Raw genomic sequence first — 57,671 nt, forward strand, 5'->3', positions numbered from 1 at the left:
AATATTAAATGTACATAGGTACAGGGTTGCTTGTAAAGAGTTTGATTCTAATAAGAAGATACCAAAAGAGGATATTGATTTTTTACTTGAAGTTGGTAGACTTTCTCCTAGTTCTTTTGGATTTGAACCTTGGAAGTTTATTGTAATCCAAGATGATAAGTTAAAGGAAGACTTAATTTCTTTAACTTTAGATTGTGAAAAACAAATTTCAACATCAAGCCATTTGGTAATGATGCTTGCAAGAAAAGGTTCAGATATTATATATAGTTCTGACTATATAACTTATATAATGAAAGATGTAAAAAATATACCAGAAGATGAGATAAGTGAAAGACGTGAAGATTATAGAGTTTTTCAGAGGGAAAACTTTAAGCTTTTAAATGATAAAGAAGCTATGTTCCAATGGTCAATAAAACAGACTTACATTCCCTTAGGGAATATGATAACGGCTGCTGCAGAAATAGGTATAAGCTCTTGTCCTATAGAAAATTTTCACAGGGAGAAGTTAGAAAAATTATTAGAAGACAATGGAATATTAGATAGTTCAAAATTTGGAGTTTCTTGTCTAGTAACTTTTGGATACAAGAAAGATAAAGTCTATATAGAAAAAGCTAGAAGGCCAATTGGGGAAGTAGTAGAATGGATAAAGTAAATATTCTCTAATTTATATATAAAAAAGCTTAGAGCCATATATGGTTCTAAGCTTTTTCGTCTAATTTTACAAATTATTTTGTTCTTTAAACTTTTTTACTATTTTAACAATTTCTTTTTTATAATCATCTTCTCCAGGATATCCTTCTACTATATAGCCATGTTCTCTAACTTTTCCTAAAATCATTAAATTTCTATATAAATGATTATCTCCTGTTCCTTGCCATCTCATATCAGTTATTATTCCGATTATTAGCCTTGGTTTTTTAGTGACAATACTATATTCTTCTTCCATTTCCTTAATTAATCCAAAGCCCATTACTTCTCCAGCAACCCCATCGTCTATAGTAAGTCCATCTAAACAGGCAAATAATATATTGGCCTTTTTTAACTCAAGAGTATCAGCTTGAGCTATTTTTATATCAGTGATAATATTATCATTTTCTCTTTTATCATTGATTTCAGCATTTCTTTGTGGAACATACATAGCAATTCCCGTTTCATCTTCAATATAGCTAGCTACTTCTTCTGTCCATCTAAATACGGCATCATTAAAAAAATGTGAAGCAAAATATCCTTTCATTTTTAAACCTCCTAACTATTCTTACTTTAAATACCCTTATATATAATAATTAATCTTTACTATATTTGCAAAGCAATTAAAATTTGTTCTAATTGGGTATATAAATAAATAGATAAAATGGTAGGAGGGATAATATGAAAAATATAGATATAGAAAAAAGAAAAGAAGAGATATTGAATGCACATAAATTTAGATTTGCTTGTAAGGAATTTGATCCAGATAAGAAGATACCAGAAGATGATTTTAACTTTTTACTTGAAGTAGGAAGGTTATCTCCTAGTTCTTTTGGATTTGAGCCATGGAAGTTTGTTGTAGTTGAAAATGAAGAACTTAGAGAAAAATTATTGCCAGTAGTTTGGGGAGTTAAAAGACAGATGCCAACATTGAGTCATTTGGTAATAATATTGGCTAGAAAAAGCTCAGATGTTATATATAGCTCTGATTATATTACTCATATGATGAAAGATATACACAAAATGCCAGAAGATAAAGTAAAAGAAAGACGTGAAAAATATAGAAAATTTCAAAATGAAGATTTTAAAATCTTAAATAATGATAAGGATATGTTTGAATGGTCAGTGAGACAGACATATATTGCTCTTGGAAATATGCTAACTGCAGCAGCAGAAATAGGTGTAGATTCTTGCCCTATAGAAGGGTTTCATAAGGAAAAGCTAGAAAAGTTATTAGAAGATGAAGGAATATTGGATAGGGAAAAATTTGGGGTATCTACTTTAGTAGCATTTGGATATAGAAAAGAAGATCCTCATAGAGACAAAACCAGAAGAAAAATGGAAGAAGTAGTGGAATGGATTAAATAATTGGAGAATAAATTTAAATTTTTCTGTTGCATTACTATTTTTAATTTGTTATAATGTAAATACATTAGAATACGTTTGCACAATGAAGTGCAATAGACATGGCGACGACGCTTATAATGGAGTGGATATTCACTTCACTATAGGCGTTTTTTTGTAATTTTAAAAGAAAAGGATTTGATTATATGGCTGATGTGGAAAAACAAAGAGTTATACAAGAATATGTTCCAGGTAAACAAATTACATTAGCACATTTGATAGCTAACCCACAAAAAAGCATATATAGAAAACTTGGACTTGATGACGAAAAATATAATGCTATAGGTATATTGACTATCACTCCAAGTGAAGCTGCTATAATAGCTGCAGATGCAGCGACAAAAGTTGCAGATGTAGAAATAGGGTTTCTAGATAGATTTAGTGGTTCATTAGTTATAACAGGAGATGTATCCAGTGTTGAAACTGCACTGAAGGGAGTATTAAATCTTTTATCAGATGTTTTGGCATTTACATCTACTAATATAACTAAGTCCTAGGAGAGATTATTTATGAAAAAAATAATGTTAATTGGGGAAACTAGTAGTGGAAAGACTACGCTCACACAGGTGTTAAATGATAAAGAAATAGGATATAAAAAGACTCAAGCATTAGAGTATGCTAACAATATTTTAGATACACCTGGTGAATATATTGAAAATAGGAGGTATTATAATGCAATTATAATGTCTTCAGTAGATTATGATATCATAGGATTTGTACAAGATAGTACTAGCAATAATATTGTCTTTCCTCCAAATTTTGCATCTATGTTCAATAAGAAGGTTATAGGTATTATAACTAAAATAGATTGTTGTAATAGTGATGTAAAAAAAGCTAAAGAATATTTAGAAAGAGCAGGAGTAGGGAATATATTTTATATAGATTCTATAAGCAATAGGGGCATAGAAAATATTAGAAAACTATTACAATAGTTAAGGGAGGAAAAAACATGAGCAAAAAAATAGTAATAGCCGAAGATGAGCCTATTACTAGAATGGATATTGCAGAAATTTTGACAGAAGCAGGCTACGATGTTGTAGGGATGGCTTCTGATGGCTTTGATGCGGTAGAAATGTGTAAAAATCTTAAACCAGATTTAGTTCTTATGGATATAAAGATGCCATTACTTGATGGTTTAAAAGCTTCAAGGGTTTTACTAGAGGAAAAAATAGTTAGCTGTGTAGTTATTCTTACAGCTTACAGTACAAGGGAGTTTATAAATGAAGCTAAAAGTATAGGCATCATGGGGTATGTAGTAAAACCTGTAAATGAAAAAAATCTTTTACCAGCTATAGAGATTGCAATAGCTAAAGATGAAGAAATAAATTATATGAAAGAAAGTATAGAAAAAGCTAAGGAAGATTTAAAAGCTAGAAAGTTAATTGAGAAAGCCAAGGGTATACTAATGAAAAAAGGAAATATAACTGAAGAAGAAGCTTACAATATGATAAGGAAATTAAGTATGGATAAAAGAGCACCTATGAAGGATATTGCTAAAGCAATAATAATGAATAGATAAAAGGTGAGCAAAATGACTATTTCTGATATATGTAAAAAATACACAAATTTAACTTCCTCAGATATTAATGAGTTGATAAAAGTATCTGACATGCTTCCAACTATTTCAGAACTAGTAAGGGCAGATGTGTTTCTAGATTGCATCACAAAAGATACTACAAAAGCTATAGTAGTTGCTGAAGCAAAGCCTCTTTATGTAAAGTCTAGTTATATGTATTCTGTAGTAGGAAAAATAGCTCTACAAGAGAATGAACCTGCTGCACTAAGAACATTGAATACAGGAGTTTCTACTAGAGGGTTAAAAGCTATAACTCAAGAGAATAAAGTAGTAGTACAAAGTACAGTACCAGTTAAAAATAAACAAGATAAAGTAATTGCCGTTTTAATAATAGAGCAAGCTGTAGATGATGTATTTAAAGATGGAGAAACTGTGAAGGATTCTATTTTATCTAAATCTTTAGAGGTTTTTCCTGAGATGTTTAGATATCTTGGTCAAAATTTAAATTTAATAACTCAAAATATAGATGATAGTATAATCATTTTTGATAGATATGGAGTAGCAATATATGCTAATGCGTGTGCAAAAAGATTTTATAAAACTTTAGGCTATAGAGATGATATAGTAGGTATGAGTTTTAATAATTTAGTACTGGATGAAATAAGTTTTAAGGAAATTCTTATGGATAATCATTCTAGAACATCTGAAGCAAGGGCTGGAAATCTAGATTTAGAGATAAAATATAGTGTTATGAGACAGAAAGGTAAAGTAACCGGTGTTAATATGATAGTAAAAGATATTACAGAAGTTAAAGAAAAGGAAAAAGAACTTATTCTAAAATCAGTTGTTATAAAAGAAATACATCATAGGGTAAAGAACAATCTTCAAACGATAGTTAGTTTATTAAGACTACAATCTAGACGAGTAGATGATGAATATTTAAAAAAGGCTTTCAATGAGAGTATAAGTAGAATTCTTAGTATATCTGTAACTCATGAATTGCTAGCTCAAGAAGGTATAGATGAAGTTGATATAAAGCTAATATTAAAGATGATTTCGAAAAATACATTGAACTATATATCTACTTCAGAACAAAATATAGAAGTAAAAGTTTCAGGAGATAATTTTTTAGTAGATTCTGATAAAGCAACATCTATAGCCCTTGTGGTAAATGAACTAATTCAAAATTCTATTGAACATGGTTTTGAAAATAGAAAACAGGGGTATATAGAAATTATAATTAAAAAAGGTGAGATACATTCAACTATTTCCGTTAAAGATGACGGGAAGGGATTTAATGCTAAGGATATAAAACAGAATAGATTAGGTTTAAATATAGTAGAACAAATTGTAAAGGATAAGCTTGAAGGAGATTTTATTATAGAGAGTACAAAAGAAGGAACAAAAATAGTCTTCGATTTTAAAAATTAAATATTAAAACACAATGGAGTGTTTTTAGACGGCAAAGGAGCCAAAAAATATGGAAAAAATCCATATTTTTTGGCTCCTTTTTTGAATCTTAAAGGAGAGGATTATATGAAAGAAGATATTTTAAGTGTGGGAATAGATATAGGAACTTCTACTACTCAGTTGGTTTTTAGCAATATAACCATTGAAAATAGAGCTTCTATAGTTTCTGTCCCAATGATAAGTATAGTAGATAAAAAAGTTATATATAGAAGTGAAATATATTTTACTCCCTTGTTATCTGTTACAGAAATAGATGCTATAACTATAAGAAAAATAATAGAAAAGGAATATGAAAAGGCAGGTATAAAACCAGAGGATGTAGATACTGGAGCAGTTATTATAACTGGAGAAACTGCCAGAAAGAAAAATGCTAGTGAAGTATTGAAAAGTTTAAGTGGATTTGCAGGGGAATTTGTAGTAGCTACAGCTGGACCAGATTTGGAGGGAATCATTGCAGGCAAAGGAGCAGGAGTTAGTGAATTTTCCAAAGAAAAAGGAGTCATTGTAGCAAATTTAGATATAGGAGGTGGTACTACAAATATATCTGTATTTAAAAATGGAGATGTAATAGATACAGCCTGTCTTGATATAGGTGGAAGACTTATAAAAATCAACCAAAAAAGCAAGGAAATAACTTATATATCAGAAAAAATGGAAAGATTAGTAGAAAAATTAGGATTGAATATATCTATTGGTTCAAAAGTAGATAAAAATGAACTTAAAAAAATAACTAATATAATGGTAGATGTTCTTGAGGAAGTAGTTGGAATAAAAGAACCATCAGAAGAACTTGAGCTATTGATTACAAACCATGATCTGAGAAGGGATTATGAAATAGAATATATATCTTTTACCGGAGGAGTGGCAGATTGTATATCAAATCAACCTGAAAATTGGTTCCAATTTGAAGATATAGGATTTTTATTAGGAAAAGGTATAAGAGATTCTAAATTAACTGAGAAAAAAAGTATATTTAAGCCTGATGAAACTATAAGGGCTACTGTAGTAGGAGCAGGGTCTCATACCACAGATATAAGTGGAAGTACTATAGATGTAAGCCAAGATATTCTTCCTATGAAAAATGTACCAATATTGAAACTAACTGAAGAAGAAGAAAATATCAATTTTAATAAAATTGATAAAATAATTGCTAATAAATTAAAGTGGTTTAGGTTAGAAAATGATAAACAATTAGTTGCTTTAGCTATTAAAGGGTTGAGAAGTGGAAGTTTTAAATATATTCAAGATATTTCTAAGTTAATTATAAAAGGAATGGAAGAAATAATAAATTCTGATGATCCACTTATAGTTATTGTAGAAAATGATATGGCAAAAGTTCTTGGACAAACTTTAAAAACTCAACTTAACAATAATAAAGATATAGTTTGTATAGATTCTATAAAGGTATCAGATGGAGACTATATAGACATAGGAAAGCCTTTAGCTGAAGGTAAAGTAGTTCCAGTTATAATAAAAACTTTATTGTTTAATAACTAATTTGAAGAGGTGAAGATAATGAGACTAAAAACAAAGCTTTTTGGTACTGTTTATCAATTTAAAGATATTAAGGAAGTATTAGCAAAAGCAAATGAAGAAAAATCAGGAGATAGCCTAGCAGGTATAACGGCTGAGTCTCTTACAGAAAGGATTGCAGCAAAAGAAGTTTTAAGCAATTTATTATTAAGTGATTTAAGGAACAATCCAGTAGTCCCCTATGAAGAAGATGAAGTAACAAGGGTTATTCAAGATGCTGTAAATGAAAGAATATATAGTGAAATAAAAAACTGGACAGTTGCAGAGTTAAGAGAATGGCTATTGGACATTAAAACTACAGATAGAGATATTAAAAGAATAAGTAGAGGTTTAACAAGTGAAATGATAGCAGCAGTAGCTAAGTTGATGACTAATCTTGATCTTGTATATGTAGCTAAGAAGATTAAAGTTGTAGCCCATTGCAATACTACAATTGGTACACCAAATACATTAGCTATGAGACTTCAACCAAATCATCCTAGTGATAATGTAGATGGAGTTCTTATTTCTTTATATGAGGGTTTAAGCTATGGAATGGGAGATGCTGTTCTAGGCCTTAATCCAGTAATTGACAGTGTAGAAAGTGTTACAAATATATTGAATTTATTTGATGAAGTTAAGAGAAAATGGGAAATTCCCACACAGAATTGTGTTCTTGCCCATGTAACAACTCAAATGGAAGCTATAAGAAAAGGAGCCCCAAGTGATATGATATTCCAGAGTATAGCAGGGACTCAAAAGGGAAATGAAGCATTTGGAGTAACTACTGAATTATTAGATGAAGCTAAAGATCTTGTTCTTAAAGAAGGTACATCAATAGGACCAAATGTTATGTATTTTGAAACTGGACAAGGTTCAGAATTGTCATCAGATGCACACCATGGAGTGGATCAAGTAACCTTAGAGGCAAGATGTTATGGTCTTGCTAAAAGATATGAGCCATTCTTAGTTAATACTGTTGTAGGATTTATAGGTCCAGAATATTTGTATGATAGCAAACAAGTTATAAGGGCAGGTTTGGAAGATCATTTCATGGGAAAATTGACAGGAATATCTATGGGAGTAGATGCATGTTATACAAACCATATGAAAGCAGATCAGAATGACTTAGAAAATCTTGCTATGCTCCTTTCAACATCAGGATGTAATTATTTAATTGCAGTGCCACAAGGCGATGATGTAATGCTTAATTACCAAACATCAGGTTATCATGATGGAGCAGCATTAAGAGAATTATTAGGTTTAAGACCTATAAAGGAATTCGAAGAATGGCTAGAAAAAATGGGAATTTATGAAAATGGAAAGCTTACTGAAAGAGCTGGAGATGCCTCTATATTTATTAAATAGATAGTGAAAAAAGGAGGAAACAAATATGGTTACTGAACAAGAATTAAAGAGTTTAATAGAGCAGGTAATGAAAGATATGGGTGTTAATGAAAAAGATAATTTTAAAAAAGAACAAGTATTAGAGAAAGTTTTAAATAAAAATCAATACGATGATGAAAATATAGTAGATATAACAGCCATAGATTTAAAGAAACAATTATTAGTTGAAAAACCTGAGAACAAAGATGCTTATTTAAAGTTAAAAGAATCTACTCCAGCAAGAGTAGGGATATCAAGAGCAGGAGCTAGATATAAAACTGAAACATTATTAAGATTTAGAGCTGATCATGCAGTTGCTATGGATGCAGTATTCACATATGTTTCAGATGAATTCCTAAAAGAATGGGGTCTTTTATCAGTAAATACTAAATGTGAAGATAAAGATGAATATTTAACAAGGCCAGATTTAGGTAGAAAATTTGACCAAGAAACTATTGAGCTTTTAAAAGAAAAATGTGATATGAACTCTCAAGTTCAAATCTATATATCAGATGGACTTAGCTCCACTGCTATAGAAACTAATGCAAAGGATACCTATGATGCAATAGTTCAAGGATTAAATAACTATGGAATAAAAGTAGGGAAACCATTCTTTGTTAAACATGGCAGAGTACCTGCAATGGATGCTATTGGAGAAGCTTTAAACCCTGAAGTAGTAGTAGTTCTTATAGGAGAAAGACCAGGCCTTGCAACAGGGGAAAGCATGAGTTGTTATATGGCTTATAGGCCAACTGTAGGAATGCCAGAGTCTAATAGAACAGTAATATCAAATATTCATAAAGGTGGTACTCCTAGTGTAGAAGCTGGAGCTCACATAGCAGATGTAATAAAAGCTATACTTGAGCAAAAAGCTAGCGGTTTAAATTTAAAACTATAAAGTGGAGGTTTTAAACATGAAAAATGATAGATTACCTACAAAGGTTTTAAGTGTGAAACTTATTCCAAATGTAAATCCAGATATGGTGAAGGAACTTAATTTACCTTCAGATCATAGAAGCATAGGCATAATAACAACTGATTGTGATGATGTAGGTTATACTGCATTGGATGATGCTACAAAGAAAGCTGATGTAAGAGTAGCTTATGCAAAATCCTTCTATGCAGGAGCAGCAAATGCTAATACTAAATTGGCTGGTGAATTTATTGGAATTTTATCAGGGCCTAATCCTGCAGAAGTAAAAAGTGGTTTAAATGCAGCAATAGATTTTATAGAAAATGATGCCTTTTTCTACAGTGCAAATGATGATGACTCCATAGTATATTATGCTCATTGTATATCTAGAACAGGTTCTTATTTATCAGAAGGTGCAGGAATTAAAGAAGGAGAAGCAATAGCTTATTTAATTGCCCCCCCATTAGAGGCAATGTATGCCTTAGATACTGCTTTGAAAGCTGCAGATGTAAAGATGGTAGCTTTTTATGGTCCACCATCTGAAACTAATTTTGGTGGAGGGTTGTTGACAGGAAGTCAATCTGCATGTAAGGCAGCATGTGATGCATTTGCTGATGCAGTGAAATTTGTTGCTGACAATCCTACTAAATATTAGTGGTGATGATAATGTATAAAGAAGCTTTAGGATTAATTGAAACTTATGGATATGTGCCTGCTATTGAGGCGGCTGATGCAGCTTTAAAAGCAGCAAATGTAACTCTTAAAAAATGTGAGTTTGTAAAAGGGGGACTTGTAACAATATTGATAGTAGGAGATGTAAGTGCAGTAAAGGCGTCTGTTGATGCAGGAGAAGTAGCAGCAAATAGGATTGGAAAAGTAGTGTCCACAACTGTTATTGCTAGAACTGGAGAAGGGCTTGACAAGGTATTTTATAAAGACATAGAAAATGAAAAAGAAGATATAGTTAAAAAAGATTTAGAAAAGTCAAAGAAAGAATTAGATGAAAAATTAGAAACAGATGAAAATAAGATGTCTCAAAAAAGTAAAAAAAGAACTATGAGATTTGAAGATGAAACTATTAAATTAGACGATAAAGAACAATTAGAAACTATGAGAGTTGTAGACTTAAGAAAAATGGCAAGAATGATTGAAGGATTTAACATGGATAACAATCAAATCAAATTTGCAAAAAAGGATGAATTAATTGGAGCTATTGTAGAATATTCGATGAAAGAAGGTTAGGATACTATGCTTAGTGATAAAGATTTGATTTCTATTCAAGAGGTTAGAAATCTTGTAGGAAAAGCAAAAGAAGCTCAAAGAAAATTTAGTAGCTTCGATCAAGAAAAAATAGATGAAATAGTAAAAGCCGTTGCAAAGGCAGCTTCTAAAGAAGCAGAAAGTCTTGCTAAATTTGCAAAAAAGGAAACAGGATTTGGAAAATGGGAAGACAAGGTTGTAAAAAACAAACTTGCAAGTGATAAATTATATGAATATATAAAAGACATGAAAACTATTGGAGTATTAAATGAAGATAGTGAAAAAAAGATTGTAGAAATAGGGACACCAGTAGGTGTAATTGCAGGATTGATTCCATCAACTAACCCTACATCTACAACTATATATAAAGCACTTATTGCTCTTAAATCAGGGAATGCAATTGTATTTAGCCCTCATCCAAGTGCTGTAGGGTGTATATCAAAAACTGTTGAGATTTTAAATAGAGCAGCAATATCAAATGGAACACCGCATGGTCTAATATCATGTATGGAGCATCTAACTATAGAAGGAACAGATGAGTTAATGAAGCATGATGATGTATCCCTTATACTTGCTACAGGTGGTTCTGCAATGGTTAAAGCTGCATATAGTTCAGGGACACCGGCATTAGGTGTAGGGCCTGGGAATGTGCCAGCATATATTGAAAGAAGTGCAGATATTGGATTAGCTGTAAAGAGAATATTTGCAAGTAAAACTTTTGATAATGGAACTATATGTGCTTCAGAACAATCTATCGTTACAGAAAGAATTATCGAAGATAAGGTAAAAGAGGAAATTAAAAGGCAAGGTGGATATTTCCTAGAAGGAGAAAAACTAGCTAAAGTAGTCAAGGTAATGGAAAGACCAAATGGTGGAATGAGTCCTAAAATAGTTGGAAAATCAGCTGAAGAAATTGCAGACATGGTAGGTATAGAAATACCAAAGGGTACTAGAATACTACTTTGTGAAGAAAAGGGAGTTGGAAAAGAATATCCATTTTCAAAGGAAAAATTAACTGGATTATTAGGTTTTTATGTAGTTGAAGATTGGGAAAAAGCATGTGAATTATGCTTTAAATTATTAGAAAATGGAGGACTTGGTCATTCTCTTTCAATTCACTCTAATGATGAAAACATAATAAGAGAATTTGGTCTTAAAAAACCAGTATCCAGAATATTAGTAAATACGCCTTCATCTCAAGGTGCTGTAGGAATAACAACTAATCTAGCTCCTTCTTTAACATTAGGATGTGGAGCTATAGGAGGCAGTGCAAGTTCTGACAATATAACTCCTATGAACCTTATAAATATAAGAAGAATGGCATATGGAGTTGAGGATGTAGAAATGAAAGATTCTGAAGAATGCAATTCAAGAAATTTAGAAGATATAGATATAGATGTTATTACTAAACTTGTAATGGAACAAATCCAAAAAATTAATAAATAAAGGGAGGAATTCAAATGTCAAGTATGAATGCATTAGGAATGATAGAAACAAAAGGTCTTGTAGGTTCAATAGAGGCAGCAGATGCTATGGTTAAGGCAGCAAATGTTGTATTAGTAGGTAAAGAACATGTAGGTGGTGGATTGGTAACAGTTATGGTAAGAGGAGATGTAGGTGCAGTTAAAGCAGCTACAGATGCAGGAGCAGCAGCTGCAGAAAGAGTAGGAGAACTTGTATCAGTTCATGTAATACCAAGACCACATAATGAAGTTGAAGCTATACTTCCTAAGGTAGAATAACAATTAAATACCAGACCATATTTATGGTCTGGTATAAACCTTGGCTGTAAGAGGGAGTGAGTTAATGAAGGTTTTAACAGAAGAAACTCTTAGAAGACAATTTAAAAATAATGTATCAGGAAAATATGTAATAGATGAAAAGATGATTATTACACCAGCAGCTAGAGAGTATTTAAATGAGAAGAATGTAAAAATTATATTTAAAAAAGAAGATGAAATAGAAAAAGAAAATGCATATAAAGAAGATGAATTTGAATTTAAAAAAGCCAAAGAGTCAGAAAAAAAAATAACTCCTAAATATGTTTCTTATTACTCTGGAGGGGCTTTTGAGCAGAAGCCAGAGTATATGACACATATCTTTGGCAATAAACTTGTGTACAAGGATGATTTAAGAATAGTATTTAGAGGAAAATTAGATAGCTTTCAATCTCAAATATTAGAAATTCAACATTTAGCATATATAGAAAATATAGAAAGGCTATCCGTAGAACTCCAAGAAATACTAGATTATACTAGAAATATTTTAAGAGCTGAAGCATTAGAAGAAGAGTTTTGTATTGAAGAGTTATTTGGACTTAATGAAGTAGAACTAAGAGAGAGATCTCATTATCCCAAAAAATATTTTGGTGTAGGGCATATTTTACCCCATTATAAAATGGACGAGATAATGCTTAAACTCAATTCTTTAAGAAGTAGTTCTAGAGAAGTGGAGTTAGCAGCAGTTAAGGCTTTTAGAAGAGAAGATAAAGTTGAAAGAGTTGATATAATTAGGGCTTTAAATAGATTGAGTAGTGGAATATATATACTAATGTGCAAATACAAATCAGGAGAATATAAATAGAGGAGTGAGAAAATGGATGAAATATTAATTGAAGAAATCGTTAAAAGAGTTAAAGAAACATTAGCAAATTCCAAAGAAACTTCCAATATCATTCCTATAGAAGCATCAGGTAGGCATATTCATTTAAGTAAAGAAAATGTAGAAATACTTTTTGGCAAAGGATATAAATTGAAAGAGAAAAAAGAATTATCTCAACCAGGACAGTATCAATGTATGGAGAGAGCTACTCTAATAGGACCTAAAGGAGTAATAGAAAATGTAGCAATACTTGGACCAGAAAGAGGAAAAACTCAGGTGGAGGTATCTAAAACAGATGCTAGACAACTAGGTATCAATCCTCCTGTAAGAGATTCTGGAGATTTAAAAGGTAGTGAAACAGTGTATATAGCAACAGAAAAAGCTGTAGTTGAAGCTAGGGAATCTGTTATTGTGGCTAAAAGACATATTCATATGAACAATGAAGATGCTATTAGATTTAATGTTAAAGATAAAGATACTGTAAATGTTAGAGTTAAAAGCGATAGGCCAGTGGTTTTTGAAGATGTAGTTATAAGAGTTAGTGACAAGTACAAGCTTAGTATGCATATTGACTTTGATGAAGCTAATGCCTCAAGTTTTAAAAATGGAATGGTAGCAGAGATCATTTCATAAAAGGAGAGAAAACTATGGATTTTGATAGAGTAAATAAAATCATAAAGAAAACAGAAAATACTCTTAATGAGGCAGTAGACTTTTCCGAAAATGAAGAACTATTTGTAGGAGTTGATTTAGGAACAGCATATATAGTTTTAGTAGTAGTAAATGGAAAAAAAGAACCTATAGCTTGTGAAATGGAATTTGCTCAGGTTCTAAGAGATGGTCTTGTTGTAGATTATATAGGTGCACTGAATATAGTGAAAAAATTAAAAGAAAAACTTGAAAAAAGATTAGGTGTTGAACTTTATAAAGCAGCTATAGCAGTACCTCCAGGGACTTCAAAAGGAGATACAAAAACTCATAAATATGTAGTTGAAGGTGCAGGTATGGAGGTTGTAAAAATTTTAGATGAACCAACAGCTGCCAATGCAGTTCTTCAGATAAATGATGGAGTTATTGTGGATATAGGGGGAGGAACTACAGGAATATCTATACTAGAAAATGAAAAGGTAGTCCATACAGCAGATGAAGCTACAGGAGGAACCCATTTATCCCTTGTAATAGCAGGTAATTATAAAGTGAAGTTTGAAGAGGCTGAAAAGATTAAAATGAATAAGACAAGGCAAAGTGAGCTACTTCCTATTGTCAGACCTGTGATTCAAAAAGTATCTACAATAATTAAAAATAATATAAAAGATTATAATGTAGATCAAATATACCTAATAGGAGGTACTTGCTGCTTTGAAGGTATAGAAGAGATTGTTGAAAAGGAGACAGGAATAAAAACTAGAAAGCCTTCTAATCCTTTTTTAGTTACACCTCTTGGAATAGCAATGAATTGTTGTGTATAAGGAGGCTAACTTATGGAAATAGATGTTTTAGTTCAAAAAATAGTTAGTGAAGTATTAAAGAAAATAGAAGAAGAAAAAAATACTAGGAAAAGAAAAATATTATTTTTAGAACCAAAATCAGAAGATACTAAATTGAGATACAGTATGTTCATATCTGATTGGAAAGATATATACTTCATAGATGAACCAGTGGATAGCATATTAGATTATGATTTAATTATATGTCCTAAACTAGATATTAAAGATTTAGTTGATATATCTAACGGTAGACCCTATAGCAAAATTTCCTCAATTATAATAGATGCCATGCTCAATGGATTAAGAGTTGTATGTCTTGAAGAAGGTATATATTATAGAAAATTTAAAGAATCATCAAATGAAGAATTTTATATTATGTTGACAGAATATGAAAAGAAATTATTGAGTTTTGGAATAGAAATAATGAGAGGGAGTCAAATCAAGTATGAGTTAAATAATATTGATAATGGAAAGGACTCTTCGTTGAAACAAGAACATCATTTGGAGAAAAAAGTAATTACTCAAGCAGACATTAAAAGCCTTTATAACAATGAAGATAAAAATATAACTATAGAGAAGAATAGTTTAATTACTCCACTTGCAAAAGATTATATAGAAGAAAATAATTTGGAAATTAGAAAAGTTTAGCTATATGGGAAAGGGAGATATATATGATGATTGGAAAGGTAATAGGAAATGTATGGGCTACAAGAAAAGAAGAGTCTCTAAATGGTTTTAAGTTTCTTGTTGTAATGCCTGTTGATTATTCTAACTCTAGAAACGGAGGTACAATTGTTGCAGTGGATAGTGTAGGTGCTGGAGTAGGAGAAATGGTTCTAATAGTAAAGGGAAGCTCTGCTAGGAAAGCTATTGGCAATATAGAAGTGCCTGTAGATGCAGCAATCGTAGGGATAATCGATGAAGTAGAATTAGATTTAGAGGGTGATTAAATGAGTAAAGTATTGATAACTAAGAATAATTTAGATAGTTTTTTAGAAAAAGAAGATAAAAGTTTTTTAGTAGATAAAAATTTTATTCTAACCCCTGGAGCTATAGATATTTTAGATGAAAGAAATATCAAAATTATATATAAAAATGATATTGAAGAAAATATTGTTGAAAGAATAACTAGATTGTTAAGAGAAGATTTCAAAATAGAGGATTATGGAGAAATAGAGAAAATAACTAATTTGGTATTAGAAAAAATCAATAATTAAGGAGGAATAAAAAATGACAAGTATGAATAATGCATTAGGAATGATAGAAACAAAAGGTCTTGTAGGTTCAATAGAAGCAGCAGATGCTATGGTTAAGGCAGCAAATGTTGAGTTATTAGGTAAAGAGCATGTAGGTGGTGGATTGGTAACAGTTATGGTAAGAGGAGATGTAGGTGCAGTTAAAGCAGCTACAGATGCAGGAGCAGCAGCTGCAGAAAGAGTAGGAGAACTTGTATCAGTTCATGTAATACCAAGACCACATAATGAAGTTGAAGCTATATTGCCTAAGAAGTAAAAAATGCTTATAAGGTAGGTGTGGATAGGATGGGAATCAACGATATTATTGTATATATAATGACTATATTCTTAGTCATTGGGGCTATAGATAGAATTTTTGGAAACAAATTTGGTTATGGTGAGCAATTTGAAGAAGGTATTTTGGCAATGGGCTCTTTAGCTCTAGCTATGGTAGGTATAGTTTCATTGGCTCCTGTATTGGCTAATATTTTAAAACCAGTGATTGTACCTATATATAAGGCTCTTGGTGCTGATCCTTCTATGTTTGCAACTACATTACTTGCACTTGATATGGGAGGATATCCATTGGCACTTGAGCTTGCTCAAAGTCAACAAGCAGGTCTTTTTTCAGGCATTATACTAGGTTCTATGATGGGACCAACAATAGTATTTACAATTCCAGTAGCTCTTGGAATTATTAAAAAAGAAGACCATAAATTTTTAGCTACAGGAATATTAGCAGGTATAATTACAGTACCTATAGGTTGTCTTATAGGTGGTTTAGTAGCAGGGTTTGAACTATCTATGATATTAAAAAATTTAGTTCCAATAGTTATAGTAGCATTATTATTAGCATTAGGTCTATGGAGAAAGCCAGAAGGTATGATAAAAGGATTTATTAGATTTGGTAAGGGAGTTGTTGTGATAATAACTATAGGACTTGCTGCAATTGCAATAGAAACTCTTACAGGAATAGTAGTGATTCCAGGAATGGCACCTGTTTCAGAAGGAATAAAAATAGTAGGGGATATAGCAATAATGCTTGCAGGAGCATTTCCAATGGTGTACTTTATAACAAAAGTATTTAAAAAACCATTATTGAAACTTGGAAAAGTATTAGGAATGGGAGATGTGGCAGCAGCAGGATTGGTAGCTTCATTGGCTAATAACATACCTATGTTTGGCATGATGAAAGATATGGATAATAGAGGCAAAATAATCAATGTTGCATTTGCTGTAAGTGCTTCTTTTGTATTTGGCGATCATTTAGGATTTGTAGCTGGTGTAGAAAAAAGTATGATATTTCCTATGATTGTAGGAAAATTAGTTGGAGGTATAACAGCTATACTACTAGCTATGTTTATAGCTGATAAAACTTTAGGTAAACAAGAAGTTAACTAATGTTTTTTAGATTTATATGGGTTATATTTGGAGGTATCTAATATGAAGAGATTTAACTTAAGCACCGAAATATATTATGAATCTAACTCAATAGAAAAGCTCAAAGATATAAAAGGAAAAAAAGTTTATATAGTAACAGATGAGTTAATGGTGAAGTTAGGAAATATAGCAAAGATAACTTATATATTAGACGACAAAGGTATAGATTGGTGTATTTTTGATAAAGTAATTCCAGATCCGACTGTTAATATAATAAATGAAGGTTTATTTAATATGATAGAATTCAAACCAGATACTATAGTGGCCATAGGAGGAGGCTCTTCCATTGATACAGCAAAGGGTATATTATATTTTTATTTGAAGGTAGTGGAAAGACTTGTAGATGAAGATAATATAAATAAACCATTATTTATAGCAATACCTACTACCAGTGGAACAGGCTCAGAAGTTACAAGCTATTCAGTAGTTACAGATGAAGTTAATGATACTAAAATTCCAATTATTAGTGATGGAATGACACCAGATATTGCGATAATTGACTGGCAGTTTATAAAAACAGTACCTCCATCAGTAACTGCAGACACAGGTCTTGATGTATTAACCCATGCTATAGAAGCTTATGTAGCAAAAGAATCTTCTGATTATACAGATATATATGCAGAAAAATCTATAGAACATGTATTTAGATATTTATTAAGGGCATATAATAATGGAGAAGATGGAGAAGCGAGAGAGAAGATGCATAATGCTTCCTGTATGGCAGGTGTAGCTTTTACACATGCGGGTCTTGGAATAAATCATAGTCTTGCCCATGCTCTTGGAGCTAGATTTCATATACCTCATGGAAGAGCTAATGCACTATTACTTCCATATATAATAGAATACAATTCGGGTATAAACGAAGATAGGGAATCAAAAATTGCTGAAAGATATAGCGAAATATCAAGAGTTTTGGGCTTCCCTCATTCTAGTATAAAAGAAGGAGTTATAAGTTTAATTGAAGGTATAAAAATATTAAAAGAAAAGATGAATATACCTTCTACACTAAGTGAAATGGATATAGAAGAAAATGAATTCAGACAAGCTATAGATGACATAGTAGAAAAAGCTATGAAAGATGCTTGCACTTCTTCTAATCCAAGAAATGTAAGAAAAGAAGATTTAAAGCTCATATTAGAAAAAGCATATAAAAATTAGTAAGAACTCCTTTCTAGTCTAAAAGGATTAGAAAGGAGTTCTTCATTCATTTAAAAACTTATAATTCCTGTAGAATAAAGTAATATAATTAGTATAGCTATAGGAGCAATGTATTTAATTAAAAAATTGTATGTTTTATAATTTCGGGAAGAATATACTTCTTCACCAACTATTTCATTGAAAGCATTTTTTGTACCCCATACATGGGATATAAAAATGCAGGTTAGTATTCCTACAATTGGTAAAAATATATAAGAAGCAATAAAATCAAAGAGGTCAAAAAATGATAATCCTAAAACTTTGATTCCACTCCAAGATCCAAAGGATAGGGAACTTGGTATTGATAATAAGAATAATGCAATAGAAACAATAAGTATAGTTTTTTTTCTATCCAAGTTAAATTCTTCACCTAAAGCTGATACAAGAACTTCTAATAATGAAATAGTTGAAGTAATAGCTGCAACGCCTACTAATAAGAAGAATAATGTTTCGAAAATTCCCCCTAAGGGCATTGATTGAAATACAGCAGGTAAAGTAATAAATATAAGGGATGGACCAGCTTCTGGTTCAAACCCATAAGCAAAAACTGCTGGGAATATAACCATTCCTGCCATTATTGCTATTACAGTATCTGCAATGATTATTTGAAAAGATAAAGATTTTAAATTTTCATCCTTTTTAACATAGCTTCCATAGGTAATTATAATTCCCATACCTAAGCTTAAAGTATAGAAAGCATGTCCTAATGCCTCCAAAACTGCTTTAGTAGTAAGTTTAGAAAAATCAGGTTTTAAAAGAAAATCCAATCCTTCTTTTGCTCCTTTTAATGTAAGGGATCTAAAAATTAAAATTATTAAGGTAATTAAAAGTATAGGCATCAATATTTTGCTATATTTTTCTATTCCTTTTTGGACTCCAGAGATTACTATAAAGGAAGTTATAGCTATAATTATTACATTCCAAAACAATACACTAAAAGTATTGCTAGTAATAGTTTCAAAATATGAACCTAAACTTTCCGGTGCTATACTTATTAATTCACCAGTTAAAGATTTAGCAAAATAAGAAAAAATCCATCCCGCTATCATAAGATAAAAAGATAATATTATAAATGAGGTCAACACAGCTAATATACCAGTATAATGCCATTTACCTTCTGGACGTAGCTTTTTAAAAGCTCCTATTGGATTTGATTTAGTTTTTCGACCAAGAGCAAATTCTGACATCATCATTACTACACCTATTAAGGCTATACATATAATATACACAAGAATAAAAGCAGCTCCTCCATTTTTACCAGTAATATATGGGAACTTCCATATATTACCTAAGCCAATGGCAGAGCCAGCAGCTGCAGCAAGTACTCCTAATTTTGAACTAAATGTTTCTCTTTCCATTAACACATCTCCTTTCAAATTTTTCAGAATCTTCTGACTAATGGTATTGTGATTGAATATTTTATTTTCTAAGGCTATATAATAAAAAAGCCCTCGTCCTTATGAATATTAACATATTCATAGGGACGAAAGCTTTTCGTGGTACCACCCTATTTCACGGATATACATCTGCCTTATTTCAGGTCCAGATAAATTATATTTACCTTAACCCTAGCCATATATCGGTAGCACCCGTCCTCATTTACTAAAATACTTAAATTCTTTCAAATTGGAAGCTCAGGAGTGATATATAATATACATATCTAACACTGATTTTCACCATACATCAGCTCTCTGAAGTTAGGGAATGTATACATGTCTCCTTCAAGGCTTTAATAGATTAAATTTATAAATATTAATGTATATAATATACCCAAGTTTATATTTTGTCAAGAAAATTTTAAAAATTAATATCCTTTTTTTAAATTTACTAAATTCATAAGTTTTTGTTCATTTATAAATCTTTCCATATTTTCATATATAGTATTAAATTTTCTATTTTTCCTCATTTCAGAAACCCAAGAGTTATGAGGGGTTATTATTATATTATCCATTTCCCATAAAGGACTTTTTTCAGATAGTGGTTCTTTCTCAAATACATCTAAAGCAGCTTTTTTTATTTTACCAGAATTAATATTTTTTATAAGAGCGTTTTCATCAATAATACTTCCTCTAGCTATATTTATTAAATAGGATTCATCTTTCATTTTTTTCATAAACTCTTCATTTACAAAATGGTGAGTTTTACTAGTATAAGGTAAAGTAATAACTAATATATCGGATCTAGAAAGTACATAATCTATTTTCTTCATACTGAAGCACTTATCAAAATATTCTACATTCCTTCCATTAGTGTTAACACCCAATATATGAACACCAAAGCCTTGCAATCTTTTAGCGCCTTCTTTTGCTATAGTTCCAGTACCTATAAATCCTATAGTTTTTCCATATAGTTCTAATATTGAGGTGTCAACTACCCATTCTTTATTATTTTGTTTTTCATAAAATTGTTTGCTATTTTTAAACATTTCTAATGTTTTTAAAACAATCCATTCCCCCATAGGAATACTATATCCACCTTTATTATTTGTAAGTAGAATATTATTTTCTAAAATTTTTTCTCTTGGAGCCTGATCTATTCCTACAGAAGTTAATTGTATCCATTTAAGATTTAATAGTTTAGAAATATCAATTTTTTCGAAAGGATTATAACAGACCATCATATCTATATCTTTTATATTTGATATAGAATTTAACTGTTTTTCATTTATATATATTACCTCATATCCTAATTTCTTAATACTTTCCATTTGTTCAGAATAAAATTTTTCAGCAAAAAGTGCTTTCATGATATCCCTCCTAAAATCTCTTAGTTATAACTATACCCTATAGGGTATAGTTATAACTAAGAGATTAAATATTTTGGGAGGGATACAATGAAAAAAATAGCTATACTTGCTGAAAATCTTTATGAAGAGATGGAGCTTTTATATCCTTATTACAGGCTGAAAGAAGAAGGATATAAAGTTGATATCGTAGGGACAGAAAAAGATACAGTTTATACTGGAAAAAATGGTTATCCAGTAAGAAGTGATTTATCTACTTCTGAAATAAATGCAGAGAACTATGATGCAGTTGTTATTCCAGGAGGCTACTCACCAGATCATATGAGAAGATCTAAAGATACAGTGAATTTTGTAAAAGATATGGATTCTAAAGGTAAGATAGTAGCTGCAATATGTCATGGTCCTTGGATGATGGCTTCTTGTTGTGATTTAAAAGGAAAAAAAGTAACAGCCTTTTATTCAATTAAAGATGATTTAATAAATGCAGGGGCTAATTTTGTTGATAAAGAAGTTGTAGTAGACGGAAATTTAATAACATCTAGAACACCAGATGATCTTATTCCATTTGTAAAGGCTATAATAGAATCATTAGAAAAATAAAGATAAAAGCTCTTCCTATTAATAGGGAGAGCTTTTATCCTTTGAAATATCTATTATAAGATGATATTATTTACTTAATAAATAGTTAGAGGAGGTTTTTAAATGGAGGCTTTAATTGTTATTGACATGCTCAATGATTTTATTCTAAAAGATGGAGCTCTATATTCAGGGAAAAAAGGAGAAGAAATAGTTAGCTTTATAAATAAAGAAATAAAAAACTTTAGAAAAGCAAAAAATCCTATAGTATTTGTATGTGATAACCATGAAATGGATGATAAAGAGTTTGAAATGTTTCCACCTCATTGTATAGCAGGAGAGAAAGGGAGCAATATAATTAAAGACATAGACTTCAGAAAAGAAGATAAGGTAATAAAAAAGAGAAGATATAGTTCTTTTTTTGGCACAGATTTAGATATTTACTTAAGAGAAAAAGAGATAGATGAAATATATTTAGTAGGAGTATGTACTAATATATGTGTATTGTACACAGCTGCAGATGCTAGGAACCTAGGTTATAAAGTTAATATATATAAAAATGGGGTAGCTTCATTTGATGAAGAAGCCCATAAATTTGCATTAAAAGAAGCAGAAAAAACCTTAGGCTGTAATATTTTATATTAGAATTTATAATTTTAGATGAAAATAAGAGGGTGAACTATGAAAAAAAAATACTATGCTGTTAGAATCGGAAGAAAACCAGGGATATATAATTCATGGGCTGAATGTGAAAAAGAAGTAAAAGGATACTCTGGTGCAGAATATAAAAGTTTTTTATCTATAGAAGAAGCTAAAAAATATTTAAATAATCAAGATAATTTAGGAATAGGAAAAGATATTAAAGACTTAGATGACAACGAAATGATAGCCTATGTAGATGGAAGTTTTAAGGAAGGTATAAGGCACTATGGTTATGGTGTAGTACTTTTTTCAAATGAAGGAAAAGAATCTTATTCTGATAGTGGAAGTGAAGAATACCTTTTGGAGATGAGAAATGTAGCGGGAGAAATAAAAGGGGCAATAACTGCTATGAATATTGCATTGGAAAAAAATAAAGATATGTTATATCTTCACTATGATTATATAGGAATAGAGAAATGGGCTATTGGAGAGTGGAAGACTAATAAAGAAGGAACTAAAGAGTATAAAGAATATTATGATTCTATAAAAAACAGACTACATGTAATTTTTATAAAAGTCAAAGCCCACTCTGGAAATATTCATAATGAAGAAGCAGATGCTTTAGCTAAAAAGTCTTTAGAAAAGCATATCTAGTATCCAAAACTATTGTCTAAAGAATCGTCTTTTTCAACCCAACTTTGAACATTAATTTTTCTAAATTTATTTTTAGTATCTCTTATAATTATATTATCAATACCTGCATTTATTATAAGGCGTTTGCACATAGAACAGGAATTAGCATTTTCAACTAGCTTTCCTGTTTTTTTCTCTTTACCTACTAAATAAAGAGTAGAGCCAATCATATCTTTTCTAGAAGCACTAATGATACAGTTTGCTTCTGCATGAACAGATCTGCAAAGTTCATAATGAGTTCCCCTAGGTATATTTAATTCTTCTCTTTTGCAAAAATTTAAATCTGTACAGTTTTTTCTTCCTCTAGGTGCTCCTGTATATCCTGTAGCTATTATTTCATCATTTTTAACTATAATAGCTCCAAAATTTCTCCTAAGGCAAGTACCTCTTTCTGAAACTACTTCAGCAATATCTAAATAATAATTTACCTTATCTCTTCTTTCCATATTATATTTATCCCCTTAATTTTAATATTATTTATATTATATAGATATTTAGATGAAAAAAGCAATAGAGAAAAACAGCGTATAGGACTATAGAACTATTTCAGTATAGCAAAAAATATCTAAATAATATATGATATTCTTTACAAATACTTTATAAAATAGGAGGATAAAGTATGCGTGGATATATAGTTGCTTTATTAAGCGTTTTTGGTATGTTTATTGGTTTTATATTTTTATTAAATATTCATATCAAAAGTGAAGGATGTAAAAAAGTTTACTGTTTATTTATATCTTTAGGAGTCTTAAGTTATATATTAAGTTTTGTTTATTTAGTAGTTTATTATAATATTTTTTTAGAGAAAGGAATAACTATACTAGGATGGCACAATATATTTTATTTATCATATTATATATTATTTATTATAGGTAATTTATATTTAATTTCAAAGATTAAAAATTATTTAATTAGTTTTAAGATATTATTAGATATACTAATAATCACTGTATTAATTTCTACTATTATTTTTAAGTTTTATATTGAATCTATGACTTATGGGCAAAATCTATCTTATTTTTTAGTAGTTATATTAATTTTCTATACTACTGCAAGTCTAGGAGTATTATTGCATATGTTAAGTATTTTCTTTATTTCAGATCAAATATTTCCATTAAAGGCTGTAAAGATATTAATTATCGGATTAAGCCTAAAGTTAATAGTAGATTCAATATATTTATACGATCATTTAACTCAAAATTCTATAAATTTCGACTATTTATGTCTGTTTTGGACCTTGTCATTATTATTATTTATACTAGGAATATATAAGATTGAAACTATAAGCTTTAATGATATAAGCATGGAACAAAATAGTAAAAGATTAATAAAGAACTTAGTGCCTTATTTTGTTATAATAATATTATTAATTATTATTTTTAGGAGAATTAATAATAAAGATATTCTTATTTTTGGTTTTGCTATTGTTATTTTATTGATACTCATAAGACAGATTATAATTTGCATAGAAGATATTAGATTATATGAAAAAATAGATAAATATTCTAAAACTGACTTTCTTACAGGATTATATAATAGAAGGTATATTGATAGGGAGATTGAAGAATTTTTACAGAAATATAAAAATACTGAAAAGAAGGCTTCTCTACTAATGGTAGATATAGATCATTTTAAACTTATAAATGATACTTATGGACATGATATAGGAGATAGAGTGCTAAAAGAAATTTCTAATATTATGAAAGAAAGTATAAGAAAAAATGATATTTTAATTAGATTTGGAGGAGAGGAGTTTATATTTTTCCTGCCAGATACAGATATTAAAATGGCTCAAATTATTGGAGAAAGACTTAGGAGTAAAATTGAAAATCATCAATTTAAGTGCAATAAAAATAAAATTTTAGTAACTATAAGTATAGGTATTTCGGAAGAAAAATCTATTAGAGAAAAAGATGATATTTATAATATGATAGTTAGGGCAGATAAAGCTTTATATGAAGCTAAAAAATCAGGAAGAAATTGTATATTTTGCAAGAGATAAAAAATTATTAAATGAGGTGTAAGCATGAAATATTTAGTTAGAGAAAAAATATTTACTTTTGGAGATAAATTTGTTATTAGAGATGAAATGGAAAGGCCAGCATTTGAAGTAGTAGGAAAAGTATTTACTTTCGGAAATAAGCTCAATATTTATAATATGAATGGGAAAAAGCTTGTTTATATCGAACAAAAATTATTAAGATTTTTGCCAGAATACAATATCTATATGAATGGAGATTTAGTGGCTACAGTAAAAAAAGAATTTACATTCTTTAAGCCTAAATTCAATATAAATAGTAATTTTGGGTATTTTTCAATAGATGGTGATATATTTAATTATAATTTTTCTATTTATAGAGATAGAAGAAAAGTAGCTGTAATAAGTAAAAAATGGTTTGCTTGGTCAGACACTTATGGGGTAGATATAGATGAAGGAGAAAGTCATGTTTTTATTCTTGCGTTAGTTATAGTTTTAGACCAAGTACTCCATGACAACAATAGCAGCAATAATAATCAATATTAAAACTATATGTTTTATGTATGTGATATACTTAAAAGTATAAATATATATATAATTACTTAAATAGTCAGAGAAAGGTTATTTAAGGAAAGATTGAAAGGGGTGTATTAGTTGTCAAAGTTAAAAGATAACCTTATTGTGAAGCTTCTCTTAGGAGTGGTTTTAGGAATTGTTATAGGCCTTGTAGCAAACGAAAGAGTTATTAGAGGTATAATAACAGTAAAGGATATTTTAGGACAGTTTATATTGTTTTGTGTACCTCTTATTATAATTGGATTTATAGCTCCTTCTATAACTAGTTTGCAAGAAAATGCTAGTAAAATGTTAGGAGTTACATTATTTATAGCTTATTTATCTTCAGTAGGAGCAGCATTATTTTCTACAGTGGCAGGATATGCTATAATTCCAAAGTTGAACATAGTATCTAGTGTAGACAATTTAAAAAAGCTTCCTGAAATAGTTTTTAAATTAAATATAGAACCTTTAATGTCAGTTATGTCTGCACTGATTTTTTCAATAATTATAGGTCTTGCTATTGTATGGACAAAATCAGAAAAGATTAATGCATTGCTTAAAGAATTTCAAAATATAATGTTAGAAATTGTGAAAAAAATGGTTATTCCTATATTACCTATATTTATAGCTACTACTTTTGCTGGATTAGCTTATGAAGGCAGTATAACTAAACAATTACCTATATTTATTGAAATAATAATAATTGTAATAATTGGGCATTTTATTTGGTTAGCATTACTTTATAGTATAGCAGGTTTAATATCTAAAGAAAATCCTTGGGAAGTAGTAAAACATTATGGTCCAGCTTATTTGACAGCAGTGGGAACAATGTCTAGTGCTGCTACATTACCAGTAGCTTTAGACAGTGCTAGAAAATCAAAAGTTTTAGATAAGGAAATAGTAGATTTCGCTATTCCTATAGGATCTACTATTCATCTTTGTGGGTCTGTACTTACAGAAGTTTTCTTTGTAATGACAGTATCTAAAATTTTATATGGAACATTGCCTTCTATATCATCTATGATAACTTTTGTTATATTACTAGGCGTATTTGCTATAGGAGCTCCAGGAGTACCAGGAGGAACAGTTATGGCTTCTTTAGGGCTTATTACTAGTATATTAGGATTTAATGATTCTGGAGTTGCTTTAATGCTTACTATATTTGCATTACAAGATAGTTTTGGTACAGCATGTAATATTACTGGAGATGGAGCTATAGCTCTTATGCTTACAGGAATCTTTAAGAACGGATCAAAAAACGCTTCTCTATAGGAGCGTTTTTATTTTTTAGTATATAGATATTCGGTATAAAATATAAAGAAAATTATTAAAGTATTTGTTAGATAGGAGTGATTAGATGTTTAAGGAATTTAAAGAATTTGCAGTAAAGGGCAGTGTATTAGACTTAGCAATAGGTGTAATAATTGGTGGTGCTTTTGGGAAAATTGTGTCCTCATTAGTTAATGATATTATTATGCCAATTATTGGAGGCATTATTGGAAGAGTTGATCTTACTAATTTTTTCATAAGTCTTGATGGGAAAAAATATGCTACATTGCAGGAAGCTAAAAATGCAGGGGCAGCTACTATAAATTATGGAATATTTTTAAATGTAATTATTGAGTTTTTAATAATTTCATTTTCTCTTTTCTTAGTAGTAAGACAAGCTAACAAATTAAGAAAGGATGAATTAGAGCCTATTACTTCAAAGGAATGTGAATTTTGTTTTCAGAAATACCTATAGAAGCTATAAGATGTCCTCATTGTACTTCTCAACTTATTGAAAAGGCAAAATAGAAGACATATTGGAAAGTCATTTTAATTAATAATTAATTGAAATGACTTTTATTATTTATATTTCATGAAATAATACTGTATATATGAGTATTACTGTTATAATGTAAGTATAAGATTGAAAATAAAATAACGTAGGGTTTTAGTTTGTAGAAGTTAAGAATATAAGGAGATGGTTTTGAAGTGTCAGTCAACAAATTTGTTGAGTTATTGAATATGGAACTAAGGGAAGGTTTAGGAAGTACAGAGCCAGCTAGTATTGGGCTTGCCTGTGCAAGAGCCAGTGAAATGATAGATGGAGAAGTGGAAAAAGTAGATTTAATTTTAAATATAGGTTTATTTAAAAATGCTCACAATGTTGTAATACCAAATACAAATAGATATGGAATCAAACTAGCTGCTAGCTTAGGAGCAGTACTTAAAAATCCAGAAAAAGAATTGATCATATTTGAAGATATAGATAAAAATGTAATAAAGAAGGCAGAAAACTTAATAATTAAGGATAAAATAAATGTAGATGTAAAATATATCAATAATTTATATATAAAAGCAAAAGTATATGGAAAAGATGAATGGACAGAGGTTTTGATAATTGATGATTATACAAATGTAGTGAAAGTTATGAAAAATGGGGAAGTAATATTTGATAAAAAAGAAGAAAAGGAAGAGACTATTATAGATATAACCAAAGTAACTGTTAGTGAAATAATAGAGGCAATGGATGAAATACCTATTGAAAAAATAAAATTTATTGAAAAAGGTATAGACATGAATATGTCACTAGCCAAAAAAGCAATAGATAGAAAATTAGGAATGGGTGTATCTTATGGTTTCAATACTCTTATTAAAAAAGGTATAATAAAAAATGATTTGATTAATCAGGTTTGTCTATATACAACAGCTGCATCAGATGCTAGAATGACTGGATTAGGAAAAAGTGCAATGACACTAATGGGAAGTGGAAATAAAGGAGTTCAAGCCATAGTTCCAGTAGTAATAACTGGGGAAAAGAAAAAAGTAGGAAATGAAAAAATAATAAGAGGAGTAGCTATATCTTGTCTTATTACAATATATATAAGGCAATGGGTAGGACTATTGTCACCACTATGTGGAGTAGTAATGGCAGCTATAGGTGCTAGTGCAGGTATTACTTATATACTAGGTGGGAATGTTGAAGAAATAGAGGGAGCAATTATAAATATGTGTGAAGGAGTAACAGGAATGGTATGTGATGAAGTGACAGAGGGTTGTAGTTTGAAAGTTAGGACTAGTACTGAGAATGCCATTATATCAGCATATCTTTCTATGGAAGGGGTAGTAGTAGGAACAAAAAATGAAATTGTTCCAGAAAAAGTTGAAGATATTATAGAAAATTTAACTCTATTGAGCTTATTAGGACTGACAAAAGTAGATGAGAGAACTTTGAAAGCTATTAGAGAACAATAAATATCATATAAAGGGGTGAACAATAAATGTATGGTCTAGTATTAGAAGGTGGAGGAGCAAAAGGTGCATATCATATAGGTGCATATAAAGCGATAAGAGAAATGGATATACAAATTGGAGGGGTAGCTGGTACGTCGGTTGGTGCTTTAAATGGAGCCGCAATAGTTCAAGATGAATTTGACAAAGCCTATGAATTATGGGAAAATATGTCTTACTCAAGAGTAATAGATGTAAATGATGAAGAAATACAAAAATTTAAAAAAGGTAAATTAGATATAGAAGATTTTAAAATTTTAGGAGAAAAAATAAAAGGCGTAATAGACGAAAAAGGAATAGACATAACACCTTTAAAAAGACTCTTAACTGAATTAATAGATGAAGAAAAAGTTAGAAATTCAGGTAAAGATTTTGGAATAGTCACAGTTTCTCTTACAGATTTAAAACCTTTGGAACTATATATTGAAGATATTCCAGAGGGAAAATTAGTCGAGTACTTGCTTGCTAGTGCATATTTACCTGTATTTAAAAAGGAGAAAATTGATGGAAAAAAATATATAGATGGAGCAATATATAATAATCTTCCTATAGAGCTTCTATCTAGTAAAGGCTATAAAGATTTAATAGCTATAAGAACTCATGGATCAGGAAGATTAAAGAAAATAGATATTAATGATTTAAATATAATTTATATATCTCCTAATGAAGACTTAGGAAGAACATTGGATTTTGACACTGAAGTAGCCAGAAAAAATTTGAAACTAGGTTATTATGATGGACTAAAAGCATTAAAAGGTTTAAAGGGATATAAATATTATATTGAGTCTGAAAAAGATGAAGACTATTTTTTGGATATGTTTTTAAATACAGAAGAAGAAAAAGTTTTAAGAATAGGAGAAATATTTGGAATTAAAGATATCCCTTATAGAAGAGCATTATTTGAATTTATAATTCCAAAGTTAAGTAATGTTTTAGGTATGGAAAAGGAAAATAGCTATCAGGAAATAGTTATAAGATTTCTGGAGGAGATGGCTATTTTATATGATATAGAAAAATTTAAGGTATATGATTATGATGAACTTTTAAATATAGTTAAAGAAAATCACAAAACTAGGGAAAAGACGGAAGGAGAAAACTTTCTCTACAAAATAGTTAATAAAGTGGACTTTCTTTCTCCATTTAATAAAGAAGATATAATAAAAAATATAGCAGATATAATTTTTTAGAGTTTTAAAAATAGTTTTTAATTAATAGTAATATAAAATATTAATTATATGAGTTAGAAAAGAAAAATATTAAAAGAAGTTAATACTTTTAAAGCTAAAAACTGAAAGTGAACATGAGTTTAGATATGTCAAAGAATCTATGAATATTAAACTGATATAATATTTCCATTTGACACAAAAATATAAAAAATGATATTATATAATGGATAATTTAAAATAAAAGCTAAGGTGCCTTTGTGGTTAAAAGGGAAAGTGGTGAAAATCTGCTACAGCCCCCGCTACTGTAAACGGTGACAAATTTCAGAGTCCACTAGCTATTATGCTGGGAAGGAGGAAGGAGGTTGAACCGTAAGTCAGGAAACCTGCCTGAGCTTAAAGCATTCTTTCGGAGGGAAAGAAAGTGCTTGTTTACTTAGTTCATAAACTGGGGAAATATTGAACTTTCTATAAAACAAGAGAACTTCGAGAGAAGTTCTCTTGTACTTTTTTGGAGGTGAAAATATGACAAGTATTATGGTTCAAGGTACAACTTCTTCAGCTGGGAAGAGCATTTTATGTACTGCTCTATGTAGAGTATTTAAGGAAGATGGCTATAATGTATTTCCCTTTAAAGCTCAAAATATGTCATCTAAGTCTTATAAAACTTCAGATGGACTTGAAATAAGTACAGCTCAAGTTCTACAGGCATTTGCTTCTCAACTGGAACCAAATCCAAATATGAATCCTATTCTTTTAAAACCTACAAGTGATAGAAAAAGTCAAGTATTTATAAAAGGAAAACTATATAAGAATATGGAGGCTGTAGAGTATTTCAAATTTAAAAATGGTTTAAAACCTATGATTAAAGAAACATTTGATGAAGCTGAAAATAGACATGATATAGTGGTTATAGAGGGTGCAGGAAGTCCTGCAGAAATAAATTTGAAAGAAAATGATATTGTAAATATGGGGATGGCTGAAATGGCAGATGCACCAGTGTTATTAGTAGCAGATATAGATAGAGGTGGAGTTTTTGCTTCTCTATATGGGACAGTAATGTTATTAGAAGAAGAAGAGAGAAAGAGGGTTAAAGGATTAGTTATTAACAAGTTTAGAGGTGACAAATCTCTTTTAGAACCAGGGATTGATATGATAGAAGAGCTGTTAAATATTCCTGTAGTTGGAACAATACCTTATGTACATTTAGAACTAGAAGATGAAGATAGTCTCTTAGAATATGAAAAGGAATGTAACAATGGAAAACAAGATATAAGGGAAATGGAAAAGGAAATAAAAAAAATAGCTAAAGTAGTAAGAGAGAATATGGATATAGATTATATTTATTCATTGATGAACAAAATGTAGGTGAAATAAATGTTAGATATTATAGTAGCAGTTGTTTTAGATTTTTTAATAGGGGACCCATATAGTTTTCCCCATCCAGTTAAGCTAATGGGAAATATAATTTCATTTGAAGACAAAACTATAAGAAAAGTATTTAAAAGTAAAAATGAAATTAAAATTGGCGGTTTTTTAATAGCTTTGTTTAATATATTTATAGCTTTTTTTATTCCTTTCATGTTGTTAAAAGGAATAAAAAAATACAGTGTTTTATACCATATTATAAACATCTATCTAATATATACATGTATTGCAGCTAGGTGCTTACATAAAGAAGCTATGAAGGTATACAATGCTTTTAATAATGGTATAGAAGATGCTAGAAAAAAGATTTCTTATATTGTAGGAAGAGATACTAAGAATTTAAGTGAAGAGGAAATTATAAAAGCAGATATAGAAACTGTAGCGGAAAATACTTCTGATGGAGTTATTGCACCATTATTCTATATATTTATTTTAGGAGCTCCAGGAGGACTAATGTATAAAATGATAAACACTATGGACTCTATGTTAGGATATACTAATGAAAAATATATAGATTTAGGATATTTTCCAGCTAAAATAGATGATTTATTTAATTATATTCCAGCAAGACTATCAGGAGTATTAATGTGTATTTCTTCTATATTTAGATATGATGTAAAGAATGGATTTAAGATAATGATAAGAGATAGAAAAAATCATAAAAGTCCTAATAGTGCTTATCCAGAAGGGGCTGTAGCAGGACTTTTGAATATACAGCTTGGCGGAAGCAATTATTATTTTGGGAAATTAATAGAAAAGCCAACTATTGGAGATGAAAATAAAGTTATAGAAAAAGAAGATATAAAAAATACTGTTGAAATAATGTACAGAGGAGAGTTACTTTTATTAGTCATATATACAATTATTAATTTAATTTAAGGAGGAGGAAAAAAATGGAACATGGTGGAGATTTAATTAGCTATGCTGATTATTATCAAGGAGAACTTATAGATTTTAGTAGCAATATAAATCCATTAGGTCCTCCTAAGGGATTAAATGAATTACTTATGGATTCTTTCAATACTCTTGCAAGTTATCCAGATATCCAATATAGGTATCTAAAGAAAAGTATATCTAAATATTTAAAATGCAATGAGAAAAATGTAGTTGTGGGCAATGGAGCTGTTGAAATAATAAATAATATAATTCATTTATTTAAAAGGGTAATTGTATTCATTCCTTCTTTCTCAGAATATGAGAGTAGGGCTAAGGTTTTTGGAAAGGAAATCTTAAAGATAAACTATTTAGAAGATTTTTCTTTAGATTTAAAAAAACTAAAAGAAAATATGAAAAAAGGGGACTTGTTGATATTAGGAAATCCCAATAATCCTACTGGTCTTAGAATTAAAAAAGAAGAACTAATTAAAACTTATGAAATAGTAGAAAATAAAGGTGGTTTTTTACTTTTAGATGAAGCATTTTTTGAGTTTTGTCCAGAGGATTATGATAGTATAGAGATTTTTAGAGATGAAAAGTTTAAAAAGGTGGGAATTATAAGGGCTGCAACTAAGTTCTTTGCTCTTCCAGGAATAAGATTGGGATATGCTTGTATTCCAGATAATATGATAGAAGAATATAAAAAGATAGAACTTCCTTGGAGTGTTAATGCTTTAGCTGATTGTGCAGGAAGATATATATTTAGTTCCAAAGATTATATAGTTAAGAGCAAAGATTATATAAATCAAGAAAGAAAATTCCTATTAGATGAACTTTCAAAAATAAATGGAATAAAAGTATATACTACCCACACGAATTATATACTTATACAACTTTTAAAATGGGATGAAGAATTTGTATTTCATAAGTTTCTTAAAGATGGATTAGTTATAAGAAAATGTTCTAGTTTTGATGGTTTAGGTGAAAATCATATTCGAGTAGCTATTAAGGATAGGGATAAAAACCTAAGACTTATTGAATCTTTTAAAAAAACTGGAGAGGATATAGTATGAAAATGATAATGGTTACAGCACCTTCTAGTGGCAGTGGGAAAACTTTAGTAACATTAGGTATTATTAGAGCATTGAAAAAAAAAGGAATGAATATATGTGGATATAAAACAGGCCCAGATTATATAGATACAAAATTTTTGGGAAAGGCTTCAGGCAAGAGACCAGGAAATTTAGATATCCATCTTATGGGAGTGGATGGAATAAAAAAAGCTATTGCAATGGGGGAAGGAGAGTATGCAGTAGTAGAAGGAGCTATGGGATACTTTGATGGAATATACAATACTTTTGAAAATTCATCTTTTCAAATTTCAAACAAATTAGATATAAATTCTATACTAGTATATACCCCTAAAGGAGAGATGTTTTCTGCAATTCCCAAAATAAAGGGTATGGTAGATTTTGAAGGCTCTAAGATTAAAGGAGTTATTCTAAATAAAGTAAACAAAAGTATGTACATGCTACTTAAAAGTCAAATAGAGAAATATATAGGAATAAAGGTCTTAGGTTTTATAGAAGAAGACAAGGCTTTAGAAATAGAAAGCAGACATTTAGGACTAATTCAAACTGAAGAATTAGAAAATATTGAGCATACTATAGAAAAAGCTTCTACAATTATAGAGGAAAATATAGATATAGAGGAAATTATAAAACTTATGAAAGAAGTAAAAACGCCTAGATTTATCTATCCTGAAAAAAGAAATATCAAAATAGCTATAGCTTATGACAAAGCCTTTTCTTTCTACTATATGGAGAATTTAAAACTTTTAGAAAAAACCTGTAATGTAGAATATTTTTCTCCACTAGAAGATGAAAAATTGCCAATTTGTGATTTAGTATATATAGGTGGAGGATATCCAGAAATTTTCAAAGATGAGCTTTCAAAAAATAAAAGTATGCTAATATCTATAAGGGATTTTGTAGAAAAGGATGGATATATTTATGGAGAATCTGGTGGGTTTTTATATCTCTTAGAAAACATAGAGGGTAGCAAAATGTGCAATGTACTTAAAGGTAATGGTACTATGACAGATAAACTTGAGAGATTTGGATATATAAACGTAGAACTTTTGAAGGATTGTGTACTAGGAAGAAAAGGAGATATTTTAACTGGTCATGAATTTCATAAAACCACTGTAGATATAGATGATGAGGATATATATAATATTACAAAGCCAATGAGCAAGAAAACTTGGAGATGTGGCCATACATATAAAAATGTATTAGGAGGATACCCACATATAAATTTTTTAGGTAATATGGAATCTTTCAATTGGCTAATGGATAAGGTGGAAAACAGTAGAGAAAGGTAGGTATATAAATGTATATTAAAAAACCTATGGATATAGAAAATAAAAGTATGGATATTATAGAAGAAGTAATGGAAGATACTAATTTTTCTTTTGAAGAAAAGGTTATTGTTAAAAGAATGATTCATACTACTGGAGATTTTGATTATAAGAATATAGTAGAGTTTAAAGGTGATTTTTTAAATAATGCTATAGAAGGAATTAAAGGTGGAGGAATTATATATACAGATACTAAAATGGCTTATTCAGGAATAAATAAAAATGCACTATCTAAAACAAATTGCAATTTAAAGTATTTTATAGATGATGAAAGAGCAAGAAAACTTTCAAAAGAATTAAGAACAACAAGATCTGCTTGTGCCATAGATTTAGCAGTATCTGAAGGCATAGACATGTTTGCTATAGGAAATGCTCCTACTGCACTTTTTAGACTTTTAGAACTTGTAGATGAAGGAAAGGTTAGTCCTAAGTTTATAATAGGAGTACCAGTAGGATTTGTAGGGGCTAAGGAATCAAGGGAAGAGTTAAGGAAGTATAATATACCATCTATATCTACTGTAGGTACAAAAGGTGGTAGCAATGTAGCCGCTTCAATTGTAAACGCTCTTTTATACATGGTGGTAGGAAGATGAATGATGGAGAAATGTATGTAATTAGAGAAGGTAAAAAATTAAGATGTGGTTATACTACAGGAAGTTGTGCTGCTGGAGCAGCTAAAGGAGCAGCTTTTCTTCTTGAAGAAAAAGAATTATCTTTTGTAGAAATAGGTACTCCTGCAGGAATAGAATTGAAGCTCGAAATAAAAAACCCACAAATAGAAAATGAATGGGCATCTTGTTGTATTGTGAAAGATGCTGGAGATGACCCAGATGTAACTGATGGAATGGATATATATGCTAAAGTGAGAAAGAGAAAAGATGGGAAAGTTTTCATAGATGGAGGAGAAGGGATAGGCAGAATAAAAAGAAAAGGACTATTTGGCGAAATAGGATCAGCAGCTATAAATCCAATACCTAGAAAAATGATAGAAAAAGAGATTAGAACTGTCTCAGATTCTGGTTATGATGTAATAATATATGCTCCCATGGGAAAAAAAATTGCTAAAAAAACTTACAACAAAAATATAGGAGTAGAAGGCGGTATTTCTATTATAGGTACAAAAGGTATAGTATATCCTATGTCAGAAGATGCCCTTATAAAGACTATCTATCTTGAGGCAGATGCAGTAATGGAAAAAGAAGGAAAGGATAATATAATTTTAGTACCAGGAAATTATGGAGAAAAAATAGCAGATTCTCTTAATTTTAAAGGTGGAAAAGTAAAGATTTCTAATTATATAGGCGATAGCATTCTTTATATGTACAACAAGGGTTTTAAATCTATGACTCTTATAGGACATATAGGTAAATTTGCTAAATTATCTATAGGAGTATTTAATACTCATAGCAAGGTTTGTGATGGAAGAATGGAGGCTTTCATATATTATTTAGCTTTAAGAGGGGCAGATATGAAAGTTATTGAAAGAATAAAAAATGCAATAACAGCTGAAGAAGCTCTAAACATTTGCATAGAAGAAGGTTATAGCGAAGTAGTCTATGATATGGAAAGTGGATGTGAAGAGAGAATTAAAAAGTATTTAAAAGATGAAAATTATTCAGTAGATGTAATTATATATTCTATGGAAAGAGGTGCTTTTATTTGATAACAGTAGCTGGCATAGGGCCAGGAAATCCAAAACTTATTACAGAAGAGGTAAAAGAGGCTATAATAGATGCCGAATCTGTAATAGCATTTGGAAGAGTTTCTGAATCACTTAAAGATTTAAGAAAGGACTATATAAAAGTAAAAAGTGTAAATGAAATATTAAATATTTTGTCTGAAAAGGAAAATGTACTAATATTAGCTTCTGGTGATCCTTGTTTCTATGGTATATTAGAATATTTAAAGAAGAAAGATGTAAATATAGATAATGTGCTTCCAGGAATATCTTCTTTTCAGTACATGATGGGAAGGCTAAAGAAAAGCTGGAATAGAGCGAGTTTTTTGTCTCTTCATGGTAGGTATAATAAGTTGGAAAATGTAAATAATAGCCCTCTTACAATAATACTTACAGATAAAAATAATACTCCATCAAAAATATCAAAGTCTCTTCATAAATTAGGGTTAAAAGGGAAGATATATGCAGGATTTAATTTATCCTATAGCGATGAAAAAATTGTTTTAGTTAATATAGGAGATGATATAGAAGACATATCTTCTTTAGCAGTGGTGGTGGTAGAAAATGAGATGGATTAGAGATGAGGAATTTATAAGAGGAAATATTCCTATGACTAAATTTGATATAAGAGTTTTGGCTGTAGCTTTTCTTTCTATAGAAGAGGGAGATGTATTTTTAGATATAGGAGCAGGAACTGGTTCTATATCTATAGAGGGAGCCCTTCAAGGAGCAAAGGTTTGTGCGGTGGAAAGGGAAAAAGAAGGAATAGAACTAATTAAAAAGAATAAAAATAAGTTTAATGTAGATATAAAAATAGTTGAGGGACAGGCTCCAGATTGTATACCATCTTTAAAATTTAACAAATGTTTTATAGGTGGAAGTGGTGGTAGATTAAGTTATATATTTGAATATTTAGAAGAAAATCTAGAAAGTGAAGGTGTAGTTTGTGCCAATTTTATTACATTAAAAAATTTAAATGAGTTTATAGAGCTATTGGAGAAATATAACTATAGGAATATTGAAACAAAGCTTATTCAATCAGCTCAAACAAATAAAATAGGTCTTATAAAAGGGAATAATCCAATATTTTTAGTAAAGGGTGTGAAAAGGTGAAAAAATTATTTGGAGTAGGGACAGGTCCAGGAGATAAGGAATATTTAACATTGAAAGCAGTAAAGGCTATGGAAAATGCAGATGTAATATTTGCTCCTAATAATAATGGAAAAAACATGGCATTAGATACAGCTAAAGATTTTATTGAAGAGAAGAAAATAGTCTTAATAGATTTTCCTATGGGAAAAGTTAAGAAAAAAGATTATAAAAAAGCGGCAGAGTTAATCAAAAAAGAAATTTCAGATGGAAAATCAGGAGTATTTTTAACTATAGGTGATCCTATGATTTATAGTACCTTTATATATTTGATGGAGAATATAGAAGAGTTGGGAGTAGAAGTAGAAGTAGTTCCTGGTATAACTTCCTTTTTAGCAGGAGCTGCAAAAATAAAAATTCCTATTACTGTAAAAGGGGATAGATTTTTATTAGTTGATGATATAGTAGATGAGGATGTATTAGCAGAAACTGATTCTATATGTATTTTAAAAACTACTAAAAATAAAGAAGATGTTATAAATTTACTTGAAAAAAATAGATTTTCTTATACCTATATTAAAAGATGTAGCCTTGAAGGAGAAAAGGTATTGAAAAATAAAGAGGAAATACTAGAAGATAAAGATTATATATCATTCATACTTGGAAGGAGGAAGGAAAATGATTAGTTTTGTAGGGGCAGGACCAGGAGATGTTGATTTAATAACTATTAAAGGAAGAAAACTTCTGGAAAGAGCAGATATTGTTATATATGCAGGAAGTTTAGTATCTAAAGAACATTTGAGTTTCTGTAAAAAAGGATGCAAATTTTATAATAGTGCATCTATGACTTTAGAAGAAGTAATAAATATAATGGAAGATGGAATAAATAAAGGTTTGAATATAGTAAGGCTCCATACGGGAGATCCAACTATATACGGTGCTATAAAAGAACAAATGGATATTTTAGATGAGAAGAAAATTTCCTATGAGGTAATTCCTGGTGTTAGCTCTTTTACTGCGGCTTGTTCAGCTATAAAAAAAGAGTTTACTCTTCCAGAAGTAAGTCAAACAGTTATTCTTACTAGAATAGAAGGCAGGACTAGTGTGCCAGAAAATGAAGATTTAGAAAAATTAGCTTCTTATGGTGCTTCTATGGCTATATTTCTTTCAGTACAACAGATAGACAATGTAGTAGAAAAGTTAAAAGACGGATATAAGAGAGAAAATGTGCCAATTGCGGTAGTTTATAAGGCTACTTGGGAAGATGAAAAGATAGTTTTAGGTACATTAGAGAATATTAGTGAAAAAGTTAAAGAGGAAGGAATTAAAAAAACTGCTCAAATACTTGTAGGAGATTTTATATCAGGAGATTATGAAAGATCAAAGCTTTATAATCCAGAATTTACCCATGAGTATAGGAGAGCATCTAAATGAAAGTAGCCTGTTTATCATTTACAGACAGTGGCAGAGAAATAGGTGAACGATTATATAATTATAAAGGCAAAGATATTCAAATTGTCCATTATGTAAATTCTAATATTGAAGGTGGTATTAAGAGTATTATTAAAGATATCGTAGAAAATTATGATGGTATAATTTTTATTTCTGCTACAGGAATAGCAGTTAGAATGATAAGCCCATATATAATAGATAAGACTGTAGATCCAGCAATAATAGTAGTTGATGATTTAGGAAGATTTTCTATAAGTTTATTATCTGGGCATATAGGCAGAGGAAATTTCCTATGTAAGCAGGTAGCTAGTATATTAGGAGCAAGGCCAGTCATAACAACTGCTTCAGACAATAGGGGAATAGAAGCTATAGATGCATTTAGCATGAAAATGGATTATTTCATGGAAGATATGGAGTCTATAAAGGATATTACAGCAATGATGGTAAATGGGAAAAAAATTGGCTTTTATTCTGAAGACGAAAAAATTATTTCGTATGACAATATAGTAGTTATAAATAAATTTGAAGATATAGAAGATGTTAAAGATGAGGTAGATGGTTTTATACTAATAACTTCTGTTAAAAGTATAGATTTAGATACTCCTCATACTATTTTAAGACCTAAAAACTTAAATATAGGAATAGGCTGTAGAAAAGGTGTTGAAGAAGGTAGAATAGTTGAATCTGTACTGAATATTTTAAATAAAAATAATCTTTCTGAAAGGTCAATAAAATCTATTGGAACAGTAGAAATAAAAAAGTATGAAAGTGGAATTATAGAAACTAGCAAATATTTTAACTGTCCTCTCAATATTTTTACTATAGATGAGATAGAAAAAGTGGAAGATAAATTTGGAAAAAGTGATTTTGTTAAAAAAACCATAGGTGTTTTTTCTGTAAGTGAGCCCTGTGCATATCTTTCAGGAGGAGAAATAATAGTAGAAAAAACTAGATGCAATGGTATTACAATAGCAATATCGAAGGAGGAGAACCATGGCTAAATTATATGTGATAGGAATAGGTCCGGGGAGAAGAGAAAATATGACTTTAAGAGCTATAAACGCTTTAATAAAGTCTGAAGTAATAGTAGGATACACCCCTTATATAGAATACTTAGAAGAACTTGTAGAGGGAAAAGAAATAATATCTACAGGAATGAAGGGAGAAATAGAAAGATGTAAACTAGCTATTGAATCCGTAAGGGAAGGGAAAAATACTTCTATTGTAAGCACAGGTGATGCAGGCCTTTATGGAATGGCAGGCCCTATTTTAGAATTGGCAAAAGATATAGAGGTAGAAATTGTACCAGGAGTAACAGCAGCTTTTTCTGCGGCAGGTGAATTAGGTTCTCCTATTATGCATGACTTTTGCTCTATTAGCTTAAGTGATCTTCTAACCCCTTGGAGCTTAATAGAGAAGAGAATTGAAAATGCAGCTGCAGCAGATTTTGTTATAACTATATATAATCCTAGAAGTAAAGGCAGAAAAAAACATATTGAAAAAGCAGTAGAAATAATGCTTAAATATAAATCACCTTCTACACCTGTAGGAATTGTTAAAAATTCAGGAAGAGATGGACAAGAACAGATTATTACAACTTTAGGTAATATAGACTATAAAAAAATAGACATGCTTTGTGTATTGATAATAGGAAATAGTATGACCTATATAGAAAACGATCATATGATAACGCCCAGGGGGTATGATCTTTGATATGGATAATAGGGGGAACTAGTGAAGCTAGAGAACTTATAGATAATATAGAAGATATAGAAGATTTTATTATAACTAGTGCAACAGAGAGTGAAAGACAATTTATAAATTCATCTAAATTAGTAGTAGGAAGAATGGCTTTAGATAAAATGCTCCAATTTATAGAAGATAAAAATATAAATCTTATAATAGATCTTTCCCATCCTTATGCAAAAGTGGTAAGTAAAAATGCAAAGGAAGCCTCTAAGACTAAAAATATAAAATATATTAGATATATTAGATGTAAGACAAATATACCTTCTTGGGCAGTATATTTAAAAGATTATAGTGAATGTATATCTTATTTAAGAACTATTTCTGGAAATGTATTTTTTACTACAGGTTCTAAAAATATAGGAGATTTTGAGAAAGTAAGAGGAAAAAACAGATTTGTATATAGAATATTGCCAGCCTTAGAAAGTATAGAAGAATGTAAAAAATATAATATTCATATGAAAGACATTGTAGCTATTCTAGGTCCTTTTTCCAAGGAATTTAATAAGGCCATGTTTAGGGAATATACTGCGGATTATGTAGTTATGAAAGATAGTGGCAAAAAGGGTGGAGTATTGGAACGTATAGAAGCTTGCAAGGAGCTTGGCATAACCCCAGTAGTTATAGGAAGGTATGAAGAGGAAGGAATAGAAAGTTTAGAGGAAATAGAAAGATTTATTAGAAATTATAATATGAAAGGAGAATAGTAATTGGAAAATTCATATAAATTTTATAGAAATACTGCTTGTAAGTATTTGCCTTGTCATAAAGTAAAAAATGAAGAAGAATTTAATTGTTTATTTTGTTATTGTCCACTTTATTTTTTAGAAGAATGTGGAGGAAATTATCAAGATCATAAAGGAATTAAAGACTGTACAAACTGTCTTATACCTCATTCGCCAAAAGGCTATGATTATATAAATAATAAAATAATGGAAGTAAACAGAAAGAGAATGGCTAAGATAGTTGAAGATAAATAATATATAGTGTATAATATATGAAATAAATAGCATTTGCTAAAAGGGAGTAGCTGCATATATTTTGCAAATAGGGTCAACATGCTGGTAGAAATACCTGGTCCTATTTACTCTTAATAAAAAAAGAGGAGCGAGACTTTTAGTTTAATAGGGAATAATAAACTTATTAAACTAAAAGTCTTTTTTTATGGAAAAGCAAAGGAGGAAAAAACTTGTTAAAAGAATTGTTAAGAGCATTTTTTCTAATATTTATTGCTGAAATGGGAGATAAAACTCAAATTATAGCTATGACTTTTGCCACTCAATACAAAGTGAAAGAAGTATTATTTGGAGTACTAATTGGAGTGTTTTTAAATCATGGTATAGCCATTATCTTAGGGAAATATCTTTCAAAAGTAGTACCATTAGATTTAGTTCAAATTATGGCTGGAGTATTATTTGTTATATTTGGTATTCTAGCATTAAGAGTTGAAGAGGAAGAAGAAAGTGGATATTCTAAGAGAAACTTTAGTCCTATAATAACTGTAGCTTTAGCATTTTTTATAGGTGAATTAGGAGATAAGACTCAACTTACAGCTATGACTTTAGCTGCGGAAGGGAATTATCCTATATTTATTTTATTTGGAACTACATTAGGAATGTTAGGTACTAGTGGATTAGGAATTTTTGTTGGCAGTAGGATAGGTGAAAAAATACCAGATATACTGATAAAAATAATATCATCTTCAGTATTTTTAATATTTGGTACTTTAAAATTGTTCCAGGTGTTACCAAAGGAGTACTTAACAGACTTAAATATAATAACTTATTTTGTTATACTATCAGCTATAATATTTATATCTATAAAGAAGCTAATATATTTAAGGAAATCTGGTCAAAAATCAGCTATGAGGGAAGTAGCTGCTACATTATATACGCAAACCAAAGAGCTTAAAAAAGCAGTAGATGATATATGCTTAGGAGAAGAAACTTGTGGCATGTGTATGGGAGAAAAATGTATAATAGGATTTACAAAGGAAATACTGGAAAAGGCTAAAAAAGAAGAGTGCTATTATTTAGATGGAGATGTAGATTTTAATAAATTTATAAATAAAAGTTTTAATATAGATAAAGTAATAGAAGCATTGATATTGATAATAGATGATTATTTAAAATATGGAATAGAAACTGATGAAAGGTTTGTAGTAAATAAGACTAGAAGAGCATTAGAATTAATAATCTTTAACAAAGATATACCTTTTAATGGAGATGTGCATAGTTATATAGAGAATATAGAAAAGGAAAACAAAGGTATTGGGGATATAATTAGAAAAAGAGTGTTAAATGACTAACAAGGTGAAATAAATAATATCAATATATAAATTGATAAAGTAAAACCTTTTCCCAAGGAAATCAAGAAATAATTAAAAAAAAATTAATAAAAAAATGAATAATAAAGTTGACCATTGGTCATTATAGTATTATAATAATAACTACTGACCGATGGTCATTATTTGTTTTTGAGGAGGTGGATATATATTTAAATGTCAAAGGTTCAAAAGAATAAAAAAGAGAAGGAAGATTCCCTTTATACTGCAGCCTATGATTTATTTACTACAAAAGGCATTCATAATACAGCAATAAGTGACATAGTTAAAAAAGCAGGAGTTGCCAAGGGAACTTTTTATCTTTATTTTAAGGATAAATACGATGTTTTAGATAAAATTATTCTTAATAAAAGTACTGAAATATTAAGTATTGCAATTAAAAAAACTAATTCGGAGGAATTTTTAAATTTTGAGGGAAAACTTCTTTATTTTATAGATTATATTATTGAATACTTAAAAGAAAATAAATTGTTATTAAAATTAATTTATAAAGATCTTTCCTGGGGGGTTATAAAAAAAGCTTATAAAGACTATAAGGAAATAAATGAAATATTTGGAATGTTTGAAGAGGGGTTTAAAGATTCAAACTTGGATAAAGAGGATATTGAAAAAGTACTTTTCATGATTATAGAGCTTACAGGTTCAGTTTGCTATAACTGTATTGTCCTTAATGAACCAGCAGATATAGACAAGATGAAGCCTATACTGTTTAATACGATAAAGAAAATAATATAAAAGATATGGGAGATGATTCTGTGAATAAATTTGGACTTTTTATAGCAAAGCATAGGAAATTAGTGCTTGTGTTTGCAACATTTTTATTGTTACCATCCTTATATGGAATGGCTAAGACAAAGATAAACTATGATATTTTAACCTATTTACCAAAAAAGTTAGAATCCGTTAAAGGGCAAGATATATTAAATAATGTATTTGAAAACTCGGGGACATCTTTTCTGGTTATAGAAAACATGGATTCAAAAGATGTATCAAAGATAAAAAATAAAATTTCAGATGTAAAAGGTGTAGAAAAAGTTATATGGATTGATGATTTTGTAGATACTGCTATACCTAAAGAAATATTGCCAGAAGAATTGAAAAATACATTCTACAGAGAAAATTCCACCCTATTGATGATTCAATTTAGTGAAGAATCTTCTTCAGATGTTACACAAGATGCTATATCTGAAATTAGGGGAGTATTAAATAAGCAATGTTTCTTAAGCGGAATGGCTGCAGTACTTAAAGATACTGTAGAATTAGCGGATAAACAAACACCAATATATGTAGGATTGGCTGTTGCATTAGCTGTAGTAGTATTATTACTAACATTAGAGTCAACTATAATACCCTTTGTAATACTTATAAGTATTGGATATGCTATAATGTATAATTTTGGAACAAATATTATATTTGGAGAAATATCCTATATAACTAAATCTTTAGCGGCAGTATTGCAACTAGGAGTTACAATGGACTATTCTATTTTCTTACTTCACAGATTTGAAGAAGAAAGAAAAAAGGTAGATGATAAAGAACAAGCAATGGCAAATGCTGTTGAAAAAACTGCCTCATCCATTATGGGAAGTTCATTAACTACTATAGCGGGATTTTTAGCTATAGCATTTATGGAGCTTACTATTGGAAAAGACATAGGTTTTGTAATGGCTAAGGGAGTTTTTCTAGGAGTTATATCAGTTATAACAGTATTGCCAGCATTGATATTGTTCTTTGATAAATTAATTCATAGATTTAGTCACGGAACTGTACTTCCAGAATTTAATGGATTATCTAAATTAGTAACTAAACATTATAAATTATTTATTATAATAGCTATATTAATATTCTTGCCAGCTTTTTATGGTGAGAGAAATAATGAAGTTTACTACAATTTAGATGAATCATTGCCAAGAGATATGGATTCTATAGTAGGATTTTCTAAATTAAAAAATGAGTACAATATGATGACTACTCATATGATTTTAGTACCTAGTGATGTGCCAAGTCATAAGGTAAAAAATATGTTAGATGATATTGAAAAATTAGATGGTATAGAGAAAGTTATAGGATATGATAAATTTGTAGGACCTGGTATTCCAGAGAGTTTTATTCCGCAAGAGGTAAAAGATAAATTTGAACAAGGTGGCTATAAATTAGTACTTGTCAATTCCAGTTTTAAAGCTGCAACAGATGAGGAGAATAAACAGGTAGAAGCTATTAATGAGATAACTAAGAAATATGATAGAAGGACTATAATCACAGGTGAAGGAGTATTAACAAAAGATTTGGTTAGTATTGCAGATGAAGATTTTAAACGTGTAAATATTACATCTATAATTGCAGTATTTTTCATTATACTTTTAGTATTTACATCTATATCAATTCCAATATTTCTAGTATTGATAATAGAATTGGCTATATTTATAAACATGGCTGTACCATTCTATCTTAATCACTCAATACCATTTATTTCATCTATAGTTATTGGATCAATACAATTAGGAGCTACAGTTGATTATGCTATACTTTTGACAACTAGGTTTAGAGAAGAAATAAATAATGGACATGATAAATTTGAAGCAATGGAGATTTCAGTAAGAGAATCTGCCAAATCTATTGTTACTAGTGGTCTAACATTTTTTGGTTCTACAGTTGGAGTAGCAATTATATCAGATATGGAGATAGTTAAGAGTTTAAGTGCTATGATAGCTAGAGGAGCATTAATAAGTACAGGTGTTATACTATTTATTTTGCCAGGAATATTATTAGCTAGCGAATCATTTATAAGAGTTACATCTAAAAATTGGAGCAAAAGTTCTAAAGATACTGTTGAGAAAGGAAGGTTTATATATGAAAATAAATAATAAAATTATAAAAATATTAAGTATAGTAATGATTGTTGCTATGATAATACCTAGTTTTTCCTTTGCTGAAGGGAAAGTATCAAAAGAGGAAACTGTATATATAAATTTAAATGAGAAAGGAAAACCTATAGAAAAAACTTCTAGTATATGGTTACATTCAGATACATCTTTGGGGAAAGTGGAAGATAAAAGTACTTTAAAAGATATAAAAAATGTAAAAGGTGAAGAAGAACCAAATATAAATGGGGATAGAATAATATGGAATACCGATGAAAAAGATATATTTTATCAAGGAAAGTCTAACAAGGACTTACCCATAGATTTAAACGTAAAATATTACTTAAATGGAAAAGAAATGAACCCTAAAGATATGGCAGGTAAATCAGGAAGAGTTAAAATTAATTTAGAAGTTAAAAATAAAGATAGTCATGTTATAAGCCTTAAAAATGGAAATAAAAAAACATTATATACACCATTTGCTACAGTAGTAGTTATGAATATGCCTTTAGATAAATTTGAAAATATAAATACTAATAATGGAAAAATAGTTTCTGATGGAAATAACCAAGTTTTAACTTATGTATCATTGCCAGGACTTGAAGAAAGTTTAGGTATAAGTAATAACGTAATAAATAGAGAAGATTATTTAGAAGTTAAAGCTGATGTTAAGGATTTTGAAATGAGTCCAATAGTTGTTACAACTACTAGTGAGGTTCCAGAAATAGATGATTTAAAGGGTGCAGATGATATAGATAAATTAATTGATGGAATAGAAAAGATAAAAGATGCTAGTGAAAAGTTAAGTGAAGCTACAGGAAAGCTTTATACAGGTCAAGTAGATTTGAATAGTGGTATAGGTGAATTTATAAATGGAGTAGGCAAAGTAAATACAGGAGCTAATACTTTAAGAGATGGAACTAAACAACTAAAAGATGGTGTAGATGCTTCATATAAAGGAAGTCAAGAAATAAGCAAAGGAGTAGGAGCATTATCCAAAGGTGCTAGTCAGTTAGGAAAGGGAACTCAACAATTACAAAATGGTACAGAACTAAATCGTAAGGGTGCAAATGACCTATCAAATGGTCTTTCTCAACTTGATAATAAAGTAAAATATATGCCAAAACAAGCAGAAGACTTAGATAATGGCATGAAAGCAATAGTAGAAAAAACAGAAGAAATAAGTAAAGGTCAAAAACAACTAACAGAAGGGTTAGGCAAAAGTGTAGAAGGGTTAGAAAAAATTAAAGCAGGAAAACAAAAAGAATTAGAAATAATAGGAATGTTGTTAAAAGGAATGGATGGTTTAGATGCAGGAGTAGCAGGACTTGGAAAAGTACCAGGAGCTGCAGGTATTGCAGAAAAGCTTAGTGGGGGATTACAAAAACAAAGGATGGCATTAGAAGGTTTGCAAGGATCTGGCAATGAACTTATAGAAGGTATAAACGAAGTAGAAAAAGGAATTAAAGAAGCTCAAGATGCATCAGGACAATTAAGTGAAGGATTAGGAAAAGTAAACAATGGACAAAAAGATATATCTGCTGGAACAGGTGAACTTAGGAAAGGTTCAAAGGTTTTAAAGGAGGCTACTAGCCAACTTAATGAAGGTGGAAAACAATTAGCTAAAGGTGCAAATGATTTAAATACAGGTGCCAGTCAAGCAAATAATGGTACAAAACAACTTTCCAATGGTTCAAAAGAATTATCCAATGGAGCAGGTCAATTAACTAATGGTCTAGGTCAACTAAATAATGGAGTAGGACAAATTTATAATGGGGCAGATGCTCTTTCTAAAGGAACAGGTGAACTTTCACAAAATGGCAATAAATTGCAAGATGGTTCTAATCAATTAAAAGATGGAGCAAAACAATTAGATGAAGGCATGACAAAATTCCATAAGGAAGGAATATCTGAAATAAGTAAGAGAATAGATGAAAGTGATCTTGATATAGATACTATAATGGAAACTAAAGATGAGCTAATAAATCTATCTAAAGAATATAAAAGCTTTACAGGTTTAAACGAAGAAATGGATGGCAGTGTTAAATTTGTTATGAGAACTGAAGAAATAAAAGCTAAAGATAATGATGAAGAATCAGATATTGAAACTAAAAAGCAAGAAGGACAGAAAGAAAAAGGTGGATTTATTAACTGGATTAAAAACTTATTCAAGAAGAAAAATAAATAATATAAAATATCCTAGAGAATTCTCTAGGATATTTTATATTTTACAATAAATTTGTTGTATAATTATAATCTGGAGGTGCAAATATGATAAAAATAATAAAAAATGGAGAGGTTTATGCTCCAAATTATTTAGGAAAGAAAGATATATTAATAGCTGGAGACAAGATAGGATTTATCAAGGAAAATATAACAGTACCAAGAAAATTTGTGGATATAGATATAATAGATGCTAGTGGGAATTATATAGTTCCAGGTTTTATAGATTCCCATGTTCATATAACAGGAGGTGGAGGTGAGGGAAGTTTTAGGACTAGAACTCCTGAAATACAACTTACAGATATTACTAAAGGTGGAGTAACAACTGTAATAGGAGTATTAGGTACTGATGGAACTACTAGAAGTATGGAGAATTTAATAGCTAAAGCAAGGGGGCTTGAAGAAGAGGGAATTACAACATATGTATATACTGGCTCTTACCAAGTTCCTGTTAGAACTTTAACTGGAAGTATACAAGATGATATTATATTAATTGACAAAATAATAGGTGTTGGAGAAGTAGCCATGTCAGACCATCGTTCAAGTCAACCTACTGTAGAAGATTTTGCTAAGTTAGCATCAGAAGCGAGGGTGGGAGGGATACTATCAGGTAAAGCAGGAGTAGTAAATATTCATGTAGGAGATGGAGAAAGAAAAATTGATTTTATTGAAAATATTGTAGAAAACACAGAAATACCTATAACACAATTTTTACCAACACATATGAATAGGAATCAAAGTTTGTTTCAAAGATCTATTTCATATGCTAAAAAAGGTGGAATAGTTGATTTCACTACAAGTACTAATAAAAAATTTCTAGAAGAGGGAGAAGTAAAATGCAGTAATGCTTTAAGAATTTTATTGGAACATGGGGTTAAGTCTAATAATATTACATTTTCATCAGATGGACAAGGAAGTCTACCAGATTTTGATGAACATGGTAGATTTATAGGAATAGGCATAGGAAAAGTTACTTCACTATATAGTGAAGTAAGAGATGCTATAATAAATGAAAATGTTCCAATAGATAAGGCTTTGAGTGTAATTACTGCAAATCCAGCTGATATATTAAAATTACCTATGAAGGGATATATTCAAAAGGGAAGAGATGCAGATATAGTATTATTAAATAAGGAAAATTTAAAGATTGAAAGTGTCATTGCTAAAGGTAAAATAATGATTTCTGAAGGTAAGCCAATAATTAAAGGTACTTTTGAATAAAAATAGTTAAAGTTTTTTTATAACATATATTTATAAGAAAGTGAGGAATTATAAATGAACAAGGAAATAAAGGAAAAGAAGGAAAAGAAGTCTATTAAAGTTCCAGATACTTATGTAATAATATTCTTTATAATATTATTAGCTACAATTTTAACCCATGTAATTCCTGTGGGAAGATTTGAAGTAATATATAAAGTGTATGATTCAAGCAACAATATTTTAACAGAGATTAAAGATGGGGAAAGTGATAGCTTTATAGTAGATGGAAAAGAATTTGTATTCGATTCTACAGGAGAAGAGGAAGCTATTTTAATTCAGAAAGGTCAGGAAAAATCTATTGGTAGTATAGAAAAGACTAAAGCGAAAGCATTAGAATTTAATAAATTTAGAATAGTTCAAGAGTATGGGAAGTTTTTAAATAGTGGAAAAAGGAATGGAATAAAGCTATTTAAAAGTGGAGGAGATATAGGATTTTTAAATTATATGTTTGAAGGATTAGTAAAGGGTGATAAATGGGGTTCCGCTGTCGGTATAGTTGCATTTATATTAGTAGTTGGAGGGGCCTTTGGTATAATTTTAAAAACTGGAGCTGTAGAAGCAGCTATAGGGAATGTAATTTCTAAAACTCAAGGAAAGGAAATAGCTATAGTTCCAATATTATTCTTGCTTTTTTCCTTAGGTGGAGCAATATTTGGAATGGGTGAGGAAGCTATACCTTTTTCTATGATAATAGTTCCATTGGTTATAGCTATGGGATATGATGCTATTGTAGGTATAATGATAACATATGGTGCAACTCAAATTGGCTTTGCTACTTCATGGATGAATCCTTTTAGTATTGCTATAGCTCAAGGTATTGCTGGTATTCCTATTATGTCTGGAGCAGGATTTAGAATTTTTATGTATATTATATTTAATATATTGGGAATTGTATTTTTAACTATATATGCTAAGAAGATAAAGAAAGATCCAAAATTATCTGTGTCCTATAAATCTGATAGATATTATAGAGAAAATTTCAATCCTGAAGAAATAAGAAAAGTAGAGTTTAAGTTTGGAGATAGATTAGTAATTTTAACAATTTTTATAGGGATTATATGGATTATATGGGGAGTAACTAAACATGGATATTATATACCTGAAATAGCTACAATATTTTTTACAATAGGCTTAATATCAGGAATTATAGGGACAATATTTAATTTAAATAATATGACTATAAATGATATTGCAGACTCTTTTAGAAAAGGAGCAAGTGATTTAGTGGGAGCTGCTTTAGTAGTTGGAATGGCTCAAGGAATTGTATTGATTTTAGGAGATTCTTCACCTTTTGTAGACTCAGTTTTAAATACTATATTATATGGAATGAGCAGAGTTCTCATAGGATTGCCAACTGCTTTAACTGGATGGCTTATGTTTGTATTTCAATCTGTATTCAATTTCTTTGTAGTATCTGGTTCAGGACAAGCAGCTATAACTATGCCTCTTATGGCTCCTATTTCAGATATTGTAGGTTTAAATAAACAAATAGCTGTATTAGCTTTTCAATTAGGAGATGGGTTGACTAATTTGATTGTACCAACTTCTGGTTGCTTAATGGGTGTATTAGGGGTTGCAAGACTTGATTGGAATAAATGGGCTAAATTCCAAATTAAGTTTCAGTTATTTCTATTTATATTAGCTTCTATATTTGTTATTGCCGGTACTTTAGTAGGACTAAGTTAGAATAATATAAAATTTTTATATAAAGGTATGTTTAAAGTATACCTTTTTGGGAATATATAATAATGAGATGATAATATAGAAAATTAGGAGGTAATATATACAATGGAAAGATTAGTGGGAATGGAATCACCAAATTTTAAAATGAATGCAGTTACAGGTGATGGTGAAGAATTTAAAACTGTAAGTTTAGATGATTATAAAGGTAAATGGCTTGTAATGTTTTTCTATCCAGCAGATTTTACATTTGTTTGCCCAACTGAAATTACAGGATATAGTGATAGATATGAAGATTTCAAAAAAGCAGGAGCAGAAGTTCTTGCAGTAAGTGTTGACAGTGAACACTCACATAAAGCTTGGATAAAAGGAGATTTAGGAAAAATTAAGTTTCCAATAGCTGCAGATATGACTAAAAAAGTAGCTAATGATTTTGGAATTTTAATTGAAGAGGATGGAGTAGCACTAAGAGGTTTATTTATTATAGATCCTGAAGGAGTAGTTCGTTACTCTGTAGTACATGATCTTAATGTAGGTAGAAGTGTAGATGAAACATTAAGAGTATTGAAGGCATTGCAAACAGGTGGACTTTGCCCAATAGGTTGGGAAGAAGGAGAAGACTTATTAGAAGGATAAACTTAAGTAGCAATAAATTTTAAATTAAGCGATCATATATGATCGCTTAATTTTGTTATAGTAGTTTATAAGTATTATATTGAGATATATGAAAAATTCATATATACTTAAAGTTGAGAATGTATTATAAAAAATAAAAAGTATTTAGAGGTGTATTGGAGAATGGAAATAGATAAGATTCAGCAAAAAATAAAAGATAGAAATCCTAAGCCACTAGATATAATGTATAATTATGGAGTACTAGTCCCTATTATAGAGAGAGATAAAAATCTTGAATTAGTTTATGAAGTTAGGGCTAAAGATTTAAAAAGACAGCCAGGAGAAATATCTTTTCCTGGAGGGGAATTAGAATTTGGTGAGTCCTTTGAAGAAGCAGCCATAAGGGAGACTTGTGAAGAGCTTAATTTAAAAGAGAAAAATATAAAAGTTATTGGTAAATTAGATTATTTAATTTCCCATGCCAATATATCTATTCATCCCTTTTTAGGGGTTTTAGAAAATATAAAATATGAAGATATTTACTATAGTAGAGATGAAGTAGATCATATTTTTACTGTGCCCTTAAATTTTTTTATAAAAAGAGAACCTAAGGTTTATTATATAGATTTAGAAACTATTATAGAAGAAAATTTTCCTTATGATAAAATTCCAAATGGAAGAGAGTACAACTGGGATAAAGGTAAATATCCAGTTTATTTTTATGAGTACAATAATTATATTATTTGGGGAATGACTGCCAAGATAACTAAAAATTTTATAGATATAATAAAAAGCTAATATAAGTGAAAAACTTATATTAGCTTTTAACTTTCATTTATTCTTGGATTCGGGTTAGTAGATTCTTCTCCTAGGTGTTTTAAGTCTTTAAAAAGGAATTGTGCCGTAATTATTGATGCAATTATATCTGACACAGGGCCGGATAGCCATACTCCAGTCAATTGAAAAATCTTTGGAAGTATTATTAAGGCTGGTATAAGAACTAAAACTTGTCTTGAAAGACTTAGAAACATAGCTTGCTTTGGCTTGCCAGTAGCTTGAAAATAGTTAGCACTTATGACCTGAAACCCTATTATAGGTAACATAGATAAGTTAATTCTCATAGCTCTAGATGCAACTTTTATTAATTCTTTTTCATTTTTGCCAAATAAACTAACTAATTTTCCTGGGATTGCTTGAGTAAACACAAATCCTATTGTAACTATAATAGTTGCAAATAATATTGCCCATTTTAAAGTTTCCTTCACTCTATCATATTTTTCGGCACCATAATTATATCCTATTATTGGTTGTGCTCCTTGATTGATTCCAAATATAGGCATAAGTATTAACATAGTAATGCTGTTTATGACTGCCATACTGGATGTAGCTATATCTCCACCGTAGCGCTGAAGATTATTATTTAAAAGAACTGTTACCATACTTGCTGCAATCTGCATACTAAATGGAGCTAATCCAATAGATATAATCTCTTTAACTATATACTTCTTTAATTTCAAATTTTCCCTCTTTAGTTTTAGAAGACCTTTCTTTTTAAAGAAATAACTTAAAACCCATATACTAGAAGCACCTTGAGATATAATAGTTGCAATAGCAGCACCTTTAATTCCCATATTAAATACAAATATAAATATAGGATCTAAAATTGTATTAAGTATTGCACCTATAAGCATAGTGCCCATAGCCATTTTAGGATTTCCTTCTCCTCTAATAAAGTTATTTAACCCAAATCCTACGGCTTGTAATGGCGCCCCAAATAAAATTATTCTCATATAATCTACAGAATAAGGTAGAATAGTTTTACTAGCACCAAAAACTTTTAAAAGAGGTTCTAAAGTTAAAAGTCCTATAACTCCAACAATTATAGAAATTAAAAGAAGTAAAGTAAATGAATTTCCTAATATTTTCTCTGCTTCCTCTTCTTTTTTCTGTCCTAGTTTTATAGAAACTAATGCGTTTCCACCAAGTCCGATAAGCATTGCGAATGCCATAAGTATTAGTGAAATGGGATAACCTACAAATATACCTGCAATTCCTATGCTACCCACACCTTTACCTATAAATATTCTGTCTACAATATTGTATAGTGCATTTACAAGCATACCCACAATGGCAGGAATAGAAAATTCAACAAGTAGTTCTTTTATATTTCCTTCACCAAGTTGTTTAGAACGATTCATATTACGCCTCCTTTACTTTATTTAATATTTTTACTATAGTATTTAGATTATGGCTAAATTTATATACTTCATCTTTTGGTAATGTACTAAAAAGTTCTTCTATTTGAGAGATGAATTTTTTCTCATGTTCTACAAAACTTTTCTCTCCTTCTTTAGTCAATTGTATCCATATCTTTCTTTTATCATTTGGATCATTTTTTCTTATTACTAAGCCCATATTTTCTATAGAATCAATTAAAGTTGTAATACTGCCTTTTTCCATGTCCATATATTTACATAAAACACTAGGGGAAATTTTTCCGTATTTTCCAATAATCATTATTGCTCTTATTTGATTTTTATTGCATTTATATTTGTCATCAGTTTCTTTCTTAAAAGTAGGTCTAAATAGTTTATGAAATAGAGACATAAATTCAATTAAATCATGTCTTATATTTTCATATACAAGATCATTATTCATAATATCACTCCAAATAAAAAATGGATAGTTAGAATTCTTATAGTAAGAATTCTAACTATCCATTATAACAGCTATCTATTAAAAGTCAAGAACTAATCTGTAAACATTTGTGTCCAATAAGTAGTTCCACCTTTATTCACATATCCTACACCAATTTTATTGAAATTTGGATTTAAAATATTTGCACGATGACCTGGTGAATTCATCCAACCCTTTACTACAGAATCTGCACTAGAATATCCTTTAGCAATATTTTCTCCAGCTTGTCTATATTTTATTCCAAAATTTTTCATCATTGTAAAAGGATCTTTATAAGTGGGAGAGTTATGATCAAAGTAGTTTTTGTCCGCCATATCCTGGGATTTTACACGAGCTACCTTTGAAAGTTCATCACTATGAGTAAGTGGGGACAAACCTGCTTTCTTTCTCTCTATATTTACTAGTTTAACAACTTCTAATTCTTCGGCATTTGCACTAGTTTGTATATTTTCATTTGTTTCTTTTTCTACAGGTTTAGTAGTATTATTTTCTTCAGTGGAAACTTTATCTTCCTTAGAATTTTTACATTGGTCTAATTTTTGTGTATAGTTATCGCCACATGTATATTTTGTCAAGCAGTTTTTCAAGTTAATATTTGTTTTATAGTTACACCTAGTTGTAGGACAGGATTTTCCAGTTGTTGAGTTTGCCGCATGGGCTAAGCTTATTGGTGAAATAAGAAATGCAGCAACAGTTAATGATAATAGACATTTTTTTATATTATTTTTCATTTTATATTGCCTCCTTTTATTTTTAGAAAACTTTTTTCCAGCCCTCCTTCCTAAGAATCATTTTTTAAAAGTATAACATTAAGATTTTTCAATATAAACCCTTAAAATATGGGGAGTGGACCATAAGAAGGCAGTGAGGGAATAAAATAAAAAGTTCTGCAAAATTATGCAGAACCTTAAAATTGGTGATAAATTATATAGTTTAGACTAGTTTTATTAGATGATAAACTTTCTTTCCTTTCCTTAATAACAATTTATTGTCAATAAAGTCTTCAACATTTATTATTTTATTTGGATCACTAATTCTTTTATCTTCCATATATAATCCACCTTGTTTTATTAAACGTCTTGCTTCACCATTAGATTTAGTAAGGCCTATTTCTGTTAATAAATTTAGTATTCCTATACCTTCTTTTATTTTAGCTTTAGATATTTCTGTATTAGGTATAGAGTCAGATTTTATTCCACCTTCAAATAGTGATTTAGCAGCTTTTTGAGCTTTTATTGCTTCATCTTCTCCATGTACCATTTTAGTTACTTCAAAAGCTAGAGCTTCTTTTCCTTTATTGATTTCTGCCCCTTCTAAAGAACCTAGTCTTTTTACTTCCTCCATAGGTAAGAAAGTTAAAACAGATAAGAAATTTTCTACATCTCTGTCATCTACATTTCTTAGATATTGGTATAATTCATAAGGTGGAGTTTTTTCAGAGTCTAGCCATATAGTGCCAGCTTCTGTTTTCCCCATTTTAGTTCCAGCAGCAGTAGTTAGAAGTTTAAAGGTCATAGCATATACTTTAGCATTTTCTAATTTTCTAACTAACTCATATCCACTTAATATATTAGACCATTGGTCACTTCCACCTACTTGAAGGCGACAATTATGTTCTCTATATAGTTTTAAATAGTCATAAGACTGCATTAACATATAGCTAAATTCAAAGAAAGTTAATCCTTTATCTAATCTATTTTTATAGCAGTCAAAAGAAAGCATTCTATTTACAGAGAAATGTACTCCAGTTTCTCTCATGAAATTTAAGAAGTTTAAATCTAATAACCAATCCGCATTATTTACTACCATTGCTTTATTATCATCAAAATCAATAAATCTTGAAAGTTGTTCTTTAAACTTATTTGCATTATAATCAATTTGTTCTTTAGTCATCATCTTTCTCATATCAGATTTTCCACTAGGGTCTCCAACCATAGTAGTACCCCCGCCTAATAGAGCTATAGGCTTATGACCAGCATTTTGCATATGTTTCATTACCATTATTTGAACAAAATGTCCAAGAGTTAAACTGTCGGCTGTAGCATCAAAACCAATATAAAATGTTATAGGTTCCTTATCTAATAATTCTCTAAGTTCATCTTCATATGTGGCTTGATCAATATATCCTCTTTCTTGAAGGATATCAAATACATTTGCCATAATTCTAACCTCCTTGAAATTTATATTAATAACTAATAATTTTTTGTATAAAAAAAGGGTATTTTCTCATAAAAGGACGAGAAATACCCGTGGTACCACCTTAATTTGCATATAGCCTTAAATCATTTTATCGTATGATAAACGCAATGGTTTCCCATTGAAACTCCAGATTGTATTTCACCTTATTTATAGGTTATAGACCTCTCAGCTATAGTCTATTCTCTGTCCTTTAACCATAAAGGGTTACTAAATCTCTCATTGTTTTAATATATAGTTAAAATATATGTTATTACAAAGCACATATATTTGTCAAGGACAAAAAAGAAAAAATAAGAGAGGACTAATTAGCCCTCTACATTAAGTTCTTCACTATTTTCCCAAAGTCCATGAATATTACAGTAACTTACAGCGTGAATAGTTCCAGGTTTATCAACCTTAACTTTTAATGTTAAATAAGGTTCATTAAATACTTCACCTTCACCATGAGCTGAAAATTCAGAACTTCCTATTTCAATAGGGAATTTAGCTCCTTCTGGATGGAAATATACTCTAATCCATGAAATATGATGTTCTAAAGTATTTGGATGTGGAATTTCCTCTCCAATAAGTACTTTTACTTCAAAAGCCTCACCTTTTTTAACTTTTTCAGGTACATGTATAACAGGTACATGTTTTTCACCTTTCCAATCTCCACTTTGCAACATTGTTCCTATAGTTTTCATATTTATTATCCTCCTTGAATTTATTAATACCCTTATAAAAATCTTTTACTTGCTTGTTTAAATATATACCCACCTCATGAAAAAAATACACATAAAATAAGTATTTTTAAGTAATTATTTTAAAATTAGAGTATAATATAAAATAGTTTATGATTAAAGGAGAGATAAAATGGGGCAGATAGAATTAATAGCTACCTCTACTTTTGGTTTAGAATCTGTAGTGAAAAGAGAAGTTTTAAAATTAGGATATGAAGATATAAAAGTAGAAAATGGAAAAGTAAATTTTAAAGCTGATGAAAAAGCTATTCCAAAATTAAATATATGGCTAAGAACTGCTGATAGAGTACTTTTAAAGATGGGTGAATTTAAGGCTACTACATTTGAGGAACTTTTTGAAAAAACAAAAGATCTTCCATGGGAGGATTGGATAACAGAAGATGGAGAATTTACAGTTGTAGGTAAAGCTGTAGATTCTAAGCTTATGAGTGTACCAGATTGTCAAGCTATTGTTAAAAAAGCAGTAGTTGAAAAGCTTAGGACAAAATATAATGTAGATTGGTTTAAAGAAACAGGTGCTAAATTTACAATTCAAGTATCTATATTGAAGGATATTGCTACATTAACTATAGATACTAGTGGAGAAGGATTACATAAAAGAGGATATAGATTAGATAGTGTAGAAGC

63 protein-coding genes, 1 riboswitch and 2 other annotated features (2 of these 66 running past the window's edge) are annotated in these 57,671 nt (G+C 29.7%); of the genes, 54 read left to right on the forward strand and 9 right to left on the reverse strand.

The window, feature by feature from the left end:
* Nucleotides 1-652: the 3' portion of an NAD(P)H-dependent oxidoreductase gene (locus NSA23_RS06735; RefSeq protein WP_042680541.1), read on the forward strand. It extends 20 nt beyond the left edge of the window; only the last 652 of its 672 coding nucleotides appear in the window; its start codon lies beyond the left edge, outside the window; its stop codon occupies nt 650-652.
* A gap of 66 nt (nt 653-718) precedes the next feature.
* Here NSA23_RS06735 and NSA23_RS06740 read toward each other — a convergent pair whose 3' ends face one another.
* A complete protein-coding gene (locus NSA23_RS06740) occupies nt 719-1,234 on the reverse strand; it encodes a nucleoside 2-deoxyribosyltransferase (protein WP_042680543.1) in 516 nt (171 codons plus the stop codon).
* 134 nt (nt 1,235-1,368) lie between these two features.
* Between NSA23_RS06740 and NSA23_RS06745 the strand changes: the two genes are divergently transcribed.
* The 21 genes from NSA23_RS06745 to NSA23_RS06845 all read left to right on the forward strand — a co-directional run bounded on the left by NSA23_RS06745 (nt 1,369) and on the right by NSA23_RS06845 (nt 18,069).
* Nucleotides 1,369-2,055, forward strand: coding sequence for an NAD(P)H-dependent oxidoreductase (locus NSA23_RS06745; protein ID WP_042680545.1), 687 nt, complete (start codon nt 1,369-1,371; stop codon nt 2,053-2,055).
* Between the two features lie 182 nt (nt 2,056-2,237).
* Nucleotides 2,238-2,588 carry an ethanolamine utilization microcompartment protein EutS gene (eutS, locus tag NSA23_RS06750; protein ID WP_042680548.1) on the forward strand — a complete coding sequence of 117 codons (351 nt, stop codon included), beginning with the start codon at nt 2,238-2,240 and terminating at the stop codon, nt 2,586-2,588.
* Between the two features lie 12 nt (nt 2,589-2,600).
* Complete coding sequence (locus NSA23_RS06755; RefSeq protein WP_042680550.1) at nt 2,601-3,023, forward strand: EutP/PduV family microcompartment system protein; 423 nt, start codon at nt 2,601-2,603, stop codon at nt 3,021-3,023.
* A gap of 17 nt (nt 3,024-3,040) precedes the next feature.
* On the forward strand, nt 3,041-3,610 hold the full coding sequence (locus NSA23_RS06760; protein WP_042680551.1) for an ANTAR domain-containing response regulator: 570 nt from the start codon (nt 3,041-3,043) through the stop codon (nt 3,608-3,610).
* 12 nt (nt 3,611-3,622) lie between these two features.
* Complete coding sequence (locus tag NSA23_RS06765) at nt 3,623-5,038, forward strand: histidine kinase N-terminal domain-containing protein (RefSeq protein WP_042680556.1); 1,416 nt, start codon at nt 3,623-3,625, stop codon at nt 5,036-5,038.
* A gap of 105 nt (nt 5,039-5,143) precedes the next feature.
* Nucleotides 5,144-6,574, forward strand: a complete 1,431-nt coding sequence (eutA, locus tag NSA23_RS06770) for an ethanolamine ammonia-lyase reactivating factor EutA (protein ID WP_042680558.1) — start codon at nt 5,144-5,146, stop codon at nt 6,572-6,574.
* Between the two features lie 18 nt (nt 6,575-6,592).
* Nucleotides 6,593-7,957 (forward strand): ethanolamine ammonia-lyase subunit EutB, encoded by a 1,365-nt coding sequence (locus NSA23_RS06775; protein ID WP_042680560.1) that lies wholly within the window; start codon nt 6,593-6,595, stop codon nt 7,955-7,957.
* 25 nt (nt 7,958-7,982) lie between these two features.
* Entirely contained in the window at nt 7,983-8,873 is an 891-nt protein-coding gene (gene eutC / locus NSA23_RS06780) for an ethanolamine ammonia-lyase subunit EutC (RefSeq protein ID WP_042680562.1), read from the forward strand.
* A 16-nt stretch (nt 8,874-8,889) separates the two neighbouring features.
* Entirely contained in the window at nt 8,890-9,543 is a 654-nt protein-coding gene (eutL, locus tag NSA23_RS06785; protein ID WP_042680564.1) for an ethanolamine utilization microcompartment protein EutL, read from the forward strand.
* 11 nt (nt 9,544-9,554) lie between these two features.
* Nucleotides 9,555-10,130, forward strand: coding sequence for a BMC domain-containing protein (locus tag NSA23_RS16815; protein WP_042680565.1), 576 nt, complete (start codon nt 9,555-9,557; stop codon nt 10,128-10,130).
* 6 nt (nt 10,131-10,136) lie between these two features.
* On the forward strand, nt 10,137-11,594 hold the full coding sequence (locus NSA23_RS06795; RefSeq protein WP_042680567.1) for an acetaldehyde dehydrogenase (acetylating): 1,458 nt from the start codon (nt 10,137-10,139) through the stop codon (nt 11,592-11,594).
* A gap of 14 nt (nt 11,595-11,608) precedes the next feature.
* Nucleotides 11,609-11,890, forward strand: coding sequence for an ethanolamine utilization microcompartment protein EutM (eutM, locus tag NSA23_RS06800; RefSeq protein WP_042680568.1), 282 nt, complete (start codon nt 11,609-11,611; stop codon nt 11,888-11,890).
* 64 nt (nt 11,891-11,954) lie between these two features.
* A complete protein-coding gene (locus NSA23_RS06805) occupies nt 11,955-12,731 on the forward strand; it encodes a hypothetical protein (protein WP_042680571.1) in 777 nt (258 codons plus the stop codon).
* A 12-nt stretch (nt 12,732-12,743) separates the two neighbouring features.
* Nucleotides 12,744-13,382: a phosphate propanoyltransferase gene (gene pduL / locus NSA23_RS06810; RefSeq protein WP_042680573.1), complete on the forward strand. Its 639-nt coding sequence runs from the start codon at nt 12,744-12,746 to the stop codon at nt 13,380-13,382.
* Nucleotides 13,383-13,396: 14 nt separating this feature from the next.
* The gene (gene eutJ, locus NSA23_RS06815; protein WP_042680575.1) at nt 13,397-14,218 is read left to right on the forward strand and encodes an ethanolamine utilization protein EutJ; all 822 of its coding nucleotides are present in this window, start codon (nt 13,397-13,399) and stop codon (nt 14,216-14,218) included.
* 12 nt (nt 14,219-14,230) lie between these two features.
* The gene (locus NSA23_RS06820; protein WP_042680576.1) at nt 14,231-14,884 is read left to right on the forward strand and encodes a hypothetical protein; all 654 of its coding nucleotides are present in this window, start codon (nt 14,231-14,233) and stop codon (nt 14,882-14,884) included.
* A 23-nt stretch (nt 14,885-14,907) separates the two neighbouring features.
* On the forward strand, nt 14,908-15,186 hold the full coding sequence (locus NSA23_RS06825) for a EutN/CcmL family microcompartment protein (protein ID WP_042680578.1): 279 nt from the start codon (nt 14,908-14,910) through the stop codon (nt 15,184-15,186).
* Nucleotides 15,187-15,453 carry a hypothetical protein gene (locus NSA23_RS06830; RefSeq protein ID WP_042680581.1) on the forward strand — a complete coding sequence of 89 codons (267 nt, stop codon included), beginning with the start codon at nt 15,187-15,189 and terminating at the stop codon, nt 15,451-15,453.
* Nucleotides 15,454-15,475: 22 nt separating this feature from the next.
* Complete coding sequence (gene eutM / locus NSA23_RS06835; RefSeq protein WP_042680721.1) at nt 15,476-15,748, forward strand: ethanolamine utilization microcompartment protein EutM; 273 nt, start codon at nt 15,476-15,478, stop codon at nt 15,746-15,748.
* 29 nt (nt 15,749-15,777) lie between these two features.
* On the forward strand, nt 15,778-16,872 hold the full coding sequence (gene eutH / locus NSA23_RS06840; protein ID WP_042680583.1) for an ethanolamine utilization protein EutH: 1,095 nt from the start codon (nt 15,778-15,780) through the stop codon (nt 16,870-16,872).
* Nucleotides 16,873-16,914: 42 nt separating this feature from the next.
* On the forward strand, nt 16,915-18,069 hold the full coding sequence (locus NSA23_RS06845) for a 1-propanol dehydrogenase PduQ (protein WP_042680585.1): 1,155 nt from the start codon (nt 16,915-16,917) through the stop codon (nt 18,067-18,069).
* Between the two features lie 50 nt (nt 18,070-18,119).
* Here the strand turns inward: NSA23_RS06845 and NSA23_RS06850 are convergent, their stop codons facing one another.
* Nucleotides 18,120-19,466 (reverse strand): sodium-dependent transporter, encoded by a 1,347-nt coding sequence (locus tag NSA23_RS06850; RefSeq protein ID WP_042680587.1) that lies wholly within the window; start codon nt 19,464-19,466, stop codon nt 18,120-18,122.
* A gap of 118 nt (nt 19,467-19,584) precedes the next feature.
* Nucleotides 19,585-19,842 (reverse strand) — a binding site (T-box leader).
* A gap of 70 nt (nt 19,843-19,912) precedes the next feature.
* Nucleotides 19,913-20,854, reverse strand: coding sequence for a phosphoglycerate dehydrogenase (locus NSA23_RS06855; RefSeq protein ID WP_042680589.1), 942 nt, complete (start codon nt 20,852-20,854; stop codon nt 19,913-19,915).
* Nucleotides 20,855-20,941: 87 nt separating this feature from the next.
* Here NSA23_RS06855 and NSA23_RS06860 point away from each other — a divergent pair, with 87 nt between their 5' ends.
* The 3 genes from NSA23_RS06860 to NSA23_RS06870 all read left to right on the forward strand — a co-directional run bounded on the left by NSA23_RS06860 (nt 20,942) and on the right by NSA23_RS06870 (nt 22,723).
* Entirely contained in the window at nt 20,942-21,451 is a 510-nt protein-coding gene (locus NSA23_RS06860) for a type 1 glutamine amidotransferase domain-containing protein (RefSeq protein ID WP_042680591.1), read from the forward strand.
* A 102-nt stretch (nt 21,452-21,553) separates the two neighbouring features.
* Entirely contained in the window at nt 21,554-22,072 is a 519-nt protein-coding gene (locus tag NSA23_RS06865; protein ID WP_042680593.1) for a cysteine hydrolase family protein, read from the forward strand.
* 36 nt (nt 22,073-22,108) lie between these two features.
* A complete protein-coding gene (locus NSA23_RS06870; protein WP_042680596.1) occupies nt 22,109-22,723 on the forward strand; it encodes a ribonuclease H1 domain-containing protein in 615 nt (204 codons plus the stop codon).
* Here NSA23_RS06870 and NSA23_RS06875 read toward each other — a convergent pair.
* The gene (locus NSA23_RS06875; RefSeq protein ID WP_042680598.1) at nt 22,720-23,208 is read right to left on the reverse strand and encodes a deoxycytidylate deaminase; all 489 of its coding nucleotides are present in this window, start codon (nt 23,206-23,208) and stop codon (nt 22,720-22,722) included. The genes NSA23_RS06870 and NSA23_RS06875 overlap by 4 nt on opposite strands.
* A 173-nt stretch (nt 23,209-23,381) precedes the next feature.
* On the opposite strand from NSA23_RS06875, the gene NSA23_RS06880 reads away from it, so the two are divergent.
* From NSA23_RS06880 to NSA23_RS07015, 28 genes are all read left to right on the forward strand, one after another.
* Complete coding sequence (locus NSA23_RS06880) at nt 23,382-24,764, forward strand: GGDEF domain-containing protein (RefSeq protein WP_050069757.1); 1,383 nt, start codon at nt 23,382-23,384, stop codon at nt 24,762-24,764.
* A gap of 24 nt (nt 24,765-24,788) precedes the next feature.
* Nucleotides 24,789-25,286: an LURP-one-related/scramblase family protein gene (locus NSA23_RS06885; RefSeq protein ID WP_042680600.1), complete on the forward strand. Its 498-nt coding sequence runs from the start codon at nt 24,789-24,791 to the stop codon at nt 25,284-25,286.
* A gap of 108 nt (nt 25,287-25,394) precedes the next feature.
* Nucleotides 25,395-26,570, forward strand: coding sequence for a dicarboxylate/amino acid:cation symporter (locus tag NSA23_RS06890; protein WP_042680602.1), 1,176 nt, complete (start codon nt 25,395-25,397; stop codon nt 26,568-26,570).
* An 85-nt stretch (nt 26,571-26,655) separates the two neighbouring features.
* Entirely contained in the window at nt 26,656-27,042 is a 387-nt protein-coding gene (gene mscL, locus NSA23_RS06895) for a large conductance mechanosensitive channel protein MscL (protein ID WP_306419578.1), read from the forward strand.
* A 233-nt stretch (nt 27,043-27,275) separates the two neighbouring features.
* A complete protein-coding gene (locus tag NSA23_RS06900) occupies nt 27,276-28,538 on the forward strand; it encodes an L-cysteine desulfidase family protein (RefSeq protein WP_042680604.1) in 1,263 nt (420 codons plus the stop codon).
* A gap of 26 nt (nt 28,539-28,564) precedes the next feature.
* The gene (locus NSA23_RS06905; protein ID WP_042680606.1) at nt 28,565-29,761 is read left to right on the forward strand and encodes a patatin-like phospholipase family protein; all 1,197 of its coding nucleotides are present in this window, start codon (nt 28,565-28,567) and stop codon (nt 29,759-29,761) included.
* Nucleotides 29,762-29,970: 209 nt separating this feature from the next.
* Nucleotides 29,971-30,145: riboswitch (cobalamin riboswitch) on the forward strand.
* A gap of 117 nt (nt 30,146-30,262) precedes the next feature.
* Nucleotides 30,263-31,105 carry a cobyric acid synthase gene (locus NSA23_RS06910; RefSeq protein WP_042680608.1) on the forward strand — a complete coding sequence of 281 codons (843 nt, stop codon included), beginning with the start codon at nt 30,263-30,265 and terminating at the stop codon, nt 31,103-31,105.
* 9 nt (nt 31,106-31,114) lie between these two features.
* Complete coding sequence (cbiB, locus tag NSA23_RS06915) at nt 31,115-32,044, forward strand: adenosylcobinamide-phosphate synthase CbiB (protein WP_042680610.1); 930 nt, start codon at nt 31,115-31,117, stop codon at nt 32,042-32,044.
* Between the two features lie 14 nt (nt 32,045-32,058).
* Complete coding sequence (locus NSA23_RS06920) at nt 32,059-33,114, forward strand: pyridoxal phosphate-dependent aminotransferase (protein WP_042680612.1); 1,056 nt, start codon at nt 32,059-32,061, stop codon at nt 33,112-33,114.
* Nucleotides 33,111-34,424, forward strand: coding sequence for a cobyrinic acid a,c-diamide synthase CobB (locus NSA23_RS06925; protein WP_042680613.1), 1,314 nt, complete (start codon nt 33,111-33,113; stop codon nt 34,422-34,424). Before NSA23_RS06920 ends, NSA23_RS06925 begins: the two co-directional genes overlap by 4 nt.
* Nucleotides 34,425-34,432: 8 nt before the next feature.
* On the forward strand, nt 34,433-35,053 hold the full coding sequence (locus NSA23_RS06930) for a precorrin-8X methylmutase (RefSeq protein ID WP_042680616.1): 621 nt from the start codon (nt 34,433-34,435) through the stop codon (nt 35,051-35,053).
* The gene (gene cbiD, locus NSA23_RS06935) at nt 35,050-36,123 is read left to right on the forward strand and encodes a cobalt-precorrin-5B (C(1))-methyltransferase CbiD (RefSeq protein ID WP_042680619.1); all 1,074 of its coding nucleotides are present in this window, start codon (nt 35,050-35,052) and stop codon (nt 36,121-36,123) included. Before NSA23_RS06930 ends, cbiD begins: the two co-directional genes overlap by 4 nt.
* Nucleotides 36,120-36,716, forward strand: coding sequence for a precorrin-6y C5,15-methyltransferase (decarboxylating) subunit CbiE (gene cbiE / locus NSA23_RS06940; protein WP_042680621.1), 597 nt, complete (start codon nt 36,120-36,122; stop codon nt 36,714-36,716). Before cbiD ends, cbiE begins: the two co-directional genes overlap by 4 nt.
* Nucleotides 36,703-37,251 carry a precorrin-6Y C5,15-methyltransferase (decarboxylating) subunit CbiT gene (cbiT, locus tag NSA23_RS06945; protein ID WP_042680623.1) on the forward strand — a complete coding sequence of 183 codons (549 nt, stop codon included), beginning with the start codon at nt 36,703-36,705 and terminating at the stop codon, nt 37,249-37,251. Before cbiE ends, cbiT begins: the two co-directional genes overlap by 14 nt.
* Nucleotides 37,248-37,913: a precorrin-2 C(20)-methyltransferase gene (gene cobI / locus NSA23_RS06950; protein ID WP_042680628.1), complete on the forward strand. Its 666-nt coding sequence runs from the start codon at nt 37,248-37,250 to the stop codon at nt 37,911-37,913. The genes cbiT and cobI overlap by 4 nt, the downstream gene beginning before the upstream one ends.
* The gene (gene cobM / locus NSA23_RS06955; protein ID WP_042680630.1) at nt 37,906-38,661 is read left to right on the forward strand and encodes a precorrin-4 C(11)-methyltransferase; all 756 of its coding nucleotides are present in this window, start codon (nt 37,906-37,908) and stop codon (nt 38,659-38,661) included. The genes cobI and cobM overlap by 8 nt, the downstream gene beginning before the upstream one ends.
* Nucleotides 38,658-39,680 (forward strand): cobalt-precorrin 5A hydrolase, encoded by a 1,023-nt coding sequence (cbiG, locus tag NSA23_RS06960; RefSeq protein ID WP_042680632.1) that lies wholly within the window; start codon nt 38,658-38,660, stop codon nt 39,678-39,680. Before cobM ends, cbiG begins: the two co-directional genes overlap by 4 nt.
* A complete protein-coding gene (gene cobJ / locus NSA23_RS06965) occupies nt 39,673-40,392 on the forward strand; it encodes a precorrin-3B C(17)-methyltransferase (protein ID WP_042680634.1) in 720 nt (239 codons plus the stop codon). Before cbiG ends, cobJ begins: the two co-directional genes overlap by 8 nt.
* Nucleotides 40,389-41,132, forward strand: a complete 744-nt coding sequence (gene cobK, locus NSA23_RS06970) for a precorrin-6A reductase (RefSeq protein ID WP_042680636.1) — start codon at nt 40,389-40,391, stop codon at nt 41,130-41,132. The genes cobJ and cobK overlap by 4 nt, the downstream gene beginning before the upstream one ends.
* Before the next feature lie 3 nt (nt 41,133-41,135).
* A complete protein-coding gene (locus tag NSA23_RS06975) occupies nt 41,136-41,405 on the forward strand; it encodes a cysteine-rich small domain-containing protein (RefSeq protein WP_042680638.1) in 270 nt (89 codons plus the stop codon).
* Nucleotides 41,406-41,614: 209 nt separating this feature from the next.
* Entirely contained in the window at nt 41,615-42,733 is a 1,119-nt protein-coding gene (locus NSA23_RS06980; protein WP_050069758.1) for a TMEM165/GDT1 family protein, read from the forward strand.
* Nucleotides 42,734-42,925: 192 nt separating this feature from the next.
* On the forward strand, nt 42,926-43,504 hold the full coding sequence (locus NSA23_RS06985; RefSeq protein WP_042680640.1) for a TetR/AcrR family transcriptional regulator: 579 nt from the start codon (nt 42,926-42,928) through the stop codon (nt 43,502-43,504).
* A 20-nt stretch (nt 43,505-43,524) separates the two neighbouring features.
* A complete protein-coding gene (locus NSA23_RS06990) occupies nt 43,525-45,633 on the forward strand; it encodes an efflux RND transporter permease subunit (protein ID WP_222704758.1) in 2,109 nt (702 codons plus the stop codon).
* Entirely contained in the window at nt 45,620-47,818 is a 2,199-nt protein-coding gene (locus NSA23_RS06995; protein WP_042680643.1) for a YhgE/Pip domain-containing protein, read from the forward strand. Before NSA23_RS06990 ends, NSA23_RS06995 begins: the two co-directional genes overlap by 14 nt.
* An 83-nt stretch (nt 47,819-47,901) precedes the next feature.
* Nucleotides 47,902-49,074 carry a beta-aspartyl-peptidase gene (gene iadA, locus NSA23_RS07000; protein WP_042680646.1) on the forward strand — a complete coding sequence of 391 codons (1,173 nt, stop codon included), beginning with the start codon at nt 47,902-47,904 and terminating at the stop codon, nt 49,072-49,074.
* Nucleotides 49,075-49,128: 54 nt separating this feature from the next.
* On the forward strand, nt 49,129-50,799 hold the full coding sequence (gene yfcC / locus NSA23_RS07005; protein ID WP_042680648.1) for a putative basic amino acid antiporter YfcC: 1,671 nt from the start codon (nt 49,129-49,131) through the stop codon (nt 50,797-50,799).
* Between the two features lie 102 nt (nt 50,800-50,901).
* Nucleotides 50,902-51,429, forward strand: a complete 528-nt coding sequence (locus NSA23_RS07010; protein WP_042680651.1) for a peroxiredoxin — start codon at nt 50,902-50,904, stop codon at nt 51,427-51,429.
* A gap of 162 nt (nt 51,430-51,591) precedes the next feature.
* Nucleotides 51,592-52,206 (forward strand): NUDIX hydrolase, encoded by a 615-nt coding sequence (locus NSA23_RS07015; RefSeq protein WP_042680653.1) that lies wholly within the window; start codon nt 51,592-51,594, stop codon nt 52,204-52,206.
* 26 nt (nt 52,207-52,232) lie between these two features.
* Here the strand turns inward: NSA23_RS07015 and NSA23_RS07020 are convergent, their stop codons facing one another.
* The 5 genes from NSA23_RS07020 to NSA23_RS07040 all read right to left on the reverse strand — a co-directional run bounded on the left by NSA23_RS07020 (nt 52,233) and on the right by NSA23_RS07040 (nt 56,987).
* On the reverse strand, nt 52,233-53,606 hold the full coding sequence (locus NSA23_RS07020) for an MATE family efflux transporter (RefSeq protein WP_042680655.1): 1,374 nt from the start codon (nt 53,604-53,606) through the stop codon (nt 52,233-52,235).
* A 1-nt stretch (nt 53,607) separates the two neighbouring features.
* Nucleotides 53,608-54,066 carry a MarR family winged helix-turn-helix transcriptional regulator gene (locus tag NSA23_RS07025; protein WP_042680658.1) on the reverse strand — a complete coding sequence of 153 codons (459 nt, stop codon included), beginning with the start codon at nt 54,064-54,066 and terminating at the stop codon, nt 53,608-53,610.
* A gap of 92 nt (nt 54,067-54,158) precedes the next feature.
* Nucleotides 54,159-54,836: a CAP domain-containing protein gene (locus tag NSA23_RS16620; RefSeq protein WP_042680660.1), complete on the reverse strand. Its 678-nt coding sequence runs from the start codon at nt 54,834-54,836 to the stop codon at nt 54,159-54,161.
* Between the two features lie 202 nt (nt 54,837-55,038).
* Nucleotides 55,039-56,265, reverse strand: a complete 1,227-nt coding sequence (gene tyrS, locus NSA23_RS07035) for a tyrosine--tRNA ligase (protein WP_042680662.1) — start codon at nt 56,263-56,265, stop codon at nt 55,039-55,041.
* A 69-nt stretch (nt 56,266-56,334) separates the two neighbouring features.
* Nucleotides 56,335-56,533, reverse strand: a binding site (T-box leader).
* A 76-nt stretch (nt 56,534-56,609) separates the two neighbouring features.
* Nucleotides 56,610-56,987, reverse strand: a complete 378-nt coding sequence (locus tag NSA23_RS07040) for a class II SORL domain-containing protein (protein WP_042680664.1) — start codon at nt 56,985-56,987, stop codon at nt 56,610-56,612.
* A gap of 169 nt (nt 56,988-57,156) precedes the next feature.
* Here NSA23_RS07040 and NSA23_RS07045 point away from each other — a divergent pair, with 169 nt between their 5' ends.
* Nucleotides 57,157-57,671 carry the beginning of a THUMP domain-containing class I SAM-dependent RNA methyltransferase gene (locus tag NSA23_RS07045; protein ID WP_042680666.1) on the forward strand. It continues 622 nt past the right edge of the window, so 515 of the gene's 1,137 nt are visible here — the first part of the coding sequence; its start codon is at nt 57,157-57,159; the stop codon falls past the right edge of the window.

The sequence above is a fragment of the Anaerosalibacter massiliensis genome (assembly GCF_024623155.1).
Taxonomy (GTDB): Bacteria; Bacillota; Clostridia; order Tissierellales; family Sporanaerobacteraceae; genus Anaerosalibacter; species Anaerosalibacter massiliensis.

What these genes read in the sequence shown, in the direction of transcription:
- NSA23_RS06740 (WP_042680543.1), bottom strand. Translation starts at nt 1,234, where the DNA reads ATGAAAGGATATTTTGCTTCACATTTTTTTAATGATGCCGTATTTAGA.
- NSA23_RS06745 (WP_042680545.1), top strand. Translation starts at nt 1,369, where the DNA reads ATGAAAAATATAGATATAGAAAAAAGAAAAGAAGAGATATTGAATGCA.
- eutS (WP_042680548.1), top strand. Translation starts at nt 2,238, where the DNA reads ATGGCTGATGTGGAAAAACAAAGAGTTATACAAGAATATGTTCCAGGT.
- NSA23_RS06755 (WP_042680550.1), top strand. Translation starts at nt 2,601, where the DNA reads ATGAAAAAAATAATGTTAATTGGGGAAACTAGTAGTGGAAAGACTACG.
- NSA23_RS06760 (WP_042680551.1), top strand. Translation starts at nt 3,041, where the DNA reads ATGAGCAAAAAAATAGTAATAGCCGAAGATGAGCCTATTACTAGAATG.
- NSA23_RS06765 (WP_042680556.1), top strand. Translation starts at nt 3,623, where the DNA reads ATGACTATTTCTGATATATGTAAAAAATACACAAATTTAACTTCCTCA.
- eutA (WP_042680558.1), top strand. Translation starts at nt 5,144, where the DNA reads ATGAAAGAAGATATTTTAAGTGTGGGAATAGATATAGGAACTTCTACT.
- NSA23_RS06775 (WP_042680560.1), top strand. Translation starts at nt 6,593, where the DNA reads ATGAGACTAAAAACAAAGCTTTTTGGTACTGTTTATCAATTTAAAGAT.
- eutC (WP_042680562.1), top strand. Translation starts at nt 7,983, where the DNA reads ATGGTTACTGAACAAGAATTAAAGAGTTTAATAGAGCAGGTAATGAAA.
- eutL (WP_042680564.1), top strand. Translation starts at nt 8,890, where the DNA reads ATGAAAAATGATAGATTACCTACAAAGGTTTTAAGTGTGAAACTTATT.
- NSA23_RS16815 (WP_042680565.1), top strand. Translation starts at nt 9,555, where the DNA reads ATGTATAAAGAAGCTTTAGGATTAATTGAAACTTATGGATATGTGCCT.
- NSA23_RS06795 (WP_042680567.1), top strand. Translation starts at nt 10,137, where the DNA reads ATGCTTAGTGATAAAGATTTGATTTCTATTCAAGAGGTTAGAAATCTT.
- eutM (WP_042680568.1), top strand. Translation starts at nt 11,609, where the DNA reads ATGTCAAGTATGAATGCATTAGGAATGATAGAAACAAAAGGTCTTGTA.
- NSA23_RS06805 (WP_042680571.1), top strand. Translation starts at nt 11,955, where the DNA reads ATGAAGGTTTTAACAGAAGAAACTCTTAGAAGACAATTTAAAAATAAT.
- pduL (WP_042680573.1), top strand. Translation starts at nt 12,744, where the DNA reads ATGGATGAAATATTAATTGAAGAAATCGTTAAAAGAGTTAAAGAAACA.
- eutJ (WP_042680575.1), top strand. Translation starts at nt 13,397, where the DNA reads ATGGATTTTGATAGAGTAAATAAAATCATAAAGAAAACAGAAAATACT.
- NSA23_RS06820 (WP_042680576.1), top strand. Translation starts at nt 14,231, where the DNA reads ATGGAAATAGATGTTTTAGTTCAAAAAATAGTTAGTGAAGTATTAAAG.
- NSA23_RS06825 (WP_042680578.1), top strand. Translation starts at nt 14,908, where the DNA reads ATGATGATTGGAAAGGTAATAGGAAATGTATGGGCTACAAGAAAAGAA.
- NSA23_RS06830 (WP_042680581.1), top strand. Translation starts at nt 15,187, where the DNA reads ATGAGTAAAGTATTGATAACTAAGAATAATTTAGATAGTTTTTTAGAA.
- eutM (WP_042680721.1), top strand. Translation starts at nt 15,476, where the DNA reads ATGAATAATGCATTAGGAATGATAGAAACAAAAGGTCTTGTAGGTTCA.
- eutH (WP_042680583.1), top strand. Translation starts at nt 15,778, where the DNA reads ATGGGAATCAACGATATTATTGTATATATAATGACTATATTCTTAGTC.
- NSA23_RS06845 (WP_042680585.1), top strand. Translation starts at nt 16,915, where the DNA reads ATGAAGAGATTTAACTTAAGCACCGAAATATATTATGAATCTAACTCA.
- NSA23_RS06850 (WP_042680587.1), bottom strand. Translation starts at nt 19,466, where the DNA reads ATGGAAAGAGAAACATTTAGTTCAAAATTAGGAGTACTTGCTGCAGCT.
- NSA23_RS06855 (WP_042680589.1), bottom strand. Translation starts at nt 20,854, where the DNA reads ATGAAAGCACTTTTTGCTGAAAAATTTTATTCTGAACAAATGGAAAGT.
- NSA23_RS06860 (WP_042680591.1), top strand. Translation starts at nt 20,942, where the DNA reads ATGAAAAAAATAGCTATACTTGCTGAAAATCTTTATGAAGAGATGGAG.
- NSA23_RS06865 (WP_042680593.1), top strand. Translation starts at nt 21,554, where the DNA reads ATGGAGGCTTTAATTGTTATTGACATGCTCAATGATTTTATTCTAAAA.
- NSA23_RS06870 (WP_042680596.1), top strand. Translation starts at nt 22,109, where the DNA reads ATGAAAAAAAAATACTATGCTGTTAGAATCGGAAGAAAACCAGGGATA.
- NSA23_RS06875 (WP_042680598.1), bottom strand. Translation starts at nt 23,208, where the DNA reads ATGGAAAGAAGAGATAAGGTAAATTATTATTTAGATATTGCTGAAGTA.
- NSA23_RS06880 (WP_050069757.1), top strand. Translation starts at nt 23,382, where the DNA reads ATGCGTGGATATATAGTTGCTTTATTAAGCGTTTTTGGTATGTTTATT.
- NSA23_RS06885 (WP_042680600.1), top strand. Translation starts at nt 24,789, where the DNA reads ATGAAATATTTAGTTAGAGAAAAAATATTTACTTTTGGAGATAAATTT.
- mscL (WP_306419578.1), top strand. Translation starts at nt 26,656, where the DNA reads ATGTTTAAGGAATTTAAAGAATTTGCAGTAAAGGGCAGTGTATTAGAC.
- NSA23_RS06905 (WP_042680606.1), top strand. Translation starts at nt 28,565, where the DNA reads ATGTATGGTCTAGTATTAGAAGGTGGAGGAGCAAAAGGTGCATATCAT.
- NSA23_RS06910 (WP_042680608.1), top strand. Translation starts at nt 30,263, where the DNA reads ATGACAAGTATTATGGTTCAAGGTACAACTTCTTCAGCTGGGAAGAGC.
- cbiB (WP_042680610.1), top strand. Translation starts at nt 31,115, where the DNA reads ATGTTAGATATTATAGTAGCAGTTGTTTTAGATTTTTTAATAGGGGAC.
- NSA23_RS06920 (WP_042680612.1), top strand. Translation starts at nt 32,059, where the DNA reads ATGGAACATGGTGGAGATTTAATTAGCTATGCTGATTATTATCAAGGA.
- NSA23_RS06925 (WP_042680613.1), top strand. Translation starts at nt 33,111, where the DNA reads ATGAAAATGATAATGGTTACAGCACCTTCTAGTGGCAGTGGGAAAACT.
- NSA23_RS06930 (WP_042680616.1), top strand. Translation starts at nt 34,433, where the DNA reads ATGTATATTAAAAAACCTATGGATATAGAAAATAAAAGTATGGATATT.
- cbiD (WP_042680619.1), top strand. Translation starts at nt 35,050, where the DNA reads ATGAATGATGGAGAAATGTATGTAATTAGAGAAGGTAAAAAATTAAGA.
- cbiT (WP_042680623.1), top strand. Translation starts at nt 36,703, where the DNA reads ATGAGATGGATTAGAGATGAGGAATTTATAAGAGGAAATATTCCTATG.
- cobM (WP_042680630.1), top strand. Translation starts at nt 37,906, where the DNA reads ATGATTAGTTTTGTAGGGGCAGGACCAGGAGATGTTGATTTAATAACT.
- cbiG (WP_042680632.1), top strand. Translation starts at nt 38,658, where the DNA reads ATGAAAGTAGCCTGTTTATCATTTACAGACAGTGGCAGAGAAATAGGT.
- cobJ (WP_042680634.1), top strand. Translation starts at nt 39,673, where the DNA reads ATGGCTAAATTATATGTGATAGGAATAGGTCCGGGGAGAAGAGAAAAT.
- NSA23_RS06985 (WP_042680640.1), top strand. Translation starts at nt 42,926, where the DNA reads ATGTCAAAGGTTCAAAAGAATAAAAAAGAGAAGGAAGATTCCCTTTAT.
- NSA23_RS06995 (WP_042680643.1), top strand. Translation starts at nt 45,620, where the DNA reads ATGAAAATAAATAATAAAATTATAAAAATATTAAGTATAGTAATGATT.
- iadA (WP_042680646.1), top strand. Translation starts at nt 47,902, where the DNA reads ATGATAAAAATAATAAAAAATGGAGAGGTTTATGCTCCAAATTATTTA.
- yfcC (WP_042680648.1), top strand. Translation starts at nt 49,129, where the DNA reads ATGAACAAGGAAATAAAGGAAAAGAAGGAAAAGAAGTCTATTAAAGTT.
- NSA23_RS07010 (WP_042680651.1), top strand. Translation starts at nt 50,902, where the DNA reads ATGGAAAGATTAGTGGGAATGGAATCACCAAATTTTAAAATGAATGCA.
- NSA23_RS07015 (WP_042680653.1), top strand. Translation starts at nt 51,592, where the DNA reads ATGGAAATAGATAAGATTCAGCAAAAAATAAAAGATAGAAATCCTAAG.
- NSA23_RS07020 (WP_042680655.1), bottom strand. Translation starts at nt 53,606, where the DNA reads ATGAATCGTTCTAAACAACTTGGTGAAGGAAATATAAAAGAACTACTT.
- NSA23_RS07025 (WP_042680658.1), bottom strand. Translation starts at nt 54,066, where the DNA reads ATGAATAATGATCTTGTATATGAAAATATAAGACATGATTTAATTGAA.
- NSA23_RS16620 (WP_042680660.1), bottom strand. Translation starts at nt 54,836, where the DNA reads ATGAAAAATAATATAAAAAAATGTCTATTATCATTAACTGTTGCTGCA.
- tyrS (WP_042680662.1), bottom strand. Translation starts at nt 56,265, where the DNA reads ATGGCAAATGTATTTGATATCCTTCAAGAAAGAGGATATATTGATCAA.
- NSA23_RS07040 (WP_042680664.1), bottom strand. Translation starts at nt 56,987, where the DNA reads ATGAAAACTATAGGAACAATGTTGCAAAGTGGAGATTGGAAAGGTGAA.